Source organism: Bacillus sp. FSL L8-0528, from assembly GCF_038593085.1.
Classification (GTDB): Bacteria; Bacillota; Bacilli; order Bacillales; family Bacillaceae; genus Bacillus; species Bacillus paralicheniformis.
This window is the reverse complement of sequence record NZ_CP151961.1, coordinates 682,926-740,596: the sequence shown is the minus strand read 5'-3', so window position 1 is coordinate 740,596 and position 57,671 is coordinate 682,926. Positions and strand designations below refer to the sequence as shown.

General features: G+C 47.1%; 55 protein-coding genes, 1 pseudogene and 2 riboswitches (1 of these 58 only partly in view). Of the genes and pseudogenes, 13 read left to right on the top strand and 43 right to left on the bottom strand.

What is annotated here, in order from left to right:
- A protein-coding gene (locus tag MHI30_RS03720) for an efflux RND transporter permease subunit (RefSeq protein WP_075755332.1) crosses the window boundary here: on the bottom strand, positions 1-822 show its start. The gene continues 2,337 nt to the left of window position 1, outside the view; 822 of the gene's 3,159 nt are visible here — the first part of the coding sequence; it begins with the start codon at positions 820-822; its stop codon lies beyond the left edge, outside the window.
- 146 nt (positions 823-968) lie between these two features.
- Here MHI30_RS03720 and MHI30_RS03715 point away from each other — a divergent pair, with 146 nt between their 5' ends.
- Positions 969-1,817 (top strand): TetR/AcrR family transcriptional regulator, encoded by an 849-nt coding sequence (locus MHI30_RS03715; protein ID WP_075755330.1) that lies wholly within the window; start codon positions 969-971, stop codon positions 1,815-1,817.
- Between the two features lie 123 nt (positions 1,818-1,940).
- Positions 1,941-3,023 carry a glycoside hydrolase family 26 protein gene (locus MHI30_RS03710; RefSeq protein WP_075755328.1) on the top strand — a complete coding sequence of 361 codons (1,083 nt, stop codon included), beginning with the start codon at positions 1,941-1,943 and terminating at the stop codon, positions 3,021-3,023.
- Between the two features lie 72 nt (positions 3,024-3,095).
- Here MHI30_RS03710 and MHI30_RS03705 read toward each other — a convergent pair whose 3' ends face one another.
- The 5 genes from MHI30_RS03705 to gatC all read right to left on the bottom strand — a co-directional run bounded on the left by MHI30_RS03705 (position 3,096) and on the right by gatC (position 7,062).
- Positions 3,096-3,377: a hypothetical protein gene (locus MHI30_RS03705; RefSeq protein ID WP_075755326.1), complete on the bottom strand. Its 282-nt coding sequence runs from the start codon at positions 3,375-3,377 to the stop codon at positions 3,096-3,098.
- Positions 3,374-3,676 (bottom strand): DUF2089 family protein, encoded by a 303-nt coding sequence (locus tag MHI30_RS03700; RefSeq protein ID WP_003179601.1) that lies wholly within the window; start codon positions 3,674-3,676, stop codon positions 3,374-3,376. Before MHI30_RS03700 ends, MHI30_RS03705 begins: the two co-directional genes overlap by 4 nt.
- A 171-nt stretch (positions 3,677-3,847) precedes the next feature.
- Positions 3,848-5,278 (bottom strand): Asp-tRNA(Asn)/Glu-tRNA(Gln) amidotransferase subunit GatB, encoded by a 1,431-nt coding sequence (gene gatB / locus MHI30_RS03695; RefSeq protein ID WP_145653761.1) that lies wholly within the window; start codon positions 5,276-5,278, stop codon positions 3,848-3,850.
- Positions 5,279-5,291: 13 nt separating this feature from the next.
- The gene (gene gatA, locus MHI30_RS03690; RefSeq protein WP_023855604.1) at positions 5,292-6,749 is read right to left on the bottom strand and encodes an Asp-tRNA(Asn)/Glu-tRNA(Gln) amidotransferase subunit GatA; all 1,458 of its coding nucleotides are present in this window, start codon (positions 6,747-6,749) and stop codon (positions 5,292-5,294) included.
- Between the two features lie 22 nt (positions 6,750-6,771).
- A complete protein-coding gene (gatC, locus tag MHI30_RS03685; RefSeq protein WP_003179590.1) occupies positions 6,772-7,062 on the bottom strand; it encodes an Asp-tRNA(Asn)/Glu-tRNA(Gln) amidotransferase subunit GatC in 291 nt (96 codons plus the stop codon).
- Positions 7,063-7,502: 440 nt separating this feature from the next.
- On the opposite strand from gatC, the gene putP reads away from it, so the two are divergent.
- The gene (putP, locus tag MHI30_RS03680; RefSeq protein ID WP_075755322.1) at positions 7,503-8,984 is read left to right on the top strand and encodes a sodium/proline symporter PutP; all 1,482 of its coding nucleotides are present in this window, start codon (positions 7,503-7,505) and stop codon (positions 8,982-8,984) included.
- 212 nt (positions 8,985-9,196) lie between these two features.
- Positions 9,197-9,895: an MgtC/SapB family protein gene (locus MHI30_RS03675; protein WP_142238649.1), complete on the top strand. Its 699-nt coding sequence runs from the start codon at positions 9,197-9,199 to the stop codon at positions 9,893-9,895.
- A 30-nt stretch (positions 9,896-9,925) separates the two neighbouring features.
- Here the strand turns inward: MHI30_RS03675 and MHI30_RS03670 are convergent, their stop codons facing one another.
- The 7 genes from MHI30_RS03670 to MHI30_RS03640 all read right to left on the bottom strand — a co-directional run bounded on the left by MHI30_RS03670 (position 9,926) and on the right by MHI30_RS03640 (position 19,353).
- Positions 9,926-11,116 carry a CamS family sex pheromone protein gene (locus MHI30_RS03670; RefSeq protein WP_075755318.1) on the bottom strand — a complete coding sequence of 397 codons (1,191 nt, stop codon included), beginning with the start codon at positions 11,114-11,116 and terminating at the stop codon, positions 9,926-9,928.
- Positions 11,117-11,131: 15 nt separating this feature from the next.
- Positions 11,132-13,135: an NAD-dependent DNA ligase LigA gene (gene ligA, locus MHI30_RS03665; protein WP_154495837.1), complete on the bottom strand. Its 2,004-nt coding sequence runs from the start codon at positions 13,133-13,135 to the stop codon at positions 11,132-11,134.
- 34 nt (positions 13,136-13,169) lie between these two features.
- Positions 13,170-15,389 carry a DNA helicase PcrA gene (gene pcrA, locus MHI30_RS03660; protein ID WP_075755314.1) on the bottom strand — a complete coding sequence of 740 codons (2,220 nt, stop codon included), beginning with the start codon at positions 15,387-15,389 and terminating at the stop codon, positions 13,170-13,172.
- A 59-nt stretch (positions 15,390-15,448) separates the two neighbouring features.
- Positions 15,449-16,135, bottom strand: a complete 687-nt coding sequence (locus MHI30_RS03655) for a heptaprenylglyceryl phosphate synthase (RefSeq protein WP_075755312.1) — start codon at positions 16,133-16,135, stop codon at positions 15,449-15,451.
- Positions 16,136-16,284: 149 nt separating this feature from the next.
- The gene (locus MHI30_RS03650) at positions 16,285-16,596 is read right to left on the bottom strand and encodes a YerC/YecD family TrpR-related protein (RefSeq protein ID WP_075755310.1); all 312 of its coding nucleotides are present in this window, start codon (positions 16,594-16,596) and stop codon (positions 16,285-16,287) included.
- A 2-nt stretch (positions 16,597-16,598) separates the two neighbouring features.
- Entirely contained in the window at positions 16,599-17,585 is a 987-nt protein-coding gene (locus MHI30_RS03645) for a DUF3048 domain-containing protein (protein ID WP_256700786.1), read from the bottom strand.
- 28 nt (positions 17,586-17,613) lie between these two features.
- Entirely contained in the window at positions 17,614-19,353 is a 1,740-nt protein-coding gene (locus MHI30_RS03640; RefSeq protein ID WP_075755306.1) for an adenine deaminase C-terminal domain-containing protein, read from the bottom strand.
- A gap of 125 nt (positions 19,354-19,478) precedes the next feature.
- On the opposite strand from MHI30_RS03640, the gene MHI30_RS03635 reads away from it, so the two are divergent.
- Positions 19,479-19,709 (top strand): DUF2892 domain-containing protein, encoded by a 231-nt coding sequence (locus tag MHI30_RS03635; protein ID WP_020450448.1) that lies wholly within the window; start codon positions 19,479-19,481, stop codon positions 19,707-19,709.
- A gap of 294 nt (positions 19,710-20,003) precedes the next feature.
- Here the strand turns inward: MHI30_RS03635 and MHI30_RS03630 are convergent, their stop codons facing one another.
- Positions 20,004-21,227 (bottom strand): cytochrome P450, encoded by a 1,224-nt coding sequence (locus MHI30_RS03630; RefSeq protein ID WP_075755302.1) that lies wholly within the window; start codon positions 21,225-21,227, stop codon positions 20,004-20,006.
- Positions 21,228-21,363: 136 nt separating this feature from the next.
- Between MHI30_RS03630 and MHI30_RS03625 the strand changes: the two genes are divergently transcribed.
- The gene (locus MHI30_RS03625) at positions 21,364-21,942 is read left to right on the top strand and encodes a TetR/AcrR family transcriptional regulator C-terminal domain-containing protein (RefSeq protein WP_075755300.1); all 579 of its coding nucleotides are present in this window, start codon (positions 21,364-21,366) and stop codon (positions 21,940-21,942) included.
- Between the two features lie 49 nt (positions 21,943-21,991).
- Here MHI30_RS03625 and purD read toward each other — a convergent pair whose 3' ends face one another.
- The 23 genes from purD to MHI30_RS03510 form a co-directional block, all read right to left on the bottom strand.
- Positions 21,992-23,260 (bottom strand): phosphoribosylamine--glycine ligase, encoded by a 1,269-nt coding sequence (gene purD, locus MHI30_RS03620; RefSeq protein ID WP_075755298.1) that lies wholly within the window; start codon positions 23,258-23,260, stop codon positions 21,992-21,994.
- A 13-nt stretch (positions 23,261-23,273) separates the two neighbouring features.
- A complete protein-coding gene (purH, locus tag MHI30_RS03615; RefSeq protein ID WP_075755296.1) occupies positions 23,274-24,812 on the bottom strand; it encodes a bifunctional phosphoribosylaminoimidazolecarboxamide formyltransferase/IMP cyclohydrolase in 1,539 nt (512 codons plus the stop codon).
- The gene (purN, locus tag MHI30_RS03610; protein ID WP_048350359.1) at positions 24,809-25,396 is read right to left on the bottom strand and encodes a phosphoribosylglycinamide formyltransferase; all 588 of its coding nucleotides are present in this window, start codon (positions 25,394-25,396) and stop codon (positions 24,809-24,811) included. Before purN ends, purH begins: the two co-directional genes overlap by 4 nt.
- Positions 25,393-26,433 carry a phosphoribosylformylglycinamidine cyclo-ligase gene (purM, locus tag MHI30_RS03605; RefSeq protein WP_075755294.1) on the bottom strand — a complete coding sequence of 347 codons (1,041 nt, stop codon included), beginning with the start codon at positions 26,431-26,433 and terminating at the stop codon, positions 25,393-25,395. The genes purN and purM overlap by 4 nt, the downstream gene beginning before the upstream one ends.
- Positions 26,434-26,557: 124 nt before the next feature.
- Complete coding sequence (gene purF / locus MHI30_RS03600) at positions 26,558-27,988, bottom strand: amidophosphoribosyltransferase (protein ID WP_065644531.1); 1,431 nt, start codon at positions 27,986-27,988, stop codon at positions 26,558-26,560.
- Positions 27,964-30,192, bottom strand: a complete 2,229-nt coding sequence (gene purL / locus MHI30_RS03595; protein ID WP_075755292.1) for a phosphoribosylformylglycinamidine synthase subunit PurL — start codon at positions 30,190-30,192, stop codon at positions 27,964-27,966. Before purL ends, purF begins: the two co-directional genes overlap by 25 nt.
- Positions 30,176-30,859 (bottom strand): phosphoribosylformylglycinamidine synthase subunit PurQ, encoded by a 684-nt coding sequence (gene purQ / locus MHI30_RS03590; RefSeq protein ID WP_075755290.1) that lies wholly within the window; start codon positions 30,857-30,859, stop codon positions 30,176-30,178. Before purQ ends, purL begins: the two co-directional genes overlap by 17 nt.
- Positions 30,856-31,110, bottom strand: a complete 255-nt coding sequence (gene purS, locus MHI30_RS03585; RefSeq protein WP_003179532.1) for a phosphoribosylformylglycinamidine synthase subunit PurS — start codon at positions 31,108-31,110, stop codon at positions 30,856-30,858. Before purS ends, purQ begins: the two co-directional genes overlap by 4 nt.
- 1 nt (position 31,111) lies before the next feature.
- Positions 31,112-31,828: a phosphoribosylaminoimidazolesuccinocarboxamide synthase gene (purC, locus tag MHI30_RS03580; protein ID WP_020450436.1), complete on the bottom strand. Its 717-nt coding sequence runs from the start codon at positions 31,826-31,828 to the stop codon at positions 31,112-31,114.
- Between the two features lie 74 nt (positions 31,829-31,902).
- On the bottom strand, positions 31,903-33,198 hold the full coding sequence (gene purB / locus MHI30_RS03575; RefSeq protein ID WP_020450435.1) for an adenylosuccinate lyase: 1,296 nt from the start codon (positions 33,196-33,198) through the stop codon (positions 31,903-31,905).
- The gene (gene purK / locus MHI30_RS03570) at positions 33,195-34,337 is read right to left on the bottom strand and encodes a 5-(carboxyamino)imidazole ribonucleotide synthase (protein ID WP_081379957.1); all 1,143 of its coding nucleotides are present in this window, start codon (positions 34,335-34,337) and stop codon (positions 33,195-33,197) included. Before purK ends, purB begins: the two co-directional genes overlap by 4 nt.
- Complete coding sequence (gene purE, locus MHI30_RS03565; protein WP_075755286.1) at positions 34,330-34,818, bottom strand: 5-(carboxyamino)imidazole ribonucleotide mutase; 489 nt, start codon at positions 34,816-34,818, stop codon at positions 34,330-34,332. The genes purK and purE overlap by 8 nt, the downstream gene beginning before the upstream one ends.
- A 136-nt stretch (positions 34,819-34,954) precedes the next feature.
- Positions 34,955-35,057: riboswitch (purine riboswitch) on the bottom strand.
- 78 nt (positions 35,058-35,135) lie between these two features.
- Positions 35,136-35,333: an NETI motif-containing protein gene (locus MHI30_RS03560; RefSeq protein WP_020450432.1), complete on the bottom strand. Its 198-nt coding sequence runs from the start codon at positions 35,331-35,333 to the stop codon at positions 35,136-35,138.
- A complete protein-coding gene (locus MHI30_RS03555) occupies positions 35,333-35,887 on the bottom strand; it encodes a DUF5698 domain-containing protein (RefSeq protein ID WP_003179524.1) in 555 nt (184 codons plus the stop codon). Before MHI30_RS03555 ends, MHI30_RS03560 begins: the two co-directional genes overlap by 1 nt.
- A gap of 186 nt (positions 35,888-36,073) precedes the next feature.
- Entirely contained in the window at positions 36,074-36,262 is a 189-nt protein-coding gene (locus MHI30_RS03550; protein ID WP_075755284.1) for a hypothetical protein, read from the bottom strand.
- Between the two features lie 112 nt (positions 36,263-36,374).
- Entirely contained in the window at positions 36,375-37,130 is a 756-nt protein-coding gene (locus tag MHI30_RS03545; protein ID WP_020450430.1) for a hypothetical protein, read from the bottom strand.
- A gap of 219 nt (positions 37,131-37,349) precedes the next feature.
- Positions 37,350-38,672 carry an NCS2 family permease gene (locus tag MHI30_RS03540; protein WP_075755282.1) on the bottom strand — a complete coding sequence of 441 codons (1,323 nt, stop codon included), beginning with the start codon at positions 38,670-38,672 and terminating at the stop codon, positions 37,350-37,352.
- 133 nt (positions 38,673-38,805) lie between these two features.
- Positions 38,806-38,907, bottom strand: a riboswitch (purine riboswitch).
- Positions 38,908-39,126: 219 nt separating this feature from the next.
- A complete protein-coding gene (locus MHI30_RS03535; protein ID WP_256700785.1) occupies positions 39,127-39,252 on the bottom strand; it encodes a hypothetical protein in 126 nt (41 codons plus the stop codon).
- Between the two features lie 5 nt (positions 39,253-39,257).
- Positions 39,258-40,799: a glutamine-hydrolyzing GMP synthase gene (gene guaA / locus MHI30_RS03530; RefSeq protein WP_145653737.1), complete on the bottom strand. Its 1,542-nt coding sequence runs from the start codon at positions 40,797-40,799 to the stop codon at positions 39,258-39,260.
- A gap of 188 nt (positions 40,800-40,987) precedes the next feature.
- The gene (locus tag MHI30_RS03525) at positions 40,988-43,213 is read right to left on the bottom strand and encodes a transglutaminase domain-containing protein (protein ID WP_075755278.1); all 2,226 of its coding nucleotides are present in this window, start codon (positions 43,211-43,213) and stop codon (positions 40,988-40,990) included.
- A gap of 4 nt (positions 43,214-43,217) precedes the next feature.
- On the bottom strand, positions 43,218-44,429 hold the full coding sequence (locus tag MHI30_RS03520) for a DUF58 domain-containing protein (protein ID WP_075755276.1): 1,212 nt from the start codon (positions 44,427-44,429) through the stop codon (positions 43,218-43,220).
- Positions 44,429-45,391, bottom strand: coding sequence for a MoxR family ATPase (locus tag MHI30_RS03515; protein WP_020450424.1), 963 nt, complete (start codon positions 45,389-45,391; stop codon positions 44,429-44,431). Before MHI30_RS03515 ends, MHI30_RS03520 begins: the two co-directional genes overlap by 1 nt.
- Positions 45,392-45,547: 156 nt before the next feature.
- Complete coding sequence (locus tag MHI30_RS03510) at positions 45,548-46,420, bottom strand: cation diffusion facilitator family transporter (protein ID WP_075755274.1); 873 nt, start codon at positions 46,418-46,420, stop codon at positions 45,548-45,550.
- Positions 46,421-46,871: 451 nt separating this feature from the next.
- Here MHI30_RS03510 and MHI30_RS03505 point away from each other — a divergent pair.
- Positions 46,872-47,216 (top strand): annotated as a pseudogene (locus MHI30_RS03505) (DUF4064 domain-containing protein); the annotation flags it as partial.
- Between the two features lie 75 nt (positions 47,217-47,291).
- On the top strand, positions 47,292-47,792 hold the full coding sequence (locus tag MHI30_RS03500; RefSeq protein ID WP_075755372.1) for a DUF4352 domain-containing protein: 501 nt from the start codon (positions 47,292-47,294) through the stop codon (positions 47,790-47,792).
- A gap of 36 nt (positions 47,793-47,828) precedes the next feature.
- Here MHI30_RS03500 and MHI30_RS03495 read toward each other — a convergent pair whose 3' ends face one another.
- Entirely contained in the window at positions 47,829-48,836 is a 1,008-nt protein-coding gene (locus tag MHI30_RS03495; protein WP_075755272.1) for an acyltransferase family protein, read from the bottom strand.
- Between the two features lie 274 nt (positions 48,837-49,110).
- Here MHI30_RS03495 and MHI30_RS03490 point away from each other — a divergent pair, with 274 nt between their 5' ends.
- Entirely contained in the window at positions 49,111-50,652 is a 1,542-nt protein-coding gene (locus tag MHI30_RS03490; protein ID WP_075755270.1) for a multicopper oxidase, read from the top strand.
- Positions 50,653-50,760: 108 nt separating this feature from the next.
- The gene (locus MHI30_RS03485; protein WP_075755269.1) at positions 50,761-51,633 is read left to right on the top strand and encodes an effector binding domain-containing protein; all 873 of its coding nucleotides are present in this window, start codon (positions 50,761-50,763) and stop codon (positions 51,631-51,633) included.
- Between the two features lie 43 nt (positions 51,634-51,676).
- Here MHI30_RS03485 and MHI30_RS03480 read toward each other — a convergent pair whose 3' ends face one another.
- The 3 genes from MHI30_RS03480 to lepB all read right to left on the bottom strand — a co-directional run bounded on the left by MHI30_RS03480 (position 51,677) and on the right by lepB (position 54,053).
- The gene (locus tag MHI30_RS03480; protein ID WP_026578946.1) at positions 51,677-52,321 is read right to left on the bottom strand and encodes an SDR family oxidoreductase; all 645 of its coding nucleotides are present in this window, start codon (positions 52,319-52,321) and stop codon (positions 51,677-51,679) included.
- A gap of 364 nt (positions 52,322-52,685) precedes the next feature.
- Positions 52,686-52,955 (bottom strand): methyltransferase, encoded by a 270-nt coding sequence (locus MHI30_RS03475; RefSeq protein WP_075755268.1) that lies wholly within the window; start codon positions 52,953-52,955, stop codon positions 52,686-52,688.
- Positions 52,956-53,504: 549 nt separating this feature from the next.
- Entirely contained in the window at positions 53,505-54,053 is a 549-nt protein-coding gene (lepB, locus tag MHI30_RS03470; RefSeq protein WP_003179488.1) for a signal peptidase I, read from the bottom strand.
- 289 nt (positions 54,054-54,342) lie between these two features.
- Between lepB and MHI30_RS03465 the strand changes: the two genes are divergently transcribed.
- The 3 genes from MHI30_RS03465 (at position 54,343) to MHI30_RS03455 (ending at position 56,097) form a co-directional block, all read left to right on the top strand.
- The gene (locus MHI30_RS03465; protein WP_075755267.1) at positions 54,343-54,582 is read left to right on the top strand and encodes a hypothetical protein; all 240 of its coding nucleotides are present in this window, start codon (positions 54,343-54,345) and stop codon (positions 54,580-54,582) included.
- A gap of 122 nt (positions 54,583-54,704) precedes the next feature.
- Positions 54,705-55,007, top strand: a complete 303-nt coding sequence (locus MHI30_RS03460) for a small nuclear ribonucleoprotein (RefSeq protein ID WP_075755266.1) — start codon at positions 54,705-54,707, stop codon at positions 55,005-55,007.
- A gap of 94 nt (positions 55,008-55,101) precedes the next feature.
- Positions 55,102-56,097 carry a DUF4003 domain-containing protein gene (locus tag MHI30_RS03455; RefSeq protein WP_075755265.1) on the top strand — a complete coding sequence of 332 codons (996 nt, stop codon included), beginning with the start codon at positions 55,102-55,104 and terminating at the stop codon, positions 56,095-56,097.
- 44 nt (positions 56,098-56,141) lie between these two features.
- Here MHI30_RS03455 and MHI30_RS03450 read toward each other — a convergent pair whose 3' ends face one another.
- Both MHI30_RS03450 and MHI30_RS03445 read right to left on the bottom strand, forming a co-directional pair.
- Complete coding sequence (locus tag MHI30_RS03450; protein WP_237562708.1) at positions 56,142-57,212, bottom strand: hypothetical protein; 1,071 nt, start codon at positions 57,210-57,212, stop codon at positions 56,142-56,144.
- A gap of 5 nt (positions 57,213-57,217) precedes the next feature.
- Positions 57,218-57,598 (bottom strand): RlpA-like double-psi beta-barrel domain-containing protein, encoded by a 381-nt coding sequence (locus tag MHI30_RS03445; protein WP_020450411.1) that lies wholly within the window; start codon positions 57,596-57,598, stop codon positions 57,218-57,220.
- Positions 57,599-57,671 lie beyond the last annotated feature (73 nt).

The window sequence follows — 57,671 nt, the reverse complement described above, 5'->3', positions numbered from 1 at the left end:
CTGTGCTCCGGCTTGAGCCTGCGCTCCCTGGGCCGCTTGCGCACTTTGCGCTCCGGCTTGCGCGCTTGCGCCTCCGGCAGACGCCGCTGGAATTCTCATATTTTTCAAGTCTTTAATTGTTTCGATATCGCCGCTGACGACGACCGATTTTTCTTCTTTGCCGAATGTGTACAACCCAAGCGGAGTCGTCACATCAGAACCTTGAATCACTTGCTTGACTGTATCCTCGTCAAGCCCGTATTGCTTCAACTTGTCTTTTTTAAATGAAAATTCGACTTCTTCAACCTGCTGTCCGGAAAGCTGAACGGAGGCTACGCCTTCAAGGCCTTCAAGCTTCGTCAGGAGGCTGTCTTCCACTTTTTTCGTCAAGTTTTGAAGATCATCTTTATCACTGGACACGCTGAGCGCGAGGATCGGGAAAGAATTCATGCTGTAGCGCGAAATGCTCGGCTCTTTCGCATTGTCCGGCAGAACGAGATTCGCCAATGCTTCAGCGGCTTCCGTCTTCGCTTTGTCCATATCCTTTTCATAATCGTATTCAATCATCACCGATGATGCATTTTCATACGATGTGGATGTCACAACGCTGACGCCGTCCAGGTTTTGCACGGCTTGTTCAACAGGCTTTGTGACTTCATCAGCTACCTGGCTCGGAGTGGCTCCGGGGTATGTCGTGCTGATGGTCAAATAAGGCATGTTCACATCAGGAATCGATTCCTGCTTCATATTTAAACCCGCATAAATGCCGGCAACCGTAACAATAATCGTCATCAGCCACACAGCGAACTTGTTCTTTAGTACAAAATTAATGATAGAATTCATTACGACCTCCATTGTGTATATCATTTTCAGAATACAGATTGACTGACTGGTCATTCTATACAATAATAAACTTCAAAAGTAAACAGCGTCAACTTATATATGTTAAAATTTATTCAATTTTAAAGAAGTGTTAAAGGGGTACATTCATGACAGAAAAAGAAGAAAAAATCATTAAAGCAGGCCTGCACCTGTTCGCGAAAAACGGGTTTGCTTCCACAACGATTCAGGACATCGCCAATGAATGCAACATTTCAAAAGGAGCTTTCTACCTGCATTTCAAGTCGAAAGAAGCGCTTTTGCTTGCGATCATTAAGTATTATATCGATCGAACCATGGAAAATATGAAGATCATTCAGCAAAAGAATTTTCCTCCGAAGGAAACATTCAAGGAACAGATTGCTTATCAATTCAGTGAGAGCAAGGAGCACCGCGACTTTATTCTCGTGATGATCAGCGAACACAGCATCCCGGAAAACAGCAAGATTGAAGAATATTTTAAAAATGTCAGCCAAAAATTCCACGAGACGTATCAAAACGCGCTGTCAGCCGCCTACGGTGACATTGTGAAGCCTTATCTGTCAGACTTGTCCGTGATCGTTCAAGGCATCGTGCAGTCTTATCAAAATTTGTTTATCTTTAATGAACTGGACATCGATTTTTACGAACTTGCGGATTTTATTATGAGAAGAATCGATGACATGATTGATGGCATGGTTCAAAACGGGGAGCGGCCGATCCTGGCCGGCCGCACGTACAGCTATTACCGGAACGCCGGCAATACGGCCGATAAACATACGATTTTGCGGGAGCTTGAAGATGCCAAACGTCAGCCGGCCCTGCCGGAAGACATTCTCATTACACTGGATGTGATCGAGGAAGAGCTGAGAAAAGATTCGCCCCGCACACCCGTGCTCCAGGGCATGCTGACAAACTTGGAGCATCAGGACAATGTTCAGCATCTATATGGAATGGTCACCCGTTTCCTTCATTCATAAAACAGCCTTATGGCTGTTTTTTTATTTCCTTACAATACGACGATCTGACCATGAATATTTTGGAAGCAGCATGTATAATAAGATCGCTTAAGACAATCTAGATTTTTAGGGGGTTTTACCTTAGTGAAAAAAAACATCGTTTGCTTTATCTTCGCGCTGCTCCTTGCTTTTGCCGTTTCGCAGCCGAGCTACGCACACACCGTTTCTCCGGTGAACCCGAATGCCCAACCGACGACGAAAGCGGTGATGAACTGGCTTGCCCACCTGCCCAATCGGACAGAAAACCGAGTAATGTCCGGGGCATTCGGAGGATACAGCCTCGACACATTTTCAACGGCTGAAGCCGACCGGATCAATCAGGCAACAGGACAGCTGCCAGCCATATACGGCTGCGATTATGCAAGAGGATGGCTGGAGCCGGAAGAGATCGCCGATACGATTAACTACAGCTGCAACCGTGATTTGATCGCATACTGGAAAAGCGGAGGCATTCCGCAAATCAGTCTGCACCTCGCAAACCCCGCGTTTACTTCGGGTCATTATAAAACTCAGATTTCAAACAGCCAGTATGAGAGAATTTTAGATTCTTCCACGCCCGAAGGAAAACGGCTTGAGGCGATGCTGAGCAAAATCGCAGATGGCCTCCAGGAGCTTGAAAATGAAGGTGTGCCCGTTCTATTCAGACCCCTTCACGAAATGAACGGCGAATGGTTCTGGTGGGGGCTGACGCAATATAATCAAAAAGACAGCGCGAGAATCTCCTTGTACAAACAGCTCTATATGAAAATCTATGACTATATGACAAAGACAAGAGGCTTGGATCATCTGTTGTGGGTGTATGCGCCTGACGCCAACAGAGACTTTAAAACAGACTTTTATCCGGGGGCATCATATGTGGACATTGTCGGGCTTGACGCTTATTTTGATGACCCGTACGCCATTGATGGCTACGATCAGCTCACATCGCTGAACAAGCCGTTTGCCTTTACAGAGGTCGGACCGCAAACGACAAACGGCGGCCTGGATTACGCGCGGTTTATCCATGCAATCAAAGAAAAATACCCGAAAACGACGTACTTCCTAGCGTGGAACGATGAGTGGAGCCCTGCTGTGAATAAGGGAGCGGACACCCTCTATCTTCATCCATGGACGCTGAATAAGGGAGACATATGGGACGGCGGTTCTTTGACGCCTGTCGTGGAATAATGAAAAAACCTTGGAGAGTTATTCTCCAAGGTTTTTTAAGCAGCTTGTTCTGTCCTTTTGAGGCTGATCCTGTTATTTAATATCCATGGCTTTCATTACTCTCATTTCTCTTTCCTGCTTTTTTTTCAAAGCTTCTCTGCCTTTAATCCATTCCCCTAGCAATAAAGCTAGTCCGCCAATAAGAGGAAGATAGAATGATGCGAAAGATTTTCCTTCATGAATGGATAATGCAACGAGAAAAATGATATAAGCTGTTGGCAGTATAGCTCCCCAAAAAGTACGATTCCTGGTAGATAAAAAATATTGAATTCCTAGTATTGTAAATCCGATCAGTAGTATATATATAGTATTCATTTATGAACGCCCCGTTCTTTTTTATATTTCTCAATGATTAACTTTGCATTTTCCAGACTTATCTGATCATCAATAGCTAACTGTTTAATAAAGTTAACAAAAGTCTCATTTTCCAACTCATCAATGAGTTGAATTTTTTGTATTAATCGATCCAATCTAACCCTGACTGTTGGATAAGATACTTGATAACTCTTTGCAATTTCTTTTAACGAACCAGATTTCAGCATAAAGTTTTTAATAAATTCTACGTCCTCTTCTTCTAAAGCTAATATCCACTCGGGTACATCTTTTCTTTCCATAGACAGCCCCTCTTATCAACAAATTTAAAAACAAAATTCAAATTAATGATAATATATTTATAAATAAAATTCAAATAAAATTTAATTTTATTTATTATTCATTTGTATCTTTGCACAAATAAAAAAGGTCCCCAATATGAGGACCTCCATTTAAGTAGCATAAATCTGTTTTTATCGTTTATTAATCTCTTCAAGAAGAAGCTTGTTGACCATCGGCGGGTTCGCTTGTCCTTTTGAGGCTTTCATGATTTGGCCGACAAGGAAGCCGATCGCACGGTCTTTTCCGTTTTTGAAGTCTTCGATCGATTGCGGATTGTTGTCGAGCGCTTCTGTGACAAGCTTTCTGAGCGTCGCTTCGTCAGAGATTTGCACAAGGCCTTTTTCTTTGACGATTTTTTCTGCGTCTCCGCCTTTTTCGATCAATTCTTTGAAGACCTTTTTCGCGATTTTCGATGAAATCGTGCCTTTTTCGATCAGCTTGACCAATCCGGCAAGGCCTTCAGGCGTTAGCGCGACATCCGCAAGCTCTTTTTGCTGGGCGTTCAAGTAAGCCGACACTTCACCCATCAGCCAGTTCGACGCCAGCTTCGCGTCTGCGCCTTTTTCGACGGCCGCTTCGAAGAAGTCGGACATTTCTTTTGTCAAAGTGAGCACTTTCGCGTCATAGGCAGGAAGGCCAAGCTCTTCGATGTAGCGCTTGCGGCGCTCGTCCGGAAGCTCAGGAATGCTGTCTTTCACGCGCTGTTTCCACTCATCGTCAATGTAAAGCTCGACAAGATCAGGCTCAGGGAAGTAGCGGTAGTCGTCAGATCCCTCTTTGACCCTCATCAAAATCGTCGTTTTGGATGCTTCATCATAGCGGCGCGTCTCCTGCTGAATGACACCGCCTGACAAAAGAACTTGCGCCTGGCGTTTTTCTTCGTGCTCAAGGCCTTTTTGAACAAAGGCGAATGAGTTCAGGTTTTTCAGCTCTGTCTTTGTGCCGAACTCCTCTTGTCCGATCGGACGGAGCGAGATGTTGGCGTCGCAGCGGAGCGAGCCCTCTTCCATCTTACAGTCGGAAACGCCTGTATACTGAATGATCGATTTCAGTTTTTCAAGGTAGGCGTAAGCTTCTTCAGGCGTTCTGATATCGGGCTCGGAGACGATTTCAACGAGCGGTGTTCCCTGGCGGTTATAGTCGACAAGGGAGTAGCCGTCGCCTGTATGCGTCAGTTTTCCCGCATCCTCTTCCAAATGAAGGCGGGTGATGCCGATGCGCTTCGTTTTTCCGCCGACTTCGATTTCGATCCAGCCGTTTTCGCCGATCGGTTTATCAAATTGTGAAATTTGATAAGCTTTCGGGTTGTCGGGGTAGAAATAGTTTTTCCGGTCGAATTTCGTTTCTGTCGCAATTTCACAGTTGAGCGCCATCGCGGCTTTCATCGCGAAATTGACGGCTTCTTTGTTCAACACAGGCAGTACACCCGGATAGCCTAAATCGATAACGCTTGTCTGCGTGTTGGCCGCCGCGCCGAATGGCGTTGGAGAACTGGAGAAAATTTTCGATTTTGTTTTGAGCTCCACGTGGACTTCAAGTCCGATTACCGTTTCAAAGTTCATGTTTTTTCACCCCTTACAGTTCAGGTTTTGCTTTATGGTGGTCTGTCGCCTGTTCGAATGCATGAGCGACGCGGTATACTGTGCTTTCGTCAAAGTGTTTGCCGATGATTTGCAGGCCGAGCGGCAAGCCGTTCGCCAATCCGCACGGTACGCTGATTCCCGGTACGCCCGCAAGGTTGACAGGAATCGTCAGAATGTCATTGGCGTACATGGTCAGCGGATCGCTCGTTTTTTCGCCGATTTTAAATGCCGGCGTCGGCGTTGTCGGTCCGATGATGACGTCATAGTTTGCAAATACGTCTTCAAAGTCCTTTTTGATCAGCGTTCTGACTTTTTGCGCTTTTTTATAGTATGCGTCGTAATAGCCTGAGCTGAGCGCGAACGTACCGAGCATGATGCGGCGCTTCACTTCGTTTCCGAATCCTTCGGAACGCGTCTGTTTGTACAGGTCGATCAGGTTGTCGGCATTGTCCGTGCGGTAGCCGTAGCGGATGCCATCGAAGCGCGCCAGGTTTGCCGACGCTTCAGATGAAGAAAGCAGGTAGTAAGTCGCCAGCGCGTATTTGCTGTGCGGAAGCGATACCTCTTCCCATGTCGCGCCAAGGCTTTCAAGCACTTTCAGCGCTTCAAGGACGGAATTTCTCGCTTCTTCTCCCACTCCTTCGCCGAGGTATTCTTTCGGCACGGCAATTTTAAGTCCTTTAATGTCGCCGGTTAACGCTGACAAATAGTCGGGAACGTCCACATTGGCGCTCGTCGAATCCATTTTGTCGACGCCTGAAATCGCCTGCAGAAGGTAAGCGTTGTCTTCGACAGATCTTGTGATCGGGCCGATTTGATCCAATGAAGAAGCAAATGCGACAAGGCCGTATCTGGAAACGCGTCCGTATGTAGGCTTTAAGCCGACGACGCCGCAGAAAGATGCCGGCTGGCGAATCGATCCGCCCGTGTCAGATCCAAGTGAAAACGGCACTTCCCCGGCCGCAACCGCAGCCGCTGAGCCTCCGCTTGATCCGCCCGGAACAGTTTCGAGGTTCCACGGGTTTTTTGTCTTTTTAAAGCCTGAGTTCTCCGTGGAAGAGCCCATCGCGAATTCATCCATGTTCAGCTTTCCGATGGTGACCGCTTCAGCTTCGTGAAGACGCTCAACAACGGTTGCATCATAGATCGGATCAAAGTTTTCGAGAATTTTGCTTGCGCACGTTGTCCGCAGATCCTTTGTTACGATATTGTCCTTAATGCCGATCGGCATCCCGAAAAGAAGGCCGTGCTCATCACGGGTATCAAGCGCTTCGTCCAATTCTTTAGCGTATGCGCGGGCTTTTTCTTCATCAAGCTGCAAAAAGGCTTGTACCTTTCCGTCAACTTCGTGAATCCGTTTGTAAGATTCATCGACTAAATCTGATATGCTGATCTCTTTATTATGTATGAGACGTTTTAATTCAGATATTTTATGGTCAAACAGTGACATGTTCTCTCGCTCCCTCCTTTATTCAGTCCAAGATTGACGGCACGCGGATGTAGCCGTCTTTATGATCAGGCGCGTTTTTGACGACGTCTTCAACCGGAAGTCCTTTATCAGGGACATCTTCCCTCATGATATTCTTCATTTGCAATACGTGCGTTGTTGGTTTAACATTCTCTGTATCGACTTCGTTCAGCTCTTCTGCAAATGAAATAATGCTGTCAAGCTGTTCGGTAAACATCGCCGCTTCCTCGTCCGTAATCGCCAGTCTGGCAAGATGGGCGACATGCTTTACTTCTTCTATAGAAATACGCGACATACTAAAAACACCTCCAAGGTTATTCTCGCTTAGTCATAATACTGATCATATCAAATTTTAGCCTTCTAAATCAACAAAACCGCGATCTTCGCCCCATTGGCGGCTTTTATTTTATCGCACATGAAAAATTCAGTAAAATAGCACGTACTAATATTCAGAATATTTTTACTTTTTATAATATTTGTAAGCGTTTTCATTACGACGCTTATCAGAACCATCACGCCCTTTTTCAATAAAATCGGATGTTTTTCACGGTTGATTGATGGGGAATAGTTTGATAGGTTAGGTAACTAAGTACGATCTAATCGGCAGCGCCTTAATTCCAATACTTGATTTTTTAAAGAGGGGGCCCTGCAATTTTCTTCGTACCGCAAGTCAGTATTGTCGAAAATTTTAAAGAGGTGATGCCACATTATTTTTAAAGAGGAGAGATATGAAACGTGAGTGTTGAAATATTTATTTCGTTAGGGATTTATTTTGCCGCGATGCTCTTAATCGGCTGGTATTCCTACAGAAAGACATCCAATTTGAACGACTACATGCTCGGCGGCAGAGGTCTTGGGCCTGCTGTTACGGCTTTATCGGCCGGCGCGTCGGACATGAGCGGCTGGATGCTGATGGGACTGCCCGGAGCCATGTATGTGACAGGACTTTCGAGCGCCTGGCTTGCCGTCGGTTTAACAATCGGAGCTTATGTGAACTACTTGGTTGTCGCTCCCCGGCTGCGCACATATACAGAAGTAGCAAACGATGCGATTACAATTCCGGATTTTTTCGAAAATCGGTTTAATGATACGACGAGAATCTTGCGCCTTGCATCAGCCATCGTCATCATGGTGTTTTTCACACTGTACACGTCGGCGGGTATGGTGTCCGGAGGAAGACTGTTTGAAACGGCGTTCGGCCTCGATTATAAAATCGGTCTTTTCTTAACGGCAGCAGTCGTGATTGCTTATACGCTGTTCGGAGGGTTTTTGGCCGTCAGTCTCACTGACTTTGTGCAAGGTTTGATTATGTTTATCGCTTTAGTGCTCGTGCCGATCGTTGCCTTTACTCAATTAGGCGGAATTACGCCGACTTTCAATGTGATCGAAGAAATCAATCCAAGCTTGCTCGATTTCTTCAAAGGAACGACCGTCATTAGCATTATTTCATTTCTCGCCTGGGGACTGGGCTATTTCGGTCAGCCGCATATTATCGTCCGCTTTATGGCGATTTCATCCGTAAAAGAGCTGAAGCCTGCGCGCCGCATCGCAATGGGCTGGATGATCATCTCCGTAATCGGCGCACTGCTTGTCGGACTGATCGGTGTGGCGTATGTCCATGAGACGGGTACAGCGCTTAAAGATCCGGAAACGATTTTTATCGTGTTCTCAAAGGTATTATTCCATCCGCTGATTACCGGATTTTTGCTTTCCGCTTTGCTCGCGGCGATTATGAGTACGGTGTCTTCCCAGCTGCTTGTCACATCAAGCGCCATGACGGAAGACTTTTACCGGACTTTTTTCCGCCGCGATGCTTCGGATAAAGAGCTCGTTCTTGTCGGACGTCTGAGCGTTCTGCTTGTCGCCGTCATCGCGATCCTTCTGTCTCTGACACCGAACAACACGATCCTTGATTTGGTCGGCTATGCGTGGGCCGGGTTTGGTTCCGCATTCGGACCCGCCATCCTTCTCAGCTTGTACTGGAAGCGGATGAACCAGTGGGGCGCATTGGCCGGTATGATCACAGGAGCCGTGACCGTGCTGATTTGCATTCTGACCGGTCTGCAGGAGAAGACGGGAATCTATGAAATGATCCCTGGTTTCTTCCTGAGCTTGATTGTCGTTTACGCTGTCAGCATGATCACGAACAAGCCGGCAAAAGAAGCAAGAGATATGTTTGAAGAAATGGAACAGACGCATGAGGAAGAACATTCTTAAATGATCAGGCAATGAAAGCCGCCGGGTGACATCCGGCGGCTTTTTTGCTCAGACTGAATTCTTTTGATGCCACGCCGGCAATATAATGGTAAGAGTATAGGGCTTCTTGCAGATGAATGGTTCCTGGACACACCCTTCAAAAACAGTTGTCGATCCATAGCGTCTGTGAGAAAATCATATCAATCATATAAGATATTGTCGGAAAGGAGATCATGGGCATGGATTGGCATATTGAAACAGAAACGCTGTTGAAGCTAGGCATCGCAACATTAATCGGAATGGTCATCGGTCTCGAAAGGGAGCTGAAAAACAAGCCGCTCGGCTTAAAAACGTGCATTGTGATTGCGATCAGTTCCTGTGTTCTGACAATGATCAGCATTGATGCGGCATACCATTTTCCAAGGTCGAACAGAATCATGATGGACCCTTTGCGGCTTCCCGCACAAATCATATCAGGGATCGGCTTCATCGGAGCGGGCGTGATTTTACGCAAAAGCAACGACGTCATTTCCGGCCTGACCACTTCAGCGATGATCTGGGGAGCAGCCGGCCTCGGCGTCGCCATCGGAGCGGGCTTTTATAAAGAAGCATTTGTCAGTCTCATTTTCATTTTAATCAGCGTCGAGTTTTTGCCGTGGATCGTCGGCAAAATCGGTCCGAACCGCTTGCAGGAAAAAGAAATCCGCGTCCGCATGTCCCTGAATGACAAGGATAAACTGACGGATATCATCAAAGAAATGAAAGCGAAAAAAATCCGGATTCATTCCGTCCGGATCGATGATATGCGCGATAATGAATTTCCGATCATGGAAACGAAAATCATGGTTCATAAGAAACGGTATGTCACCGATGTCTATTACGATATCAAAGCGATCGACGGCGTCGTCGGCGTAAAATGCGACACGCTTTAAAAAAAGAAGCAGCCCTTTGGCTGCTTCTTTTTATGAATCATAAATATGGACGGTCGGTTCCTTGTCTCCCGGCTTTTTCAGGATAACGGCTTCCTGCCCGGCTGACGAAGTAATGTTGATCTCAACGTTCAGTCCGCTTTTGCCGTAGTAATCCATCACTTCACCGGTCAAGAACTGGGTAAAGGCGATGACTTCGCTTTTGCCGTAAAACTGCATCGGGATGTTGATTTTCATGTCCTGCATTTGGTCGTCTTTATAGAGAGCCGTGCCGACAACCCCTGTGTAGTTTGGAAAATACGTGTCGACTTTGTTTTTAAAGCGTTTGAAGAGCTCCGCGTCATCCGGATGTTTCTCCGAACCTTCTGTTGAAGGGAAGAACGTGTACTCTTCATTGATTTTATCCCAGCCGCCGAGCTCGCTTGTCCCTGCTTTCACCTCGGTTTTGGCGATAAAGTTTCCAGGGACGATCGATGACTTAGGCGCCTGCTTGTAGAGCATGATGGTCAGCGGAATGTTTTTCAAATCATCCATGTTTCTGATCCGTTTCGCCACTTCCTCGGCGATTTTTTCGCCTTCCTGCCTCAGCTTTTTGTCGCTGATGGTCACTTCTTTTTGCGGGTCGCCGACATTTTCGCGGTAGTAGTAGACAGAGTTCAGCGCAAGGCCGATCACGACGCCGCCGAGCTCAATCGTATCCTTGTCTTTGCGGACGAGGTAGTCGTGCTCAAGCATATGGGCGAGGTATACCGGGCTTTCTTCGTTTTGCTTCTCTGTTGATCCGCTTCCGGAAAGGGCGGGGTTCAGTCCGAGGTTTTTGAAGTTTTTATCGTCTTTCTCGGCTTTTTTCAGGTCTTCCCCCGTTTTTTTGCGGGCGAGCCAGCTCGTAACTGTATCCTCATCCAAGTATTGTCCTTCTTGAAAAAGGTAATCGTCAGTAGAAAATGAATCTTGCGCAAGGCGCATCATGCCTGTCTCAAATTCATCGATATCCAGCCGCGTATTCAGACGTTCGGTCGTCAAGCCTCGGGCCTTCCCCGCCTTGAAAGGAAGAACCATTTTATAATAAGAATCGGAGATGTTATATTTCGGAATGATGGCTTTTTCTTTCGACTTATCCGTTTTCTGCACCATCTCCTGCTCTTCTTCTCCCCCAAAATTCGGCGCACAGGCTGAGAGCATGAGCATACCCGCAGCAGCCGCCAAACATAATATCTTTTTCAATAGAAAACACTCCTCTTATTTCTTTAGCTCACTGATCAGTCTTGCTTCATCCCATACTTCGATGTTCAGCTCTTCAGCTTTCGCCAGTTTGCTGCCTGCCGCTTCGCCGGCAATGACGAGATCGGTTTTTTTGCTTACACTGCCTGTGATTTTTCCGCCGAGCGCTTCGATTTCCGCTTTCGCGTCGTTCCGCGACAATTCGTTGAGCTTCCCGGTCAGGACGATCGTTTTCCCCGCAAAATACGAGTCGCTCGCTTCAGCGGCCGCTTTTTTCGGGCCTTTATAAACTGTGTTCACCCCGAGTTCTTCGAGCTCGTCCAACAGCTTCAGAATCTCTTCTTTTTCAAAATAAGTGACGAGGGCGTCCGCCATTTTCTCGCCGATTTCATCGACTTCGACCAATTCTTCTTTTGTCGCTTTTTTGAGCCTGTCGAGCGTTTCAAAATGCAGCGCCAGTGTCTTGGCCGCTTTGGCGCCGATGAAGCGGATGCCGAGTCCGAAAAGAAGCCGTTCCAATGAATTCTTCTTCGATTTTTCAATCGACTTCAATAAATTGTCGGTCGATTTTTCCCCCATCCGCTCGAGATTGATCAGCTGCTCGCGCGTCAGCTTATACAGATCGGCGACATTGTGGACGAGGTCTTCACGGAACAGCTGGGTGATGACGCGCTCGCCAAGACCGTCTATATTCATCGCGTTCCGGGAAACGAAATGGATCAGGCCTTCCCTGATCTGAGCCGGGCACTCCGGATTGATGCAGCGAAGCGCGACTTCTCCTTCAATTCTGACAAGCTCGCTTCCGCATTCCGGGCATTCCTTTGGCATGTTGAATTCTTTTTCTTCGCCCGTCCGTTGTTCGACGAGGACGTTGACGACCTCAGGAATGATATCTCCCGCTTTTTTAATGACGACTTTGTCCAGCAGTCTGATATCCTTCTCTTTAATCAAATCTTCGTTGTGGAGAGAGGCTCTTTGGACGGTCGTTCCCGCCACTTTTACAGGTTCGAGAATCGCAGTCGGGGTTACTGCGCCCGTCCGGCCGACGCTTAATTCAATGTCCAAAAGCGTTGTGACCACCTCTTCGGCAGGAAACTTGTAGGCGATCGCCCAGCGCGGGCTTTTTGCCGTAAAGCCGAGCTCTTCCTGCTGATCAAGGGAGTTGACTTTAATGACGATCCCGTCGATTTCATACGGGAGGTCGGCGCGTTTTGTCTTGAGCTCTTCGACGATCTCAATGACTTCTTCGATCGTGCTGCATTTTTTTCTTTCATGATTGGTTTTAAAGCCGAGTTCGTCGAGGAAATCGAGTCCCTGGCTTTGCGTTTCAACGCCCATTTCGTCAAGCTCCGCTATACTGTAGACGAAGATGTCGAGATTTCGTTTCGCGGCGATTTTCGGATCAAGCTGCCTTAATGAGCCGGCAGCGGCGTTCCGCGGGTTGGCGAACGGCTCTTCATCCCGTTCGAGCCGCGCTTTGTTCAGCAATTCAAAAGAGCGCTTCGGCATAAATGCCTCGCCGCGCACTTCAATTGAAAGGTCGCGCTTCATTCTGAGGGGAATGTTTCTGATGGTCTTCAAATTTTCCGTAATATCCTCGCCCGTTGTTCCGTCGCCTCTCGTCGCACCTCTGACAAATACGCCGTTTTCATAGCGCAGTGAAACAGCAAGACCGTCTATTTTAAATTCGACGTTGTACTCAACATCTCCGACCGCCTGGCGGACGCGGCGGTCAAAGTCGCGCAGATCTTCTTCATTAAACGCGTTGCCGAGGCTCAGCATCGGCGTTTTATGCTGCACTTTTTGAAAGGCGTCCAAAACGGCTCCGCCGACGCGCTGAGAAGGAGAGTCCGGCGTTTTCAGGTCGGGGTGCTCTTCTTCAAGAGCAATGAGCTCCTTCATCAGCTTGTCATATTCGGAATCAGGCACGCTTGGGTCGTCAAGGGTGTGATATTCGTAGTTGTATTTGTTAATCAATGCATGCAGTTGTTCCACACGGCGTTTAGCTGCTTCTTTTTCCATTGGTTTCGTCCTTTCATTTCAGGTCTTTTGCCATTTATTGCTTTTCAATAGGCGCAAAGGCCGCGAGAAGACGCTTCACTCCGGTCGGGCTCGGGAAGGCGATGTCAAGCTCAGTCGATTCGCCGGATCCTTTAACGCTGACAACGGTTCCGACGCCCCACTTTTTATGGGAGGCTTTGTCGCCGACTGCCCAATTGACACCGTCGCCGCCGGTTTTGCTGTACGATGCAGCCGGCCGGGTAACCGGGCCTCTCCGCTCCGGCTTTCTTCCAAACGGCGTTTTCAGATCTTTTTTCTTCTCGTTTAGATTGTCCAATAATTCCTCCGGTATTTCCGCAATGAACCTTGATTCAGGGTTCATATTCGTTCTCCCGAACAATGTCCGCATCCGCGCGTTTGTTAAATAAAGTTCTTCCTCAGCCCTCGTGATGCCGACATATGCGAGTCTCCGCTCTTCTTCCATCTCCGCTTCTTCCATCAGGGAGCGGCTGTGCGGGAATACCCCTTCTTCAAGCCCCATCAGGAACACAACCGGGAATTCGAGTCCTTTTGCGGCATGAAGCGTCATTAAGATGACCGCGTCTTGACTTCCGGTCTCTTCTTCCTTCTGATCAAGCTGATCGATATCGGCGATAAGCGCCAAATCCGTCAAAAAGGCGACGAGCGATTTATCTTCGCTTTGCTGTTCAAAGTTTTTCGTTACGGAGAGAAACTCGTCGATATTTTCAAGACGGCTCTGCGCTTCCAAGGATTTTTCCGCTTTCAGCATTTCGCGGTATTCGGTTTTTTCAAGGATTTCTTCCGTAAGCTCTGTGACGGATAAGTATTCCTGCATATTCGTCAAGTTTTCGATCGTCTGTCTGAACTCATCAAGCGCGTTCGCCGCTCTTGCGCTGAGGCCGATAAAGTCAACCTGTCCGAGCGCTTCAAATAAAGACATTCCGTTCATATCGGCATAAGCCGCGATTTTATCGACTGAAGTCGCACCGACGCCGCGCTTCGGCACGTTCACGATCCGCGCAAAGCTGATATCGTCGTCAGGGTTTGCGACGAGGCGCAAATACGCAAGGATGTCTTTGATCTCTTTTCTGTCATAGAACTTCGTGCCGCCGACGATGTTGTAGTTGATGTTCGCTTTCATCAGCGTTTCCTCAATGACCCGCGATTGAGCGTTCGTCCGGTACAAAATCGCGATATCTGAGAAGGATCGTTTTCCAGAGCCGACGAGCTCCCTGATTTTGCCCGCGACAAATTGGCCTTCGCCAAATTCGTTATCGCCTCTGAAGTAGGAAATTTTCGCCCCTTCGTCATTTTCAGTCCAGAGGTTTTTCGGCTTTCTGTTGGAGTTGTTCTGAATCACTTCATTGGCCGCGTTCAATATCCGTTTTGTCGACCTGTAGTTTTGTTCGAGCAGAATGACACTTGCATTCGGATAGTCTTTTTCAAACGACAGAATGTTGGCAATGTCCGCTCCGCGCCATCTGTAGATCGACTGGTCGGAGTCCCCGACGACGCAGATGTTTTCGAAGCGCTGCGCCATTTTTTTGACGAGCAAATACTGCGCCCTGTTCGTATCCTGATACTCATCGACATGAATGTATTGGAATTTCCGCTGGTAGTATTCGAGTACTTCCGGCACACGGTCAAACAGGATGATCGTCGTCATGATCAGATCGTCAAAATCGAGCGACTGGTTTTTCCGCAGTTTCTTCTGATAATCTTTGTAGACATCGCTGACGACTTGTTCAAAAAAACCGCCTGCAGTTTTCTCGTACTCTTCCGGTTCGATCAATTCGTTTTTCGCACTGCTGATCGATCCGAGTATGCTTCTGGGGTCGAATTTTTTCGGATCGATGTTTCTTTCCTTCAAGATTCCTTTAATGACGGAAAGCTGATCTGACGTATCAAGAATCGAGAAATTCCGGTTGATGCCGATTCTGTCGATGTCTCTCCGCAAAATTCTCACACACATGCTGTGGAACGTCGAAATCCAGATGTCGTCCGCTCCCGGTCCGAGAATTTTTTCCACACGTTCTTTCATTTCTCTGGCCGCTTTGTTCGTAAATGTAATCGCCAAAATGTTCCACGGGGCAACGCGCTTCTCCGCCATTAAATACGCAATGCGGTGCGTCAATACCCGCGTCTTTCCGCTTCCTGCTCCGGCCATGATCAAAAGCGGGCCGTCCGTCGTTTTGACCGCTTCCTGCTGCATCTTGTTTAATCCGCTTAATAATTGGTCGCTAATGTAATTCAATTCCGTTCACCGCCTATTCAAACATATGTTCTATTATAAACCAATCCGGTTCGTTGTGCTCATCCTTTTACGGCCTGTACCGTTTTTAGCGCTTCTTCGAAGTTCTCATAAATCGCATTTCCGACGACGATCACATCGGCGTGTTCAGCCATTTTAACCGCCGTCTCCGCATCTTTGATTCCGCCGCCGTAAAACAGCGTCGTTTCCTGAAGCACCGCTTTTGTTTCCTTAACGGTTTCCGAATCACCCAGCATACCGCTGTATTCAAGATAAAAGACCGGAAGGCGGAAAAGATGTTCAGCCACGCGGGCGTATGCTTTAATATCCTCAATGTCCTGCTCGGTATCTGCGTTTGTCAAAGCGGCTGCCTTGCAGTCCTGATTCAAAATACAGTATCCTTCAACAACAATCTCATCAGGCGACATCAGTTCACCGTATTCTTTCATCGCCTTTTTATGTAAGCCGGCAATCCAGTCGGTATCCCTGCTGTTGAGCACAGTCGGAATAAAATAGAGGTCAAACCCCGGGACGATCGCGTCAATCGTCGACACTTCCAGGACGCACGGCACTAAAAAGCGGCGCACCTTTGACATCAGCCGAAGGACGTCATCTTCTGTGACATGGTCGCTTCCGCCGATCAAAACCGCGTCTGTTCCGGATTCGCACAGCTGTTCAAGCTGATCATCCGTAATATCTTTATTCGGATCGAGTTTAAAGACATGCTTCCACTCGGTAATATCGTACATGAAAAAAGCTCCTCCATTCGTTCTTACCATTTAAATATTATAACAAATTCAGCCCCATTCGAAAAACGGATAACGAATCACGATAAACGGGCAGAAGGCACAAAAAAACCGCCGGTGCTCAGTGCCCTGAGCCAGGCGGTTTCATGACATCATGAAGATGATTCAGATTGATTTGCTTTGACGCGGTCCAGCGTCATGATGTAAGCGTCATTTCCGTAGTTCAGGCAGCGCTTCACCCTGGAAATGGTCGCGGTGCTCGCTCCGGTTTCCGTCTCAATTTTGTGATACGTGTTGCCGTCGCGCAGCATTCTGGCTACTTCGAGCCGCTGAGCCAATGATTGAATTTCATTTATTGTGCATAAATCATCGAAAAAACGATAGCATTCTTCGAGATCTTTTAGTGATAGTATGGATTGAAAAAGCTGGTCCAGCTCTCTCCCGCGCAATTTATCGATCTGCATCTTTACACACCTTCTCCTTTGCTAATAGAAACCTTGCTGAGATCGGGAACGATATTGATCCACGTTTTTCCCGGCACGAACGGAACGGTCTTGCCGTCCGTCTTCGGTATGATCCGGCCGTTTTCGTTCTTCCAGCTGATCCGATGGACTTCCCCGTTTTGCAGAAGGAGTCCTTTTCCGCCTGAACGAAGGTCAATATCCCTTCTCCCGTACGCATCTTTCATATGATGTTCGGCTTCCGCTATTAGAATGTTTTGAAGAACAACCGGTTCTTCTGTTTCAAGGTCTGTTGTCAAAACACCGTCTGACTTTCTCACATAGCCTTCAACCTTTTTATCATAACCATATTCGACACGGTTTGTAACGGATTTTGTTCCGTAATCTAACCGTATAGAATAAAGCGCATCCGAAGGTTTGTCAGGGCTTGCTTTAAAAGTGAGCGGTTCTGTGCGGGTTTCGATGGCATATCCTTTGTTATCTGCTGCTTGCTTTACGTTTTTATATGACGTGTACGAATTATGCGGCGCTTCCCGAAAATCGGCCCTCCAAAACAGGCTGCCGTCGTAATCCATTCCATTGATATGATCGGCGTCGCCGTTCAACAGGCGGCTTTTTGCACCCGGACTCCAGCCGTGATGCACCAAAAGGCTGTCAAAACCGAGAGCCAAATCAATGAAATACTCCCGGGCGCTGCGGACTGGGCCAACCGCTTCAGGCATGTCGCTTTGATAGATCGCCAACAATCGTGTGATCGGTCCTTCACTGAGAGCTTCAATGACAATGTCAGCCTTGCTTAATCCCGACTGCGGCCGTGCTTTTGAATGATTGTTCACCACAACGGCAATGGGCCGCTGCCGAATATCTCCGTCCGCCTTCAATCCTGTCAGCGGATGAATGTTCTTTTCCTTTTCCTGCTGTTCCTGCGACTGGCACGATGCAAGCAGTAAAAGAGAAGCAAAACATAGCAGTACTCTTACATATCGATTCACCATAGATTAGCTCCCGCTCTTTTATATTTTAACGCATTATCGATGGAAAGAGTACAGTTTTTTTCATCACATCAAAGATCCCTTTCGGCGTCACCCTGATATAAGGCAGATGAGTGCTTTGCAAAAAGAGCAGGGTGTAGATCGGGTCGTCAAACGTATAGCCTCTTTCAAACAGAAGCTCTTTTAACGTCTTTTCCCTTTCAAGCACCTTTTCATACGTCTCATTTGATGCGCCGCCGCTTAAATGGAGAGGAATTTCGTGAAGAATTTTTCCGTTTTCCGCTAATACGATACCTCCCCCGATTTCTTTCATCCGCTTAAAGGCCAAAAGCATGTCTTCCTTGTTTTTGCCGACCACGATCATATCTCCCGTTGTCGAATAGGAGCTGACGAACCCTTGGACGCGGGTTGCAAAGCCTTTCAGCATCGTATTGACACGCCATTTTCCATATTTGTCGAACAGCGAGAGATAGCTTTCATCATGGTCAAAAGAAAGCTGGTTGACAGAGTTGTCAATTTCAATCGTATAAGGCTCCATAATGACGGAATTCCTCATTTTTAAGCCGAGCGGCATGGAAAACTGCAAGTCATCCATCGTTAGATCATATGAAAGGTTCAGAGGGACAAGACCCCCTTTTTGCCAATCCGGAACTGAAAACGCATTCATATTTGCGCCGCCTGATTTGATCAGCCGCCCTTTTGCCAAAACTGTCTCCGGATTCGGTTCAGCAGGGCTCTTCAAAATGTTGAGCGTCGCGTATCTGCCCGGTGCCACCACGCCGAGGATGTCCTCCATATGGTAATACTTAGCGATATTAAACGAAGCCATATTATAGGCGTCGATCAGCGGCACGCCCTCTTCGATGGCAATTTCAATCAGCTTGTTTGTCATGCCTTCTTTATAAAAGTTCGGCGTTGCACCGTCCGTTGTATAAAACATATGGTCATAATGGTGAAAGCCGTCTTCGTGCAGCTCGCGCAAAATCTTTCGCAAATCAGGGCGGATGGAAGACTGCCTCAAGCCGACGTGGTATCCAAGTTCAAGCCGCTTCAGCACTTCCTTTCCAGTCATGGCTTCATGATCTGCGTCAGCGCCGAAAAGCTTCATCTTCGTCAGCGTTTTTTCCGATGCACCCGGAAAATGGCCCTCGATCCGCTTTCTCCTTCTTTTCGTGCACTGCATGCAATGAAGGAGCAGATCATCGCCGTCCAAGAGGCGCGGCCAGCCTGTCATTTCTCCTCCCTGGATGACGTCCGGGTGTTCTCCCCAACGTTTTCGGTAATCGATCGATAAAATTTGATCTTCATTCAACACTTCAGTCTGCAAGTCATACCTTGACCACCAATAGTAGTGGACAGGCTGTTTTTTCAGTTCTTCCAATATAGAAAACGCTTTCTTTTTTCCGCAATGCAAAAGCAGAAACAAGTTGTCATTTACGAATGTCGTCGTTCCAAACTGTGACACATATTCAGCCAAAGTTTGGGGATTATAAATTTGAAAAGGATGGACATGCGGCTCAATATACCCGGGTACAATGTATTTTCCTTCACAATCTATTGTAGTTTTAACAGCCGTCTTCGGCAAGTCACGGCCGACGTAAACGATTCTGTCATGATGAATCCATACGTTTGCCAGAATCCATTGCTTTACATACGGGTTCAGTACAGATGCATTTCGTAAAAGGAGCGTTGGCTGCAGCCTTGAACTTACAACATCAACTTGCGATCTGATGTGTTTGTTTTTCCAAATTAAGGTGCGTTCGGACATTCACATACTCTCCTTTACATGTAATGATCCTATGTTAACACATTTACTATCGTCACGCATTACCAATCCGTTACAATTTTTCGAAAAAACACTTTATTTAATTATTTAAATAGGAGGAATGAAGCATGAAGCAAAACATCGGACTGTTTGACGCCGTTTTTCGCATTGCCTGCGGACTGACGATCCTGTCGGCGGCAGCGGCAAAATTTACGAGAAAACCGTGGTGCAGAATGACTCTGTTCTGCATGTTTATGGGGGCGATGAAGGCCGCTTCCGGCATCTTGCGATTTTGTCCCATGACGTATGTTTGCCAAACTTATATGAAGCAGCAGGGAGAGGCTGGCGAACAATCGTAAAAAGCACCTTTTAGGTGCTTTTTATATTGAATGTTTTTGCAAATGCTCTCTTATACAGCCTTCACATAAAATCAAACCATTGCTTTCCAAAAACCTTTTGACATGGGCGAATCCTGATAGTCCGACGGGCTTGTCCACGTAATAAAACGTCTCGTCTTTTGATATTTGTTTTTTGCACCTTTTGCAGGTTACATGACTCATATGCTATCTCCTTTCCTATCACTGTCTAAATAAAATCGGTTGTACGATTTTTCTATTGATAACAAAAAAGCACCTTTTCGGGTGCTCCTTTAATTAGTTAGGCGCTGTTTCCCCTGCTGACTTCACCCGCAGATGGAATTGTTTCAAGCCGTACATGCTGCTGTCGGCCATCGGCGCGATCGCAAGCTTTTCCATCGAGGAATACTGCTTCAGAAGCGCCTCAAGGGCTATCGCCGCTTCCAGCCTCGCGAGCGGAGCGCCTAAGCAGAAATGGATGCCGTGGCCAAATCCGATATGCGGGTTCGGATGGCGGTGAATATCAAATTCGTGCGCCCTCTCAAATTTCGCTTCATCACGGTTGGCAGAAGCAAGGAAAGCGACGACACCTTCTCCTTTTTTCAAACTCACTCCTCTGATCTCGGTATCCTGTTTAACGAAGCGCACGATCATCGGCGCGGGCGCCCGGAAACGGACAGCTTCCTCGACAGCCTGCGGAATCAGTTCAGGATGCCTGGCAAGCTCGTCATACGCACCCGGTGTTTCGAGAATGCTGTAGACCGCATTTGAAATCAAATTCGTCGTCGTTTCATTCCCCGCCATCAAGAGCAGGTTGCAAAACGGAACCAATTCATCAGGGGAAAGCTTGTCCCCTTCTTGTTCAGCTTTGATCAAGAGCGAAATCAAGTCATTGCCGAGGTTTTGTCTTTTCTCTTCGATCATCTTTTCAAAAAACGCGGTCAGCTCTTCTTCGCCTTGATCTCTGATGTTTTTCCACTTGTTCACATCTTTTTGCCGATCGCTCTTCGGCAGGCTGACCAACACGTCGGACCATTCTTTGAAATGATGCTTGTACATTGAAGGAACGCCGAGCAATTCCGAAATGACGATGACGGGCAACGGATATGAAAAATCCTGTACAAGGTCGATCTCTTCCTTGCCGCGGATTTGAGCGAGCAGTTCATTCGTCAGTTCGCGAATGCGCGGCTCCCACTCTTTCATGACACGCGGAGTAAAAGCCTTGTTGACGATCGATCTGATTCTCGTGTGTTTCGGCGGATCCATGCTGATCAACGTTTTCGTAAACGTATTGCTAGCTCCAAGCTGATGGAATTGATTTGAAAAAAAGTCTTTGTCACTGATCACTCTTTTGACATCGTCATAGCGGAACACGCTCCACACTTTGCTGTCTTCATCATAGTGAATCGGTGATTCGGTACGCATTTTTTCATACCATGGAAACGGATCGTATGGATCTTGTTTGTTCTTTCCGTTAAGCAGCGCTTTCTGAATGGGGTTCTGCTGTTTTGTTTGACTCATTCGCTTCACTCCTTCGGTTCTTGTCAGCTGATTCATGAAGTTCAATATGTTAGTTTAAAATTAAAAGATTCCACCGGATCATTCAACCAACAAGTGGAAGAGAAGTGTCGAAAAAGTGTTTGAGGAGGCGGCTGAAGTGGCTGACAGCTACCGCGGGGACAAGCGGATCACAAAATCGAAAACAAATTTAAAAAAAGCCTTGTTTGAACTGCTTGCTGAAAAAGAATGGGGAAAAATCTCTGTACAGGATATTACGCAACGGGCAAACTTGAATCGAACGACATTTTATCAGCATTATCAAGATAAATACGATTTGCTTCATCAAAATATGGGAGACATGTTTGAAGCGATGAAAGAGGATATTTTTTCGCCGCTTGATTTAGATTGCAGCGGGGAAAAGCCTGAAGCGTACTGGTATGTGCTGCGCTTTTATCAGCATTTACAACAGAACTGCGATGATTTTGCGATTATCATCAACAGAAGATATGAGCTGAACATTAAGGAGCTGCTCAATGATTTTTGGAATGACAGCTTTTTGACGGGAATCAAAAAAACGGCAGCTGCTGATACTAACCGTTCAGTGCCACTTGATATCCAGCGGCGATTTGTGATTTCCGCCTTTGCGGGCACAGCCGCATGGTGGCTTGAAAACGACATGCCTTATCCGCCCGAATTGATGGCTGAATCGTTGATCAAGATGATCCAAAAAAATTGACGGCAAAAAAAGAGACAAAACGGGTGCTCCCGCTCTGTCTCTTCACCGGTTATTTCTGCGCTGCCTTGAGCGCACGCGCGCCGATATCCGTCCGGTAAAACAGCCCCGGTTTTCTTACTCGTTCCACCGCTTGATAGGCTGCTTCCCTGGCCGCTTCAAACGTCTCGGCAAACGCCGTGACATTGGCGACGCGGCCGCCGTTCGTCACAAACTGATCACCGCTTTTTTTCGTGCCTGCGTGAAAGACGACGGTCTGTTCCATATCAGGCTCAAGCATGCCGATCGGCGCGCCTTTTTCATAGCTTTCCGGATAGCCGTCAGATGCAAGAACAACGGTGACTGCCGCCGTATCCTTCCACTTCAGTTCCACTTCTTTGTCCGCGAGGAGGTCAAGCAAGACCTGTACAAGGTCTGATTCAAGACGCGGCAGGACGACTTGGGTTTCCGGATCTCCGAATCTCGCGTTGAATTCGATCACTTTTGTTCCTTTTTCGGTCAGCATGAGGCCGGCATACAAGACTCCCGTAAACGAACGGCCTTCTTTAATCATCGCTTCGGCCGCCGGCTCCAAAATCGTTTTAACGGCGTCTTCGACGACCGCATCCGAAATCTGCGGCACCGGGGAATATGCGCCCATTCCCCCTGTATTCGGGCCTTTGTCTCCGTCAAACGCCCGCTTGTGATCTTGCGCGATCACAAGCGGATACACTTTTTCCCCTTTGACAAAAGCCATCAGCGAAAATTCTTCACCGCTCAAAAATTCCTCGATTACGACAGAGGCGCTTGCATCGCCGAACTTTTCATCTTCTAAAAAGTCATGCAGACACTGAACTGCATCTTCCTCTGTCATCGCGACTGTGACGCCTTTTCCGGCGGCAAGCCCGTCGGCTTTGATGACGATCGGAGCGCCTTTTTCCTCAACATACGCCTTTGCGTTTTCAAAAGATGTAAACGTTTCGTACTCTGCTGTCGGAATCTGATATTTTTTCATCAGATCTTTGGCAAACTGCTTGCTTCCTTCAATCACCGCTGCTTTTTTCGACGGACCGAACACCGGAAGACCCGCTTCTTCAAATGCATCAACAAGCCCTTCGATTAAAGGGACCTCGGGACCGACAATCGTCAGTCCGATATTGTTTTCCTTTGCGAAAGCGAGAAGCCCTTCGTGATTGCCTTCATCTAGATCAACGAGTACGGCGGTTCCGGCCATTCCGTCATTGCCGGGCGCCGCATATACAGTGCCGACAAGGGGGCTTTGCGCCGCTTTCCAGGCGAGCGTGTGCTCCCTGCCGCCTCTGCCGATAATCAATACGTTCACGCTGGTCACTCCCTTAATGTTTGAAATGGCGGATTCCGGTGAACACCATCGCGATCCCGTATTCATCCGCTTTTTGAATCGAATCTTCATCACGAACCGATCCGCCCGGCTGAATGATCGCCGTCACACCGGCTTTAGCCGCTTCTTCGACCGTATCAGGCATCGGGAAGAAGGCATCTGATCCGAGCGCGCTTCCTTTCGCTTTCCCGCCGGCTTGCTCAATTGCGATTTTCGCGGAGCCGACGCGGTTCATTTGCCCGGCGCCGACGCCGATCGTCATATCGTCTTTTGCCAGGACAATCGCATTCGATTTGACATGCTTCACGACTTTCCAAGCGAGCTTCAGGTCAGCCCATTCTTGTTCGGTCGGCTCCCTTTTCGTCGGAATTGTGATGTCGGCGTCGTCAAAGCCGTGCATATCCAGATCCTGAATCAAGAGCCCGCCTTGAACAGATGTCAGCTGCTTTTCGTTTTTCACAGGCTGATTGACATCAAGGGTCAAGAGGCGAAGGTTTTTCTTGGATGTTAAAATATCAAGCGCTTCTTGGCTGAATGCTGGCGCGATAATGATTTCCAAAAAGATGTTGTGAAGCGTTTCAGCCGTCGCTTTATCCACTTCGCGGTTCAAGGCGATGATGCCGCCGAAAATCGACGTTTCGTCAGCGGCGTATGCTTTGTTAAACGCCTCTTCGATCGTGTTGCCCGTCCCGACGCCGCAAGGGTTCATATGCTTGACAGCAACCGCAGCCGGCTCGGTGAACTCGCGGACGATTTGAAGTGCTGCATCCGCGTCTTTGATGTTGTTGTAGGAGAGCTCTTTTCCGTGCAGCTGTTCAGCTGAAGCGATTGACCCTTTGACAGGGAGCGCACTTTGATAAAAGACTGCTTCCTGATGCGGATTTTCGCCGTAGCGAAGCGATTGCTTTTTCTCAAAAGTGACGGTGAACTGTTCAGGCTCTTTTTCACCGGTTACGTTTGTTAAATAGTCAGCGATCAACGCGTCATATGCTGCCGTGTGGCGGAACACCTTCGCTGCCAGCTCGCGTTTTTTCTCAAGAGAGACGCTGCCGTTTTCTTTCAAGTCGTTCAGTACAGGGCTGTAGTCGCGGGGATCGACGATGACCGCCACGTCCTGGTGGTTTTTCGCTGCTGCGCGAAGCATGCCTGGACCGCCGATGTCGATATTCTCAATCGCTTCTTCGAATGTGACGTCTTCTTTAGAAACCGTTTCTTTAAACGGATATAAATTAACAACGACAAGGTCGATCGGCTGGATTCCCTGTTCATTGAGCTGCGCCATGTGTTTTTCGTTGCCGCGGACGGCAAGAAGCCCGCCGTGAATATTCGGATGAAGGGTTTTCAGACGGCCGTCCATGATTTCGGGAAAGCCTGTCACTTCAGAAATGCCGATAACGTCAACGCCGTTTTCCTGAAGAAGTTTGCTTGTGCCGCCCGTTGAAATCACTTCAACACCAAGTTCTGTCAATTCTTTTACAAAAGGGACAATGTTCGTTTTATCAGATACGCTGATTAATGCGCGTTTGATCGTCATTCCTTTTCACCTCTGCCATTTAGTTCAAGAAGATCTTTGATTACTTCGGGATAAAGCTCATGCTCCAATTTGTGGATCTTTTCTTCAAGAGACGCGAGTGTTTCGCTTTTTTCAAGCTCAACGGCGCGCTGGGCGATAATCGGACCGGTGTCCATGCCTTCGTCTACATAGTGAACTGTGATGCCCGCGACTTTCACGCCTGCTCTGTACGCTTGTCCGATCGCGTCGATGCCGGGGAACGCCGGCAGGAGCGACGGATGGATGTTGATGATTTTATTTCGGTAAGCCGAAAGAAGCGTATCGCCGATCAGTCTCATATACCCCGCCAGGACAATCCATTCCGCTCCGTGGAGGCGGAGCTGTTCAACGATCACCTGTTCAAAAGCCGCTTTATTTTCGAACGATTTCGGCTGGAATGCGAACGACGGGATTCCGGCTTTTTCCGCTCTTTCAAGCACTTTCGCATCGGGCTTGTCACAGACGACAAGGACGATTTCGGCATCCCAGTTCTCTTCTCTCATTCTTCTTGCGATCGCTTCAAAATTCGTTCCGCTTCCTGATGCAAATACCGCGAGTTTTCTCATGAAAGGCCGGCACCGCCAAACTCAACGCCGCTTCCGGCTTTCACTCTGCCGATGAGATAAGCTTTTTCACCGTTGTTTTCGAGCGTTTGAATCACGTCTGTCATATCCTCTTCTTTCACCGCAAGGACAAACCCGATTCCCATATTGAAAACATTGAACATTTCCTCGGACTTCAGGCCGCCTTTCTCCTGAATGAACGAAAAGACAGGAGGGACGGGCCAGGAGCCGATGTCGATTTCAACACCGAGGCCATCAGGCATCATGCGCGGCAGGTTTTCGATAAAACCGCCGCCGGTCACGTGCGCCATGCCGGCGATTTTGCCTGATTTCACCGCTTCAAGGACAGGCTTGACATAAATTTTCGTCGGCACTAAAAGCTCTTCGCCAAGAGGCCGTTCAAAAGGTGTATACGTCTCATCAAGGTTCAGACCGGCATCTTCAAGAAGAACTTTTCGAACGAGAGAGAAGCCGTTGCTGTGAAGTCCGCTTGAAGAAAGTCCGATTAAAAGGTGCCCTTCGCCGATGTTTTCGCCCGTGACGATGCCATCTTTTTCAGCAGCTCCGACTGAAAACCCGGCAATATCGTATTCATCCTCTGTATAAAGACCCGGCATTTCCGCCGTTTCTCCGCCGACAAGCGCTGATCCTGACTGTACACAGCCTTCTGCAACGCCTTTTACAATCTCTTCAATTTTGACGGGATCGGCTTTTCCGACCGCAAGGTAATCGAGAAAGAACAGCGGCTCCGCTCCTTGAGCGAGCACATCGTTGACACACATAGCGACGGCATCGATGCCGATCGTGTCATGCTTGTCCATCGCAAAAGCGAGCTTCAGCTTTGTGCCGACACCGTCCGTTCCCGAAATCAGAACCGGCTGTTTGTACGGCAGTTCTGACAGGTCAAACATGCCGCCAAATCCGCCAAGACCGCCCATTGCGCCGATTCGCTTCGTTCTTTCCACATGTTTTTTCATTCGTTTTACGGCTTCATATCCGGCTTCAATATCAACCCCGGCGTTTTTATAGCTTTCAGACAACACAATCCACTCCTTATTCCGCGCTTGTCCATTCGTAATATTCAAAATCAAAAGAGCAGCCGCATCGCTTCTGCTGCCCTTTATTCATTTCAGGAGGCGCGGCGCTTCAAGAGCGCCGGCCGGTTTATTTTGTCAAAACAGCTTCTTTCACGTGAGGAAGAACCGTATCCTGATAAATCTCGGTCGGGTATTTTCCTGTAAAGCAGGCCATGCACTGCCCGCAGTTTTCGTCTTCATACTGTCTTCCGATCCCGGAAAGGAGTCCTTCAATGCTCAAGAATGACAATGTATCGGCGCCGATTTCCTGACGGATTTCTTCCACTGAATGGGAGGACGCGATCAGTTCTTCATGCGTTGATGTGTCAATTCCGTAAAAGCACGGATGGGCAATGGGCGGGGAACTGATTCTGACGTGCACTTCCGTCGCTCCGGCTTCGCGCAGCATCGTCACAATCCTGCGGCTCGTCGTCCCTCTTACGATAGAATCGTCCACCATGACGACGCGCTTGCCTTCAACGACCCCGCGGACGGCTGACAGCTTCATTCTCACGCCCTGCTCCCTGAGCGACTGTGACGGCTGAATGAACGTTCTGCCGACATAGCGGTTTTTGATCAGTCCGAGTTCGTAAGGAATTCCCGTCGCTTCGGCATAGCCGATCGCCGCTGAAATGCTTGAATCCGGAACCCCTGTCACCACATCTGCTTCAATGCCTGATTCTTCAGCAAGCTTTTTGCCGAGATTCTTTCTCGCGCTGTGAACGTTAATGCCGTTAATATTGCTGTCAGGTCTTGAGAAATAAATGTACTCCATGCTGCAGATCGAGCGGTTGATGTTGATGGAGAACCGCTCTGACTTCATGCCTTCATCATTGATGATCAGCATCTCGCCCGGTTCTACATCTCGCAAATATGTCGCGCCGACCACATCAAACGCACACGTTTCAGAAGCGACGACATACGCGTCCCCGAGCATTGCAACAGACAGCGGTCTGAGTCCGTTCGGATCAAGCGCTACGATCATTTCCTTTTCCGTCATGATCAGGAAAGCATAAGCGCCTTTCAGCATGGAAAGAGCATTTTTAATCTGATCTTTCAACTCGAAGTGGCCGCTTCTTTTAATTAAGTGGGCGAGCACTTCCGTATCAGAAGACGTTTGAAAAATGCTGCCCTGGTTTTCAAGCTGCTGTTTCAGCTGACTGGCGTTTACTAAGTTTCCGTTGTGCGCAAGCGCAAGGCTGCCGTTGTTTTGCGAATGGAAAAGGAACGGCTGGACGTTTTCGAAGCCGCCGCCGCCCGCCGTTGCATAGCGGACATGGCCGATCGCTCCCTTTCCTTTCACCTTTTTGAGCTCGCCGTTTTGAAAAACTTCGGTAATCAGCCCCTGGCCTTTGTGGGCGGACATTTTTTCGCGGTCTGTCGCCACGATGCCGGCGCCCTCCTGGCCTCTGTGCTGAAGGCTGTGAAGGCCGTAGTACGTAATTTGCGGTGCTTCTTCATGCCCCCAAATCCCAAATACGCCGCATTCTTCATTTAAGCCTTTGATTTCAGCAAGCATGGGATAGCTCCTTTCCATGCGCTTTCGAGCTCTTCTGTCTGCGCATGAATCCATTGTTGTCCTTCCTGGCTTTGAACAGCCAGCGCGCTGTCTGACGTTACTTCGCCGATGAGATCGGCGTCTTTGACAAGCTTTTCGAACGCTTCTTGATGCTCTTTTTTCACAGAGACGATAAACCGTGATTGTGTTTCGCTGAATAACAATGCAGGTTCGCCTGCAAGCGTCACATTGGCGCCGAGTCCTTGAGAAGATATGACGCTTTCCGCCAGCGCCACGCCGATGCCGCCTTCTGAGACGTCATGCGCGGACTGAACGAGCCCGGTGCGGATCGCTTTCAGAAGCGCTTTTTGACGCGCTTGTTCGACTTCCAAGTCAATGGCAGGCGCTTTGCCGTAAATCTTTCCTTCGGACAGTTTTTGCAGCTCGCTTCCGGCGAACTCAGGGAATGTTTCGCCGATGACATAAATCAAATCGCCCGCTGCTTTAAAATGCTGGGTCGTAATATGGTCCGTATCTTCGATCAGTCCGACCATTCCGATGACAGGCGTCGGGTAAATCGCGCTTCCGTTTGATTCGTTGTAAAGAGAAACGTTTCCGCCGATGACCGGTGTGCTGAGCACGTTGCACGCCTCGCTGATCCCGTCTGCCGCTTTTTCGATCTGCCAGAAAATCTCCGGCTTCTCCGGATTTCCAAAGTTGAGGTTATCCGTAACGGCAAGCGGTTCCGCTCCGGAGCAGACGATATTGCGGGCCGCTTCCGCGACAGCGATTTTCCCGCCTTTTTCCGGATCGAGGTACAAGTAGCGGGCATTGCAGTCCGTTGTCATGGCGAGCGCCTTTTTCGTGCCGCGAATCCGCAGAACGGCTGCGTCAGAGCCCGGTGCGACAACCGTGTTCGTCCTGACCATGTAGTCATATTGGTCATACACCCATTCTTTGCTCGCAATAGTCGGCTGCTTTAGGAGTTCGAGAAGCGTTTCTTTCGCATCTTCGACTTTTGGCGCAGGGACGTCTGTTTCAAGGAACTCTTTATAATAAGCCGGAACTTTTGACGGCTTATGGTAAACCGGCGCTTCCTCTGCAAGCGCATCAACCGGAAGATCAGCAACCATTTCCCCGTTGTGGAAAAGGCGCAGCATCTTGTCGTCTGTCACATGACCGACAGCCACAGCTTCAAGATCATACTTGTCAAAAATATCGATGATTTCCTGTTCGCGGCCGCGTTCGATGACTAAAAGCATACGCTCCTGGGATTCGGAAAGCATCATTTCGTACGGCGTCATCCCTGTTTCGCGCTGCGGGATCAAGTCAAGGTTCATCTCAATGCCCGATCCGGCTTTGGACGCCATTTCCGCGCTTGAACTTGTCAGTCCTGCCGCCCCCATGTCCTGAATACCGACCAAGGCGTCTGATTTGATGACTTCCAGACACGCTTCAAGAAGCAGCTTCTCCATGAACGGATCGCCGACTTGCACAGCCGAGCGTTTTTCTTCTGATTGGTCAGACATTTCCTCTGAGGCGAACGTGGCGCCGTGGATGCCGTCGCGCCCCGTTTTCGCGCCGACGTACATGACCGTATTGCCGACGCCTTTCGCCTGCCCTTTTTTAATATCTTCATGGTTGATTAAACCGACACACATCGCGTTGACAAGCGGATTGCCTTCATAGCAGCTGTCAAACTGAACTTCCCCGCCTACGGTCGGAATGCCGATGCAGTTTCCGTACCCGGCAATGCCCGCGACTACTTCTTCAAACAAGTACTTCACACGCGGTGAAGTGAGTTCGCCAAACCGGAGAGAGTTCAAAACAGCGATGGGACGCGCGCCCATTGAAAAGACGTCGCGGATGATGCCGCCCACACCAGTTGCAGCTCCCTGATAAGGCTCAATCGCTGACGGATGGTTGTGCGATTCGATTTTGAAGACAACCGCCTGATTGTCGCCGATATCGACGATTCCTGCGCCTTCCCCCGGTCCTTGCAGGACGCGTTCGCCTTTTGTCGGGAACTTTTTCAGGATCGGCTTGGAATTTTTGTAGCTGCAGTGCTCTGACCACATGACCGAAAAAATCCCGATTTCCGTATAGTTTGGAAGTCTTCCGAGAATCGATTCAATCATGGCAAACTCGTCATCGCTGACACCCATTTGCTGATAGAGCTTCTCTTCCTTAATTTGTTCTTGACTTGGTTCAAGCAGTAGCGACATGAGTTTCCCTCCAATTTTTCACGATAGATTGAAACAGTTTAAGACCGTCGGCGCTTCCGAGCAGAGAATCGACTGCGCGTTCAGGGTGAGGCATCATGCCTAATACATTGCCTTTTTCATTGACGACGCCTGCAATGCCGGCGACGCTTCCGTTGATATCCGTTCCGTATGTGAAAGCGATTTGGTTGTTTTCTTGTAATCCTGCAAGCGTTTCTTCATCACAGTAGAAGTTTCCTTCGCCGTGAGCGACCGGAATCGTGATGGATTCGCCTTTGCCGTAGGAAGATGTAAAAATCGTTTCATCGTTTTGGACGACCAGTTCAACCGGACGGCAGATAAATTTCAAATCTTTGTTGCGTCTCATCGCGCCCGGCAAAAGACCGAGCTCCTGCAAAATTTGAAAGCCGTTGCAGACGCCGAGCACCGGCTTTCCTTCTTCAGCCGCTTTTTTGACGGCCGGCATAATGTTTGCGAAGCGGGCGATCGCGCCGCATCTTAAATAATCCCCGTATGAGAATCCCCCCGGAATGAGGACGCCGTCATATTCATCAAGACTTGTTTCTGTATGCCAGACGTATTCAGCTTCTTCGCCAAGCTCATCCTTGATCGCGTGGAACATATCGATATCGCAGTTTGAGCCAGGCAGCACAATCACCGCAAATTTCACTGTGCGACAACCTCCTCGACTTCGTATCTGTAATCTTCAATCACCGTGTTGGCCAAAAGTTTTTCGCACATTTCTTTGACGAGAACGTCAAGGTCGCGGTCCGATTTTTCGATTGTGAGCTCCATGTATTTGCCGATGCGGACGTCCTGAACTTCTTTGTAGGACATGCTGTGCAAAGCATGCTGAACGGCGCTCCCCTGAGGATCTAAAACACTCTCTTTTAAGCTGACATACACTTTAACTTTGTACATATTACATGCCTCCAAGTCTTTTGAATATTTCTTCGTATGCATCCGTCAATCCGCCCAGGTTTCTTCTGAACACATCTTTATCAAGCTTTTCATTCGTTTCTTTATCCCACAGCCGGCACGTATCCGGGGAAATTTCATCGGCCAGCAGGACCTCGCCGTCTTTATCGCGCCCGAACTCAAGCTTGAAATCTATCAATCTGACACCGCAAGCCGCGAAAATCGTCTGCAGCTCTTCGTTTACCTGTCTCGTAATCGATTTGATTTTCTCCACCTGTTCAGGCTCAGCCGCGTTTAAAATTCGGATGTGGTCTTCTGTGATCAGCGGATCGCCGAGCGCGTCATCCTTGTAGTAAAACTCGATAATCGGCTGCTCCAGCTCCGTGCCTTCCGGAATGCCGAGCCGTTTGGACATGCTTCCGGCAACGACATTGCGGACAACGACTTCAAGCGGGATGATCGTCACTTTTTTAATGAGCTGCTCCGTTTCAGAAATTCGTTCAACAAAGTGGTTGTTGATTCCCTTCTCGTGAAGCCTTGTGAAAATCAGGCTGGAAATTTCGTTATTTAAACGGCCTTTTCCGTCAATCTCGGCTTTTTTTTCTCCGTTAAAAGCTGTCGCCGAGTCTTTGTATTCGACAAACAACGTGTTGTCATCATCCGTCAGGTATATCTTTTTCGCTTTTCCTTCATATAAAAGTTCATTTTTCACAATATTCACAGAAGGCCTCCTAACCCGAATGTTGGAAATATTTCATCTTTTAGACCCCCGCCTGTCAAAGCGGGCGGTCTATTCTACGCTAAGCCTAAACGTTCAAAAATGTAGTCGACGTTTTTCAAGTGGTAATTGTAATCAAAGCAGTCGTTAATTTGTTCCGGAGACAGTCGGGACGTAATTTTTTCCTCAGCCTCGACAAGCTGGCGGAACGGTACTTGTTTCTCCCATGCTTCCATCGCTTTCGGCTGAACGGTGTCATACGCTTCTTCGCGCGCCATGCCGGTATCAATGAGAGCAAGAAGAACGCGCTGAGAGTAGATCAATCCGAGTGTGCGGTCCATGTTGCGCTTCATGTTTTCAGGGAACACGGTCAAGTTTTTCACAATGTTGCCGAAGCGGTTCAGCATGTAATTCAGCGCGATCGTCGCATCAGGCAGAATGATGCGCTCTGCTGATGAATGCGAAATGTCGCGTTCATGCCAAAGCGGTACATTTTCATAGGCGGTCAGCATGTAGCCGCGGATGACGCGCGCCATTCCCGTCATGTTTTCCGAACCGATCGGGTTGCGTTTATGCGGCATGGCAGATGAACCCTTTTGGCCTTTTGCGAAAAATTCTTCGACTTCGCGGGTTTCGCTTTTTTGGAGGCCGCGGATCTCAACGGCGAATTTCTCGATGCTTGTCGCTACTAGCGCCAGTGCAGCCATATAATCGGCATGGCGGTCGCGCTGCAGCGTCTGTGTTGAAATCGGCGCCGGTTTTAAGCCGAGCTTCTCACATACGTACTGCTCGACGAATGGATCGATGTTCGCGTAAGTTCCGACGGCGCCTGAGATTTTACCGACTTCGATGCCTTCTTTCGCCTGCTTGAAGCGCTCCAGGTTGCGCTTCATTTCTTCATACCAAAGGGCGAGCTTCAAGCCGAATGTCGTCGGTTCTGCATGCACGCCGTGTGTGCGTCCCATCATGACCGTATATTTATGTTCCTTCGCTTTTTCTTTCAAGATGTCAACAAATCTCTCAATGTCCTTGAGCAAAATATCGTTCGCCTGTTTTAATAGATAGGAAAGAGCGGTATCGACCACATCTGTTGATGTCAGTCCGTAGTGCACCCATTTTTTCTCTTCGCCAAGCGTTTCCGATACGGCGCGGGTAAATGCGACGACATCGTGGCGCGTGTCCTGCTCGATTTCAAAGATGCGGTTGATGTCAAATGACGCTTTTTCCCGCAAAACCTTCACATCTTCTTTCGGAATGACGCCGAGCTCCGCCCAAGCTTCACAAGCCAGTATTTCAACTTCCAGCCATGCTTGGAATCTGTTTTCATCCGTCCAAATCGCAGCCATTTCAGGTCTTGAATAACGTTCGATCATTGTTTTCGTCCTCCATCTCTTTCAATCCACTTTTCTGTCATCTTCCCGATCCATTCATTGTCGGGTGTTCTTAAAAATGTGATGTGCCCCATTTTGCGGCCCGGTTTGACTTCATGCTTTCCGTATATATAAAGCTTCGCTTCTTTTAATAGTTCGGGATCTTCTTCAGCCATGTACACTTCGTCTCCGAGAAGGTTTACCATCATTCCTTCCTTCAAAAGGTCCGTTTTGCCGAGCGGCAGTCCGCAGACTGCACGGATATGCTGTTCAAACTGGCTCGTTTCGCAAAGATCAAGGGTGTAATGGCCGGAATTATGCGGCCGCGGCGCCAGCTCATTGACGAGAAGCCCGCCGTCTTCTTTCAGGAAAAGCTCAACGGCCAGCGTTCCGACAAGCTGAAGCTTTTCGGCAAGCCTGAGGGCAAGTGCTGCCGCTTGTTCCTGAACCTTTTCATCGACCCGTGCCGGGACGATGCTCTGGAATAAGATATTTTGTTTATGGATGTTCTCTGCCGCCGGAAAAACGGTTGTCTCTCCGTGAACCGATCTCGTCACGATCACGGACAATTCCATTTTGAAAGGAACCCAGCTTTCCAAAATGCATGTGCCGTGCTGTAAAAGTGCTGCGGCCTCGCCGATTTGTGCTTGTTGTTTCAGGACGAACTGCCCTTTTCCGTCATACCCGCCGCGGCAAGTTTTCAGCACCGCCGGAAGACCGAGCTCCGCTACAGACGCTTCCAGTTCCGTCCGGTCGTGAATGATTCGGTACGGGGCAACTTTGCAGCCCGCTGATTCAATCGCTTTTTTCTCGGTTTCCCTGTTTTGCGTAAGGAGCAACAGCTCGCTCCCTTGCGGAAGGTATGCGTGCTCTTTCAGCCAGTTCAGCGCATCATAATCGATGTTTTCGAATTCATAAGTAATCACATCGCTCGCTTCGGCAAGCTTCCGTATCGCTTCGCGATCATTATAGGCAGCCGTAATTTCAAGGTCTGCGACCTGGCCGCACGGTGATGAAGGAACAGGGTCAACCACAGCGATTTTATAGCCCATTTGTTTGGCCGCGACCGCCATCATTTTGCCAAGCTGTCCGCCTCCGATAATGCCGATTGTCGCTCCCGGAAAAATCGTTTGTTTATACAAGCTGATCACTGCTTTCCAACACGGTTTTTCTGATGCTTTCCCTTCGTTCATCCAATCTTCCGGCAAGCTTTTCGTCAAAAGCTGACAAAATCTGCGCCGCAAGCAGTCCGGCGTTGACCGCCCCCGCTTTGCCGATGGCAACGGTCGCAACGGGTACACCGCCCGGCATTTGAACGATTGAAAGCAACGAATCGAGGCCGTTCAGCGCTTTTGACTGAACCGGCACACCGATGACGGGCAGCGTCGTTTTGGCTGCGACCATTCCCGGCAGGTGGGCGGCTCCGCCCGCTCCGGCAATGATGACTTTCAAGCCTCTTTCCCGCGCCGTTTCGGCATATTCAAACATTAAATCAGGCGTCCGATGTGCGGAAACGACCTTTTTTTCGAACGGAATTCCCAGTTCATCGAGTATGCCGCAGGCATGTTTCATCGTTTCCCAGTCAGATGTGCTTCCCATGATAACACCAAGAAGAGGCTGCATATCTTTTTGTCCCACCTTTAGCTGTTATTCTTCGCAAATAAAAAGCCCGGCATGTATTGCATTTGTAGGAAGCAACACAAACCGGGCATGGCGCGTGTATCGTCAGTTAGTCCGCTTCTCGCGATCTCCATGTCAGTTTATTGTCCACTTTCCTGCATAGTCCGATGATTTACGGTCATCGGGTAGAGACTTATGGGCCATATTCCCAAGATTATATGAGGATGTGTTTTCATGTCATGTTTATCTTAACAACGGACTGTGATAATGTCAACGACATTATCGAACGATAGTATATTTTGTTGTTCTAATGTTCGGGTTTAGAGTAATTTCCCTTCGAATATAATTTTTCTTCCGCATGGAACAACCTGAATCGTTCCATTTTCCTTTGTTTCTTTGAAGACCGGCTCCTCCATTCGGCGCACCGGTGTATAGCCTTCTTCCTGCATCTTCGTCAACACGGATTCGATCGTTTCGCCTTCCGTTACTTCAAAGCGCTTTTTTTTCGGCTTTGTCATTATTCTTTAATTCTCCTTTTCTTTACGGCTTTCACCCAGAATCCGCCGTGTATCGTCTTCGGTTCATAGGAAATGATAAATGCTTTTGAATCGATTGATTTAATCGTTTCGTACAGCTGCAGTTCGTATTTTCTCGGCGTCAAAATCTGCATCGCCGTTCTGTCTCCCTCAAGTCCGCCGACGACCCAGTGGGTGACGCCGTAGCCTTTTTCCCTGAGCTGTTTCGGCAAATCCAAATCAAGCTCTTTCGTAATGGCGTTAACGGTAATATAGCCCAAAGCGAGCTTTTCTTCAATTTTCGTGCCGACGATGATGCCGATTCCAAATCCGACCGCGTAAGCAATCACGTTTTGGATTTGATTTAAATTATCTAGAACGAGCCCCAGCCCGACGACGTAGACAAGCATTTCGATTGTCCCGATAAAAGCGGCGAGATACCGCTGGCCTTTAAGAGTCAGTATCATTCGAAGGGTTAAAAACGTTACGTATATAATATTGATAACCAGAATAATTCCAACCATGATCACACCGTTCAATAGTGCTGAGTGAAGCAATTGAAATCCCTCCTTTAGATGCAAAGCAATCATATTCTACTAGAGAAATTCTCCATGCACAATCCTGTAATGGCCCTGCTTCACCACAAAATTTTTCGACATTGTTCACTCCCATCAGTTTACCCTTTTTCTGCCGGTTTCAAAGCATTGAAACGCAATTAAAAAAGACGTTCAAATGAACGTCTTTCAGAGCTGGTGCTTATGATCCCGCTGACGATCTTCATCTGATTCGCTCAGCTTGCGGTGTTCCTTTTCCAAATCGCTCAGCGTGTATGACGAGAGGTCTTTCAAATTGTCCAGCCGTCCTGATTTTGCAAGCTGCCTGATTAAATACTCCTTTTTTTGCTTTACGGCTTTTCGAAGAAAGTTAGCCATCGATCACTCCCCCATCTAATTGGTTACAATATATACACATTATTCTTATGAGTCAACTCAGAATTGATGCGGAGAAAAAACCGGTTCTTCTAGAAGAACCGGCTATATCTCCTTAAACCGGGATAAGCGACGACAACAAGTATCCGCCTACCAGCTTCCATGTTGCCGCAACGAATACCAATTCAAGCAAAAAGACGGTAAACACACAGTACATCAGGTCAAACCGCGCTTTTTCGCTTTTTTCATAAATCGATTGAATCAGCGTAAAAGTCCCGAATGTCAATCCCATAAAGATGACGATCGAGAGAATCACCGTCGCGGCCGTGAAGTTGATAATCGCGAATATCATCCACAAAGCGGCGGGGACGATAAACGGAACCAATAGAGAACCGTACTTTGCCGTGATATCGAAAAAAGAAACTTTATACCTGAGCATAAAATTCGATACAACCCAGCTCGATGCAGCCATCCAAAACATGAAAGCCATGCAATAGATAAACACAACCAAAAACACTTCCAGGAACGGCACTGATACGCCGAACCCGAGAATTCTCCCCCTGCCTGCAAGCAGCTGATAAAAGTTGCCGAGCGAAAAGAAAACGGCTAAAAGCGTCATTGAAATAACGGAATACTTAAAATAAGACCGATCAAAATCAAGTGCGCTGCGCACCGGGGATTTTAAAATATCGAGCACAAAGCTGAAATAGCGGAACAAAGCGGCAATCACGCTCTCCATCACCGATTTAACTTTCGCCGCGGACGGATTTGTCTCCTTGCTTTTCTTCGCTTTTTTCCGGGAATTCCTCGACATCCTCGAAGCAGGTTCTTCTATATCATCTTCATTTCGTTTGTGATGTTCTTCAATCATATAAGCAACTCCTATTCTATTCAAAAGCTTTACATAAATGAAAAGCACTTTTATAAATTACATAAGCTGTGTGAAACAGTCAAGACAAACCTCTTTTTATCATAGATGCGGCAGCCCTTATATATGACGAAAAACGAAGGCGGAAGGTTCCGTTTTTAATGATTTGAAAATAAAAAAGGCTTGTCCAAATGAACAAGCCCCTTTTTCGCACAGCACACCTTATTTCAAGAAAATGAAATAAAGAATGAACACAACAGCCAACCCGTACATAATCGGATGGATCTCTTTTGCTTTGCCTTTAAAGATCATCGTGATCGGGTAGAAAATAAATCCGATCGCGATTCCGGTGGCGATGCTGTATGTCAGCGGCATCGCGATCATCGTTAAGAATGCGGGCACCGCAATCTCAAACTTCGTCCAGTCGATTTTGTTGAGATTCGCCACCATCAGCACGCCGACGATGATTAAAGCAGGCGCCGTCACTTGCGAAGTGATAACGCTCAGGACAGGCGAGAAGAACAGCGACAGCAAGAACAAAACGCCTGTTACGATCGCCGCAAAACCGCTTCTCGCTCCGGCCGCTACCCCGGCACTTGACTCAACATAAGCGGTCGTAGTCGATGTACCAAGAATCGCTCCGGCAACAGTTGCGGAAGAATCGGCAAGCAATGCCCTGCCAGCGCGCGGCAGTTTGTTATCCTTCATCAAACCGGCTTGTGATGCAACACCCACCAATGTACCGGCCGTATCAAAAAAGTCGACGAATAAAAACGTTAAAATGACGACAAGCATCTGCACCGAAAAGATATCGTGAAGGTGGATAAAGGCTTGTCCAAATGTCGGTGCAAGGCTGGGAACAGCACCGACAATTCTGTCAGGAACGTCAATCTGACCGAAGATCATGCCGACAATCGCCGTGAGCAGCATACCGAAGAAAATGCCGCCGTTCACGCGCAATACCATTAAAATGACAGTAATGATCAGTCCGAAAACAGTCAAAAGAACGGGACCTGAATGAATATTTCCAAACGACACAATGGTATCCGGGTTGGATACGACGATTTTGGAGCCCTGCAAACCGACGAAAGCGATAAACAGACCAATTCCCGCACCGACAGCCATTTTCAGCTCATAAGGAATCGAATTGATTATTTTTTCCCTCAAACCGGACAGCGAAAGAGCGATAAAAATAAGTCCGGAAACCATAACGCCGGAAAGGGCCGTCTGCCATGGAATCTGCATGTTCAGAATAACGGAGAATGCAAAGAATGCGTTAAGCCCCATTCCGGGCGCAAGGGCGATCGGATACTTCGCAAGCAGCCCCATGATAAAACAGCCGACAGCTGCTGAAACCGCTGTTGCCGTAAAGACCGCGCTTTGATCCATTCTCAATGCATCCGGGAAATTTTCCACCGACGCCAGAGAAAGGGTAAGCGGGTTGACGATCAAAATATATGCCATGGACAAAAATGTGGTGAGTCCGCCGATCATTTCTCTCCGGTAGTTTGTGCCCAATTCTTCAAACTGAAAGTAACGCTTCAAAATGGTATACTCCTCTCGTTTGTCTGTCGCTTTTATTGTTTCAAAAACCTTTGCTTTTAAACAAAAAACGCCCCAATTGGCGGGACGCTTGACTACGGCATATTTCATACTGAAAAAATGTTTTTTTCACGGACAAAATATTGTATACAAGCGTAGTCAAGCTATTTACGGTAGCTTGGTAGAAACTTATGGGCCATATCCCCATGATTATACGACAAGTCTTTTTTGAATTACTATACTATTGTAGCAATATCTAACGCTGAACACAATATAAAAAAACGAACATTAATGATTTTAATGTTCGCTTCGTTCGTTGTTTTTTCCAGATTCTGACCGTGAATCGTTTTTGAATAAAACACGATTTATCATGATATCGTATTCGTGTTCCATATTCTGCTATGGCGTTTCGCACACGGTTTGAAAATGACTCTTTAATTTTGATGCCTTTCGGTTGTCACGCCGCGATCAGAAGATACATGACAAGGCAGTTGCGGCGATGAAAGCGGTGAATATAACCGGTATCAGCTCCAACCTTTTGCTCCCAATAAAAAACGCCCCAGCCTTTATGCGGCTGAGGCATTTGTCTTATTCCCACTCGATTGTTGCAGGCGGCTTGCTCGTAATGTCGTAAACCACACGGTTAATGTGCTTCACTTCATTGACGATCCGTGTTGAGATTGTCTCAAGAACATCCCAAGGAATTCTCGCCCAGTCGGATGTCATGCCGTCAATCGATGTCACGGCGCGAATACCGATCGTATAGTCATAAGTTCTTGCGTCTCCCATGACGCCGACGCTGCGGATATCAGGAAGAACAGTGAAGTATTGCCAAATATCTTTTTCAAGATCAGCTTTGGCGATTTCTTCGCGGAGAATCGCATCTGATTCGCGGACAATTTCAAGCTTTTCCTCCGTCACTTCTCCAAGAACGCGGATGCCGAGGCCTGGACCAGGGAACGGCTGGCGCCAAACGATTTCGTCAGGGATGCCGAGTTCGGTTCCGAGCGCACGCACTTCGTCTTTGAAGAGCGTATTCAGCGGTTCGATCAGTTCAAACTGCATGTCTTCCGGAAGTCCGCCGACATTGTGATGCGACTTGATCGTCTGAGCTGTCGCTGTTCCGCTCTCGATAATGTCGGTATAAAGCGTTCCCTGTGCAAGGAAGTCAATACCTTTCAGTTTTTCCGCTTCATCGTCAAACACGTAGATAAACTCATTACCGATGATTTTACGTTTTTGCTCAGGGTCTGAGACACCTTTAAGCTTGTTCAGGAAGCGGTCTTTCGCATCAACTTTGATCACGTTCATGTTGAAGCCTTCGCTGAACGTCTTCATCACGCCTTCCGCTTCGCCTTTTCGAAGGAGACCGTGGTCTACGAAAATACAAGTGAGCTGGTCGCCGATCGCTTTATGGATCAAGACCGCAACGACAGAGGAGTCAACCCCGCCGCTCAAGGCGCACAGCACTTGCTTGTCGCCGACTGTTTCGCGGATTTTCTGCATTTCAATCTCAATAAAGTTTTCCATTGACCATTCGCCGGCGCATTCACAAACACCGAAAACGAAGTTTTTCAAAAGGTCGTTTCCGTATTCTGAATGGCGGACTTCCGGATGGAATTGAACGCCGTACCATTTCTTATCCTTCTTGCTCATAGCTGAATTCGGGCAATGATGGCTTGTCGCATCAACGGTAAAGCCTTCTGGAACTTCAACAACTAGATCACCATGACTCATCCAGACGACCTGTTCGTTTGGAAGATCTTTAAACAGATCCGGTTCACCCTCGATATGAATGTTCGCTTTTCCGTATTCGCGCTGGCTCGCCGCTTCTACTTTTCCGCCAAGGTAATGCGTCATCAGCTGCATGCCGTAGCAAATGCCAAGAACAGGGATATCCAGTTCGAAAATCTTTTCGTCGCAGCGGAAAGATCCTTCGTCATAAACGCTGTTCGGACCGCCGGACAAAATAATTCCTTTCGGATTCATTTCTTTAATTTCCTCTGCCGTCAACGTATGAGGATGTAATTCACTGTATACACCAAACTCACGAATACGGCGGGTAATCAGCTGGTTGTACTGACTTCCAAAATCCAACACAAGAATCATTTCATTTACTAACTTCGTCATGGTGTCACCTCTTTATCAAATTGTCTTTTTGCACAGAAAAAATGGCGGCAGACACACGGCCGTCCTGCCCCCATTCACGGGACAAGGCCCGGCTTGTCCGATAGATAAGCCGCCGAGCCTGCCAGCAAGAATATATAAGGGTTTTTAATATTCACTTATTCTAACAATACGACTGAAAGCGGTCAAGACTATCTCTTTTTAATTAAATTTTCCCATAACTCCGCCGAATCATTCCAAAGTTTTGCGGCGTCTTCCTTTCGATACAGAGCCCGTTCATATTGACGGGTCAAAGCTGTCATTTCCCCGCTTTGAAAGCGTTCATCAACCGTCTTCGCAAACTCGCGCAGCGTCTGGCCTTCTTCTTTTTGCATGCCTTGGCGCTTCAGCTGGCGGAGCAGCTCTTCGTAAGCTTTGAAGAAAACCGCGCCATCACGCCGTTTTTTCAGCCTGTTGATGATGATGTGCGGCATCCATTTTGCCCTTGTAAAGTAAAGCACCGCTGTCAACGCCAGCAACAGACCGAGGACGGCCGCACCGGTCAAAAGGGAGCGATCTGCATCCCCGCTGCCGGCATGAGAACCGCCTTCGGCATCACGCTTTGTCTGAGATTCGGGCTTCTCTTTGTTGTCTTGTTCTTTTACATCCTGCGGACGCTGACCTCCGTCGTTTTTCTTATCATCTTCTTTTTTATCAGAAGCCGCACCGGCTTGCCGGTCGCTGGACTCTTCAACGAGCTGCTCCGGATTTAAAAAGCCTTTCGTCGGTTCAAACGTAACCCAGCCTTGTCCTTCAAAGTACACTTCAACCCAGGAGTGGGCATTGTTGTTTGTCACCTCGTAAATCGTCCGTTTCCGGTCTGCCGTCGTTCCTGCATATTCACCGGATGTATAGCCTTTTACCCAGCGGGCCGGTATTCCGGCCGACCGTAGCAGCACGATCATAGCTGTGGAGAAATTGTCGCAGTAGCCGATTTTCGTCTCAAATAAGAACTGATCGACATAATCCTGGTCTCCTTTAGGAACAGCCACATCTTCCGTTTCATAAGAAAACTCGGAAGAACCGAGATACTTCTCAATCGCTTTCGCTTTGTCATATATATTATCTTCGTCTTTCGTTAAATCGTGCGCCAATGTTTTCACGCGGTCGGGAAGGGAAGTGGGAAGCTGAAGGTACTTCTCATGGCTTCTGCTCCATTTCCCCTCCGACTCCAAGCTGACCTTCCTCAGCTGCTCAACATCAAAGACGGGTGATTTATAGGTGGCCGAATAGCTTTCCAGGTTCTGAATGTCCGCGCCTGTCTTGCCGGCCGGTTTTATTTTCTCTGTGTTTAAGTTCATGCGGAGCGGCACAAAGAAATTGTTGAGCTTGATTTCAGTCGTCCCGATCGGATACAGGACGTGATCGTACCGATAAGCCGGATCGATATCGACGATCGCTTTGCGCGTTTCGGTCTTCACGTCTTCGTCGTACCACTGGTAATCCAGCTCACCCTCGTCAAGCTGGATGGACGCGCCCGCTTTTTCGTCTTCAATCCAGCCTTTACCTGTATAGCGGCTTTTCGTTTCTACCCTGAAATAGCTTCGTTCATTTCCCTGCCATGTAAATACCCATGTATCGTCTTTTGAAAATGGCCCGCCCAATGCCTCATCATTCGTTCCATAGCCGACTTTGCTTTTGCCTGAGGAAGCAAAATCGCCGGTCGCAGCCGTCTGCAGAAACGGCACCGGATCAGGCCAGACGGGATCGGCTTTCGGCGAGACCGCGCCGATGCAAACGGCGGCGGCAGTCATCAATAAGAGCGGTGCAAACCATTTGGCAAACCGCGATCTTGAGGATTTTAACGCTTCTGATTCCCTGATCCGTTCCAAATACAGCAGGCCGAGAAGCAAAAAGCCGATCAGCACGATCCGGACGATCGCATATGATGCGTCAAACGGCGTAAATGTATCGATCACCGCGATATAAACAACGGTCATGATAAAAAAGAATAAAATTCTGCGCTGATAGATCACCCAGTAGTGCAGCAAGTATACAAGCAGCCAAAGAAGGACGTAAAAGAGCAGCGTCCGAAACAACGGCGACATATCCCGCCACATGCCGGAGAAAATATAGGAGAAATTTTGATTTAAATCCTGAAAAAGCAGGGCAATCCATGAAGGTGAAAACACCGATCCTTCGTAAAAAATCGTGTGTAGCGCAAACAGAACGAAGCCAAGGCTGACCGGAAATCTGATAAACCAAGGGACCTTAAAAAATGTAAGCAAAAATACTAAGGCAATAAACAAAATAAAAAAGACGGTGTGCCCCGTATCGGTAAAATACTGCAAAGGACGCAGCCATTCCCACAGCAGCAAAAAGGTTAGCACATAAAAAAGCAATAAACCGAAACTGTTTCTTTTTCCCCCGGACAACATTTTCTCACCTCGCTTCAGCAAAACCCCGGGAAAAATGTTCCCCGTAAATAACGTTCACTTCAATCCCCCGCGCTTTTAATTGTTGGACAGCGGCGCTTTCCTCACTTGAGAGGGCTCCGCCTTTTTTTTTCACCAAACAAATGACGGGCAGTCCGCCGGAGAGCGGTTTCTTCAAAACCTGCACCAATTCGTTGGTGATGCGGCTTGTCACAATATATTTAACGGCTTTTCTCATATCTGGATGGCCGAATTCACCCTCCAGCAGACTGTGAAACGGCTGGACCGCATCGCAATCGGCAAGCGCCAAGTAGTAAAACAGCTTTCTCAGATGCTCCTCCCCTTGCCGAACCGGGAAGACATTCCGCTCCTTTCCTGTGGAAACAAGCCCTGCATTCGTCCCGCTCCGCATGGCCGAACGAATGATGGAAGCGGTAAACGCGACGATCTCTTCAAAAGCATCAGAGGGAGACTGATCCATGAAGACGAGCAGGTCATCCCCTTTCGTCTGCTCAAATTCCTTCGTCATCAGCTGGCTGCGCCGTGCTGACGTCTTCCAGTCGACCCATGCAAACCGGTCGCCCGGCTGGTATTCCCTGATACCTGATGCCAGTGTGCTGTCCTTTCGGCGAAGCTCTGAAACGCGGCCTGCATGTTCATCATAAGAGCCTCCGCTGGCGCGGAAATTAATCTCTTGATAGGAAGGCAGAACGAGAAAGGAGTCTTCCAATTGAATCTCGCATTCTCTTTCCAGCAGTCCGAGCGGATCACCTGTGCGGACCCTGATTTTTGCTAAACGGTGGTCTCCTCTCGGAACCGAATTGATCGTGTACGTCATCTTAATTTCTTTTTTAAACCAAGGAAAGAGAAACTGTTTGGCTTCTGCCGAACCCCCGTTTCTCCCCAGCGAATCAGGCAGACAGTCTTCCACGACCATAAACATGATCGGAAAGGGCCATTTTCTCTTTAACACGACGAAAGCCTCCAATTGATCACCGGCTTTATACTGTCCGCGGCTCAGCCTCCGCTCCGCTGTCATGTTCTTCAGCGGATAAAAGGCAAACAGGAAAGCGTAAAGCACAAAGGGAAGAAATGAGTAGAACAAAAACCAGCTGACAAATCCCCCTTGAAACATCGCATAGCAAAACGTTGAAGCAAACAGAAGAAACACGATAAACAGCTTCCATCCGTACTTCACAAGACCGATGCGCTCTCTCATCAGTTGCTCATCGGCCTTCTGACCGGAACTTCCGTTTTTGACATAATGTCCTGAAGGACAGCTTCAGGCCGCTTTCCTTCAAATTTCGCCTCTGACCGCAGAATCATTCTGTGTGCAAGGGTAAAAGGCGCCAAATACTGAATATCATCAGGAATGACATAATCACGGTTATATAAAAATGCAAACGCCTGAGCAGCCTTCATCAAGGCGATTGAGCCGCGCGGACTCACGCCGAGATAAACGGCGGAATGACTCCTCGTTTTTTGGGCGATCTCAACAATGTATTCTTTAATCGCAGCGTCTACATACACCTTTTCAGCCTCTTTTTGAAATGCGGCAAGCTCTTCTTTCTCTATGACAGGCTCAACTTCCTCAATCGGGCTGCGGTTTTCCTGAAGATCGAGCACTTGAAGCTCTTCGCGCACTGTCGGATATCCCATTCTCAGCTTGAATAAAAAGCGGTCAAGCTGAGCTTCCGGCAGCGGATATGTCCCTTCATACTCGACGGGGTTTTGCGTAGCCATTACAAAAAAAGGTTTTGAAAGCGGCATTGTCACGCCGTCTACTGTCACACTTCCTTCTTCCATCGCTTCCAGAAGCGCCGACTGCGTTTTCGGCGACGTTCTGTTGATTTCATCTGCGAGGATGATATCTCCCATAATCGGACCTGAACGGTATTCAAATTCCAGTGTTTTGGGATTATATATGGAAACGCCTGTTACATCTGAAGGCAGTAAATCTGGCGTAAACTGGATTCTCTTAAATTCAGCGCCGGTTGACTTTGCCAGGGCGCGAACCATCATCGTCTTTCCGACGCCTGGAACGTCTTCCAGCAGGACGTGTCCGTTTGCAAGAATGGCAGTCAGGCTTAAAACGGCAATATCTTTCTTTCCTACCATTACTTTGTCAATATTATCAGCTACTTTTCCCAAAACGGGATGCAGCGTTTCTTCGTATGCCATCCTCTTCCTCCTCATTGCTGACGAATCGAATTTATATAACTTTACCATAAACGATGTACTCTCAGAAAACAACTAACTGGAGGAAAATAGAGTTTTGTCTTTTTTTATTTCGAATTTCAGAGTGGAAAAACAAAAAAAGCGGTCAGTAACCGCTTCTTATTTCTCTCCAGAGGGCTCGATATGAACATGGGAATGAACGATCGAGTGTTCCTCCTGCATTCTTCTCTCAATTTCATCGGCGATATCATGGCTTTCTGCAATGTTGAGGTCTGATCTCACTTCCACAATGATTTCCACGTGGATGGTGCTGCCCAAATAACGCGCTTTAACATCTTTGATTTTGCCGACGCCGGGAACTTTCCGGATCGTTTCTTTATACGTTGAAATATGTTTAATATCGAACCCGTCCGTCAAAGAATGGGCCGCCTCTTTAAAAATCCCCCAAGCCGTTTTGCAGATGATCAATCCGATGATAAACGCTGCTGCCGTATCGACCCAGGCAAGGTTAAATTGCGAAGCAAAGATGCCTGCGAACGTTCCGATGCTGACATAGGCATCTGATTTATTATCGGCGGCGGCTGCATAGAGGGCATGGCTGTTTACCTTTTTTGCCAGCCTTTTATTGTAGAGGAAAACCAAAAACATCACGATGGCACTGCCTGCCGCCGTCCAGGCCGCAATCATGTCCGGTGTCGTTTCTTTCGGATTAAACAGCATTTCGCCCGAACTGTACAGCACTTCAAGACCGACCACCATCATGATAAATGAAGCGATCATCGAGGCAATCGTCTCAGCGCGGAAATGTCCGTACGGATGGTCTTCATCAGGCGGCTTCTGAGAAATCCTGAGGCCGATCAGCACCGCTACTGAGGCGATAATATCTGTTGTATTGTTCAGTCCGTCGGCTCTGAGGGCTTCGGAGTGAAATAGAAGCCCGACGGCCAATTTAACAGCCGACAGCACAATGTAAGCGATGATGCTGACCCATGCCCCGGTTTCACCTTTTTTTAATTCATCATACCGTTCCATAAAAAGCTTCCTTTCCCATCCGTGTTTTCGCTTTTAATCATACAAAGCAAAACTTGAGTGAGTCTATAGAAACATGATTCACTTCTTGCAGAAATATAGTCAGAGTAGAACTTTTTTTATTTAAGGAAACAAATTTCAGTCGGGTCAAAACCGGTAAAACCCGCTCTGTATAAGGATTTTGCGAAAACCTCAATTTATTCACGCTGCATAGGATTAAAAGGTCGGTATCTTCTTTCTGAATATTTTTTCTTTAGTGTCCCTGCATGATTCTTCTAAAAAACATTAAACAAACCCAAAATTTAAACGATATTAAAAAAAGTCTAAAATAGTCCTTAACACTCTGACAATATAAAATAATAGTAAAATAGTCATGAAAAATATATGGACTTTTTTCCTTTTTTGGATTATTATGTTTTAGACATTATGACATAGATTATAAGGGGGACATTACATGTCAGAACAAACAAATTTTCAAGCCCCTGTCAAACGTACGGCAGAATTTGTACTGGGGTTACTAGGCGGTATTTTCGGGATTTTTGCAGGATTTTCAGGTTTATTATTCGGAGGGTTAGGCGCCGCTTTAGAGGCGGATGGCGCTGGAGAAGTTATCGGATCATCCTGGGCGGTTATTTTGCTGTCTGCACTGGCCATCGTCGGTGCATGTATCGTAAAAAAACATACTAAATTAGCGGGTACTTTTTATATCGCGGCTGCAATAGGAGGAACTGTCGGCGTCAGCCTGGCATATATCGTTCCGCTTATTCTGCTTTTAATCGGCGGATGTAAAGCATTGTTCAGCGGCGAGAATAAAGGCCTTGTCTTTAAAAAATGGTGGTTCTATGTCACGATTATTGGATCCATCGTATTCGTCATGATATTCGCTTCAAGCGGCTCTTCTTCTCAAGAAAGCAAGTCGTCCGGTAGCAGTGCAAAGACGACAGCCGCAAAAACTAGCGAAGAAAAAAGCAATGACGATGCCAAAGAAGAAAAAACTGAATTTGGTTTAAATGAAACAGCTGATCTGGATGGCACCCAAATCACAGTTACTAACGTTAAAAAATCGATGGGCAATGAATATTTCAAGCCAAAAAACGGTAATGAATATGTAGTTGTAACACTTAACATAGAAAATAAAAGCGATAAAGATATTTCCTATAACCCACTTGATTTTCAAATTCAAAATGAGGATGGACAAATTACGCAAAATACGTTTGGACCATCAGATGATAATGACCTATCATCTGGAAACCTGACACCAAACGGCAAGGTATCTGGAACAATCACTTTCGAGTCTAAAAAGAGCAAAACATATAAGGTCCTCTACACTCCTGAATTTTGGAATGATAAAAAGATTACTTTCAAACTTCAATAATTCAAAAAAACTTGCAAAGAAAACTTTGCAAGTTTTTTAATTGCATTTCTTCCGCCCAAGCACGATCGGATACCGGTTCAATAAAAAGATGCAAGGCACCATAACAAGCAATGTCATGCCGGTGTAAAGCGTGCTCCACAACAGGGAGCCGTATGTCTCATCAAGGGAAACCTGGGTAAAGTAGTAGACGACGGCTTTCAGCATCCTGATGACCGGGTAGTGCAGTACGAGAATGATCAGCGAGTTTTTGCCGAGAAATTGGAGAAGCTTCGCTTTTTCGAGTTTAAAGCTGCTGAAAATGACGCCTGCCGTTCCCAGAAATGAGGTCAAATAAAAGATTGCCATGTTTCCGTACTCATTGGCCCTCATATCCACTCTGACGTTCATGGTCTGTAAACAGCCGACCGCGATGAATAAGAGAAGCGCTGGGAGCAGCGTTCTTCGGTCTTTCATCTCCCTCAGGCTATTTCTCGACAGAAAACCGGCCGAATAAAATACGATGGCGGTCAGGGCCACTTCAATATTCCACGGCAGCTTAATGTCCACATACTGGTCATTCAAATAGCCCAAAGCGGCCGACACCATTACGGCAATGACGATAAACAGCCTGCCTTTCCCCCATCTCTTCACGATAAAAAACAGCATTTCAACGATGAATAAGCATGTTAAAAACCAGAGCGCCGGGTTGTGTGTCAGCATGTAGTCATCAGGCATCGAATAAAAAATGCCTTTAAACGGTACAACCGGATCGACATCCGAACTCCCGGTGAACGTAAAATGTCTCTCGACGAGAACCCAGAATAAATAGGCAAGAACGGAGAAAATGAAGTACGGCAAAAGAAGCGTCTTTATTTTTTTAAAGAGAAATGATGTAAAAGTCATCTTCCCATCATGGTAAACGAGGCCGGACAGAAAGAAAAACAGCGGCATATGAAATGCGAAAATGAACGTTTTCAGCCAATCCGGCGTCGGTGTATGGCCCAACACGACCAATATAATTCCCACGCCCTTCGAAACATCAATCCACTCTATTCTTTTCTGCAATACGGGTATCTCCTTTCAGACCGCTTCGCCCCATAAGAAAGGGTTTACACATAATGTATCATCATCCCCGCCTTTCTTCCTCCGCGAAACATGCCTTAAGGCGATTTTTAATCGTTAGGAAATATTCTGTTCATCTTCTTGTCATGATCGATTCTTTTTTTTAACATTCTCAGCACAAATTACATTTCTTATTCTCATCATGAGGAACCAGACCATGCAACCCGTCTTATAATGTAATGATCTTTTCATCAGAACAAAAGAGGACAGGTGAAACATGAAACTTGAAAAATTCGTTGACAAACTCCCCATTCCGAAAGTGCTTAACCCCCACAGCAAAAGCAAGGAAATGACCTATTATGAAGTCTCAATGAAAGAATTTCAGCAGCAGCTCCACCGCGATCTGCCGCCGACCCGGCTGTTTGGATATAACGGAGTCTATCCCGGCCCCACCTTTGAAGTGCAAAAACACGAAAAAGTCGCGGTCAAATGGTTGAATAAGCTTCCGGATCATCATTTTCTCCCCGTCGACCATACAATTCATGACGACGGCCATCATGAACATGAAGTCAAAACAGTCGTTCATCTGCATGGAGGCCGGACACCGCCTGATAGCGACGGTTACCCGGAAGCCTGGTACACTAAAGACTTTCAAGCCAAAGGCCCTTTTTTTGAAAGGGAGGTGTATGAATATCCGAATGAGCAGGATGCTACGGCTCTCTGGTATCATGATCATGCAATGGCCATCACAAGGCTGAATGTATATGCGGGGCTTGTCGGTTTATATTTTATCCGCGACAGGGAAGAGCGGTCGTTGAACTTGCCGAAGGGAGAATATGAAATTCCGCTCTTGATTCAAGATAAGTCCTTTCATGAAGATGGTTCATTGTTTTATCCGCGGCAGCCTGACAACCCTTCGCCGGATCTTCCGGACCCGTCGATTGTTCCGGCTTTTTGCGGTGATACCATTTTAGTCAACGGCAAGGTATGGCCTTTTGCTGAACTGGAACCCCGAAAATACCGGTTTCGGATACTGAACGCCTCCAATACGAGAATCTTTGAGCTGTATTTCGATCATGACATCACATGTCATCAAATCGGTACGGACGGCGGTCTTCTGCAGCATCCGGTTAAAGTCAATGAACTGGTGATCGCACCGGCTGAAAGGTGCGATATCATCGTTGATTTTTCACGAGCTGAAGGAAAAACCGTGACATTGAAAAACCGGATCGGCTGCGGCGGACAAGACGCAGATCCCGATACAGATGCCGACATCATGCAATTCCGCATCTCAAAACCATTGAAGCAAAAAGATACAAGTTCATTGCCGAGAATATTGAGAAAACGCCCATTTTACCGGAGACACAAGATCAATACCCTTAGAAATCTGTCATTGGGCGCGTCCCTTGATCAATATGGAAGACCTGTTCTGCTTTTAAACAACACAAAATGGCATGAACCGGTAACTGAAACTCCCGCCCTCGGCAGCACTGAGATCTGGTCGATCATCAATGCCGGAAGGGCGATCCATCCGATCCATTTACATCTTGTCCAATTTTTGATTCTCGACCACCGGCCGTTTGATATCGAGCGGTATCAGGAAAACGGAGAACTTGTCTTTACAGGTCCGGCAGTTCCACCGGCACAGAATGAAAAAGGGCTGAAAGACACCGTCAAAGTACCTCCGGGCTCGGTGACGCGCATTATCGCAACCTTTGCGCCGTACAGCGGCAGATATGTCTGGCACTGCCACATCCTGGAACACGAAGATTACGATATGATGCGCCCTCTTGAAGTGACGGATGTTCGTCATCAATAAGAAAAAGCCTCCGCATTTGGAGGCTTTTAAAAAAGCACAAATCATCAAAAAAACCATCGCTTGATCCTGTACAATAGGATCATCAAATCGTAAAGGCTGTGGATGAATATGGATGATTACGAAAGAATTCAAAACGCGGTTCATTTTATCGAAGAACACCTTCAAAACGATTTAAACATTACGGATATTGCGGCTAAATCATGTTTCTCCCCGTTTCATTTTCAAAGGCTTTTTCAGGCGATTTCCGGTTTTTCCGTTTATCAGTACATTCGCAACCGGCGTCTGTCTGAAGCTGCGCTTCTGCTTGAGAAAACGGACCGTTCCATTCTCGAGATCGCAATCGATTTCGGCTATGGCTCACAGGAAGCTTTCGGCAGGGCATTCTCACAGTACTTCGGCATCACTCCGGCCAAGTATCGCAAAGCAAAGGTCAAGCTTGATTTTCAAACCAAAATTAATTTTCTCGAATATAAAGAAAGGATGACTGGAGATATGAACATCCCAAAGCCGCACATTACTCATTTAAATGATATACATATGATCGGATATGAGTACCGGACAAATTTAAACGATGAAAAGTATTTCGAAGATATCCCGAAATTCTACAACGATTTCGGCAGAAATGGATACTTTATGCAAATCCCTCAAAAAACGGCTCCGAATATGTGTTACGGGCTGTCATGCCGCTTCCGGGATGACGGAGGTTTCTCATTTATCATCGGGGAAGCCGTTCGCGAAACAGCAGCCGGAGAAGTGCCGGAGCCGCTTATGTATACGAAAATTCCCGGCGGCAAATACGCCGTATTTCATGTGAACGGATCGACCGAATCCGTGCAGAACACAAGAAGATACATCTATGGATCATGGCTGATGAATACCAATTACGAGAGAACAGAAGGACCGGACTTTGAAGTGACTGATGTGTGCCGTTCGGTGCCGCCGAACGAGATGAAGATGACCATCTATATTCCGCTTCTGTAAAAACGCCGGGGAACCTTCTGACCACAGGTTCCCCGAATCACTTTTATATCGATTTAAGCGCCTCGGCGGGCGTTTGATCACCCGAAACCAAATCGAATGAACGCCGGAATGTATGCTCTTCGGTGAGCGCCGCCAAGATGGTATCAGCCACATCTTCTCGCGGAATCGTTCTGCGCTCAAGGTTTTCCGCCGCTTTCACCCGGCCTGTACCCGGTTCGTTTAACAGGCCGCCCGGACGGATAATCGTGTAGTTTAATCCGCTGCCTTCAAGAATCCGATCCGCATAATGTTTGGCGACATAATACGGCTTTAACGCTTCACTCCAATTTTCACGGCGGTGTGCCTGCAATGTGCTGACCATAATAAATCGGCGGATGCCCGCTTTTTCGGCGGCTTCGATCGTTTTAACCGCCCCATCCAAATCCACCAGAAGCGTTTTATCAGCGCCCGTTTTGCCGCCTGAGCCGGCGGTAAAGACAATCGCGTCGCAGCCTTTCGCCGCTTCTGCGATGCTTTCCACGGTGCCTTCTAAATTAGCGAGCGCGGTTTCTGTTCCCGATTGTTTCAAAGCCTGCGCCTGCTCTTCGTTTCTCACCATTGCTCTGACTTGATGTTCGTCGCTTTCATTCAAGCTTTTTGTCAAGCGGCGCCCGATTTGTCCGTTCGCCCCCACTACAAACACTTTCATCTGCTCATCCTCCTTGTTGTCCAGCTTCTTTTTTCATTATTCCACTGTACAGATAATGTTTCAAACCGCCCGCTCGCCAAAATGTGCGAATGCTAAAAAGGCTCCCCATTATCACTGTAGGCAGCCCTTCAGATTGTTGACAAAATAGGTCGGACTTTTATAATCTGCCCTATTTTTATCTCATTCATTCTGTTTTTTGGCGATGAGAACCTTTCAAGTCAAGCTTGCTGGATTTTTGAGATTTTGGCAGCAAAAGCGTTAAACGTAAATTCATCTTTTCTCCGCGGGCCGAAAATAACCAACCTCTCCCCTATTCGAAAAAACCTCGCGCTGATGACAGTCCTGATCTTTATATCCGGACTGTTTATGCTTGAAGCCACAAGTATGTTACCAGTGCCAATAAAAGCAAATAAAGGCCGGCAATGAAACGAAACATCCCCTTTTTTTCGGAAAAAGGAGGGTTGATTAACATAACAATAATAGTGGGCGCGAATAATACAATGAGAAAATATTTGTATTCTATAAAAAACGTACACATGGAAAGAAGAATAGAGATATAGAAAACTGCGATAAAACCACTTCCAAACTTTTTCTTCAGTTCTGGCAGCTTATCTATCTGTTGTTTATTAAACATAATGACCTCCTATCAGAATTTATGTAATACATAAGGTGTCACCAGTACTTCAATCATCGCTGCAAACAACGTAAGAATTGAGATAAAAATAAAAAAATCAAGAGTACTCCTTAGAAAAGCTGAAACCTCTGATTTAGAACAACTAAAAAACTAACCAAGAAATTCGGTATTGTGCTTTTTCATAGCGAAAAATATAGTTATAGACGGTGTTAGTTTACTATTTTTTGATTCCATTTATCCCCCTAATAATATGTATAGTAAAAGTGAACAATTTTTGTGCTTAAAGAATACCATACACTAAATTGTTAAATCGGGATTTTTTAGTTATTTTTGTTTCATTCATAAATTATAATCAACAATCAAACATGGCAATCCTTTTAATTCAGAGAGCAACTGTGACATCCAAAACTGGGCTCTAATTTAAATTTAATTGAATAGTAGAATTGCCGCCGCGCTCAAGCATAGCGACTTGGTTTAGACCACTTTTGATGACTTTGCCGACAAACAAAAAAAACTTCCCATTCATATCATGGGAAGCCTTTTTCGTTTCTATTCTATTCCGCCGATCTCATTGAAAGGAAAATAACGGAACTCAACTTTGCCGACAACGGAGTCCATTGTAATAAATCCGAAAAAGCGGCTGTCCTTGCTGTTTTGGCGGTTATCCCCCATCACGAATAAGTGGTCTTCCGGCACCTTTTGTTCACCGGTCAATTTCTCCAGTGTGAAATTATCTGTTAAATGTTCATGAAGCGTCAATTTTTGTTTGTTTTTCTTTAAATAAGGCTCATCGTATGCTTTTCCGTTGATATAAAGGACATCATCCTTCATTTCGATCGTATCTCCCGGAAGGCCGATCACCCTTTTCACATAGTTTTCATCCGAATCAGGCGCGTGAAAAATAATTTTATCAAAGCGCTGAATATCGCTGATTTTACTAACCATGACCATGTTGCCGTCCTCTAAAGTCGGATACATTGAATCTCCCAAAACAGTTGACGGCGTAAACAGAAAATAGCGGCAAACCATCACAAGCGCGGCGGCTATGACAAGTGTTTTCACCCACGATAAGATTTCTTTTTTTCTACTATTTTTCATAAGTACTCTCCTTCACTTCCGGATCGCTTCATCGGCATTCCGCTCCTTCTATCCTATCAGACTGTCCGCCTGAATGCTTTCTCTCAAGCACCGGCAGGCGCAGCCGTAAAAAAATGGTTGATACATATAATATTAGCGGTTGAAGCAAAAAATCCTTTATTCAATGTTGAATTTTGTCAGTTGATCAGCTTATTTACGGCACAACAAACCATTATATATGCACAGGCAAATCGCCCCTCTTTATAATACATTATCATATCATGAGTCAAAGGCAGGTGATTGCCTCAAAATGAACAGCTACGAAGAGTACTATGACAATTACGATCCATACAGCCCTGAGCGGGAAAAAGAAAGACAGTCAAGGAACGCGCTGCGTTCGGCGGATACCGATAAAGCGGATAAAACGAATAAAACGGATACAACGGATAAAACCCGCAGCTCTGACGATGACCGGTTCAAGTGCAGAAAAAGAAAGTGTTTTTCTGATGATGATGACGACCGTTTCAAGTGCCGCAGAAAGAAGTGCTGACCATTGATCTTTAAAGCCGATTTATATCGGCTTTTTTACATATATCACGGCTCCACCGTTCCAAACCGGAACATTCATCCATTAGATGAATACCATGAATCTAAAAGGAGATGGAAAGGAATATGAGTGTTCCGAAAGATGCCGTTTGCTCAATGCCCCATGATCATCAAAGGTCTTTGCACGATTTATGCCGCAAATACATGCACTATCACGTCGTGCTGAAAATGAAGGACGGCCGTTCCGTTCACGGCATCCTTGAAGGGGTGAACCGTCAGGAAACATCTCTCCTCATTCCCGAAGACGTGACAGATGAAAGGCAGTTTTACGGCGGATACGGATATCCGCGCCGGCGATTCCGACGGTTCAGGAGAAGGCTCTTCCCGTTTGTTATTATTGCCGCGCTGTATCCTTTTCCATATTATTAAGCAAAAGCCCGGTATGATGCCAAATCCATGAAACTTAATTTCCTTTGTTTCGTATATACAAAAACGACGCAAACCGAGGAAGGAGACAGATAAAATGGCATCTGCTAAACTGCAGCAGCGATTGGATCAATATAAAGCAATTTACTCTGAGTTAAAAAGCGATTTGAAATGGAAAGTCACAGATCAGCGGACATTGATGATGATTGCTTCCATGTATGTCGTCAACAAGCGGCCTTTTGATAAAGAACGGTTTTTAACGCTTAGTGAGGCCGTCAAACAGGCCGCCGGGACATTTTCGCCGTTAAAGTCGGCCCATCGCTATACATTCGCCGCTATGTTTGACGTGCGCTTCGAAGAACCTGAAACGCATATCAGACCTTTTTTCATTCTTTACGAAAAACTGACCGGCAACGGATTCAAAAAAAGCATTTTCACCTACTTGTCCGCACTCATCCTTTTAACAAAATATCCTGATGAGCATGATCATGAAGACAAAATCAACCGGGCTTTGTCTATTTACAAAGGAATGAAGGACAAGCACGTCTTTTTAACATCTGCCGGCGACTACCCGCTCGCCGTGCTTTTGGCCGGTTCAGACATGGAGACAGGTGAACTGATTGACTATATCGAAGCGTTTTACCAAAAGCTGAACCAAGCGGGTTTTCGCAAAGGGAACGATTTGCAGTTTCTCAGCCACATCCTCTCGCTTGTGCCGGAGCGGGATTCCGATCAGCTTGTCGCCCGCTCCCTTCGGATATACGATGAATTGACAAAAAAGCATAGAAGACCGAAGTCTGTCCATTACCCGGAAATCGGACTGCTTGCATTGCTTGAGAACGGTGAAAAAGACATAGATGCCATCACAATCATAGCAGGCGCATTGAACAGCGATAAACTGTTCAGGTGGCAGAAAGACATGAATCTGAAAACGGCTGTCAACTTGTACATGAGCGAAAAAACGGAAGATCCGGCGCTTCTGGAAACAGGACTTTATCAAACGCTTGAAGCCGTTATTCAAGCACAGCAGACAGCAGCAATCGCTATTATGACGAGCTCGGCGGCTGCGGCGTCTCAGGCAAACGGCTCTTGATAAAAAATCAGCCGGCACAGTTTGTTTGTGCCGGCTGATGCTCATTATTCGTCAATAACGGAAAAGGTGTTGATAATCCCGTTTGTTTTTTCCCAGGCTTTGCTCACTTTTTTCGTATCCATATCATACGAATAAATCGTTCTCACCCTTGCTTCGCTCCCCGTTTCATCTTCAAGCAGCTTCGCATCTTTTGCTTCAGCGAGAAAGTAAAGTTTTTTCCCGTCTTTCGAGAATTGCGGCTGTGCTGAGTCGACTAATGAAAATGCCCGCTGATCTGAAATGATCGCTTTATATTTTTTCGTTTCGGCATCCATCGCATAAATCGCCTTCTGATCATCAGCCGATTCTGTAAAGACGATCGTTTTGCCATCCGGCGAAATTGCCGTGTCATTGATAAATTTTGCGATCGTTCTCACCTGTTGCTGATCTTTCTCATCAGCCAGGGAAATGTTCATATTCGTCGGTTCGGGCGGCACTCCTTTGCTGTTCGCCTTATCTGTTTTTTGATAGTCTTCTTTCAATGAATAATGCAGCATAACGAATTGATTGTTAGCTTTGTTGTACTGATAGTAGCTAACGCTCTCGTCCTTGTTTTTTAACGATGGATAAATGATGTGAAACGCCTTTTGTTTTAAATCAAAGGAAGCGAGGTGAAAATTCCTCTCCTCCGCAAGGTTGTATCGCATGAACAGCTTCGCACCGTCCGCCGATAAACTGAGCCCGTCAACATATTCATCCCCTGAATATAGGGTTGTTTTTTCGCCCGACTGCAAATAGAGCCTGATCAAATGCTTCACATTGCTGTTATCGGTGTTCGTATAATAAAGAATGCGTTTTTTCCGGTCTAATGCCACAGCCGGGTAATCCGTCATCTTTTCTTCATACAGCTTATTTTGATTTTCGTAGTAAGCGGTCATCAGCTTCTGATCGGTTATCGATACGAGCAGGTCTGAACCGCCGCCCTTTGCCGGCTCCGCTTTTTCCGGGACGAAATAGCGGAAGGCCGCAAATGCGCCTGCGGCTAAAATGACGGCCGCCAACAAAAACACAAAGACTTTTTTCATATTCGACCCCGCCAATTGAAAGAAGCAAGAAAACGATTTTTCTTGCTTCATTTCTCCTATTTTTTATATGTATAATGTCCGGCTACCTTTCCTTTGCTTGTCGGAAATCCCAAAGCTCTAAAAGCTTTCGGGCTTACATCCAACACAGCGCCCGGCATTCTGCCGACATCATATTTATAGACTGTAATGACTTTCTTTGGTTTTGCTTTAGAATAGGCTCTTATTTTTGTGCCTTTTCTCGGAACATCGAAGCCCATCTTTGTGGCGCAGTCCCAATGGCCGAGCCTTTTGCCGTCAGCGCCGACTTTGCCCACGCCGTTGTACCAAGTGATGTAGCCGCTGACTTTTTTCGTTTTAGCACTCGCCTCACCGGCAAAATTGAATGCCAATAGCAAGCTGCCTGCCAAAACAAAAACAGAAAAAAGTATCTTCTTCATATAAAAATATCCTCCGTGAATGGGATTTTTTTCTGACATTCAAATTATACCTTTTTTCATAGAAATGGTATTT

Coding starts and splice junctions, on each gene's coding strand:
- MHI30_RS03460 (WP_075755266.1), top strand. CDS start 54,705: ATGAGTGTTCCGAAAGATGCCGTTTGCTCAATGCCCCATGATCATCAA.
- MHI30_RS03450 (WP_237562708.1), bottom strand. CDS start 57,212: ATGAAGCAAGAAAAATCGTTTTCTTGCTTCTTTCAATTGGCGGGGTCG.
- MHI30_RS03700 (WP_003179601.1), bottom strand. CDS start 3,676: ATGGAAAGAAAAGATGTACCCGAGTGGATATTAGCTTTAGAAGAAGAG.
- MHI30_RS03480 (WP_026578946.1), bottom strand. CDS start 52,321: ATGAAAGTGTTTGTAGTGGGGGCGAACGGACAAATCGGGCGCCGCTTG.
- purH (WP_075755296.1), bottom strand. CDS start 24,812: ATGACGATCAAACGCGCATTAATCAGCGTATCTGATAAAACGAACATT.
- MHI30_RS03445 (WP_020450411.1), bottom strand. CDS start 57,598: ATGAAGAAGATACTTTTTTCTGTTTTTGTTTTGGCAGGCAGCTTGCTA.
- purE (WP_075755286.1), bottom strand. CDS start 34,818: ATGCAGCCTCTTCTTGGTGTTATCATGGGAAGCACATCTGACTGGGAA.
- guaA (WP_145653737.1), bottom strand. CDS start 40,799: ATGACGAAGTTAGTAAATGAAATGATTCTTGTGTTGGATTTTGGAAGT.
- MHI30_RS03705 (WP_075755326.1), bottom strand. CDS start 3,377: ATGAATACTATATATATACTACTGATCGGATTTACAATACTAGGAATT.
- MHI30_RS03635 (WP_020450448.1), top strand. CDS start 19,479: ATGAAGCAAAACATCGGACTGTTTGACGCCGTTTTTCGCATTGCCTGC.
- MHI30_RS03500 (WP_075755372.1), top strand. CDS start 47,292: ATGATATTCGCTTCAAGCGGCTCTTCTTCTCAAGAAAGCAAGTCGTCC.
- purN (WP_048350359.1), bottom strand. CDS start 25,396: ATGAGAAAACTCGCGGTATTTGCATCAGGAAGCGGAACGAATTTTGAA.
- MHI30_RS03515 (WP_020450424.1), bottom strand. CDS start 45,391: ATGGCATACGAAGAAACGCTGCATCCCGTTTTGGGAAAAGTAGCTGAT.
- MHI30_RS03475 (WP_075755268.1), bottom strand. CDS start 52,955: ATGTTTAATAAACAACAGATAGATAAGCTGCCAGAACTGAAGAAAAAG.
- purB (WP_020450435.1), bottom strand. CDS start 33,198: ATGATCGAACGTTATTCAAGACCTGAAATGGCTGCGATTTGGACGGAT.
- ligA (WP_154495837.1), bottom strand. CDS start 13,135: ATGGAAAAAGAAGCAGCTAAACGCCGTGTGGAACAACTGCATGCATTG.
- MHI30_RS03465 (WP_075755267.1), top strand. CDS start 54,343: ATGAACAGCTACGAAGAGTACTATGACAATTACGATCCATACAGCCCT.
- MHI30_RS03535 (WP_256700785.1), bottom strand. CDS start 39,252: ATGCCTCAGCCGCATAAAGGCTGGGGCGTTTTTTATTGGGAGCAAAAG.
- MHI30_RS03455 (WP_075755265.1), top strand. CDS start 55,102: ATGGCATCTGCTAAACTGCAGCAGCGATTGGATCAATATAAAGCAATT.
- MHI30_RS03490 (WP_075755270.1), top strand. CDS start 49,111: ATGAAACTTGAAAAATTCGTTGACAAACTCCCCATTCCGAAAGTGCTT.
- MHI30_RS03485 (WP_075755269.1), top strand. CDS start 50,761: ATGGATGATTACGAAAGAATTCAAAACGCGGTTCATTTTATCGAAGAA.
- purF (WP_065644531.1), bottom strand. CDS start 27,988: ATGCTTGCTGAAATCAAAGGCTTAAATGAAGAATGCGGCGTATTTGGG.
- MHI30_RS03715 (WP_075755330.1), top strand. CDS start 969: ATGACAGAAAAAGAAGAAAAAATCATTAAAGCAGGCCTGCACCTGTTC.
- gatB (WP_145653761.1), bottom strand. CDS start 5,278: ATGAACTTTGAAACGGTAATCGGACTTGAAGTCCACGTGGAGCTCAAA.
- MHI30_RS03550 (WP_075755284.1), bottom strand. CDS start 36,262: ATGGCTAACTTTCTTCGAAAAGCCGTAAAGCAAAAAAAGGAGTATTTA.
- MHI30_RS03520 (WP_075755276.1), bottom strand. CDS start 44,429: ATGAGAGAGCGCATCGGTCTTGTGAAGTACGGATGGAAGCTGTTTATC.
- MHI30_RS03525 (WP_075755278.1), bottom strand. CDS start 43,213: ATGTTGTCCGGGGGAAAAAGAAACAGTTTCGGTTTATTGCTTTTTTAT.
- MHI30_RS03545 (WP_020450430.1), bottom strand. CDS start 37,130: ATGATTGAAGAACATCACAAACGAAATGAAGATGATATAGAAGAACCT.
- MHI30_RS03675 (WP_142238649.1), top strand. CDS start 9,197: ATGGGCATGGATTGGCATATTGAAACAGAAACGCTGTTGAAGCTAGGC.
- gatC (WP_003179590.1), bottom strand. CDS start 7,062: ATGTCGCGTATTTCTATAGAAGAAGTAAAGCATGTCGCCCATCTTGCC.
- gatA (WP_023855604.1), bottom strand. CDS start 6,749: ATGTCACTGTTTGACCATAAAATATCTGAATTAAAACGTCTCATACAT.
- MHI30_RS03510 (WP_075755274.1), bottom strand. CDS start 46,420: ATGGAACGGTATGATGAATTAAAAAAAGGTGAAACCGGGGCATGGGTC.
- MHI30_RS03655 (WP_075755312.1), bottom strand. CDS start 16,135: ATGTACGATATTACCGAGTGGAAGCATGTCTTTAAACTCGATCCGAAT.
- MHI30_RS03560 (WP_020450432.1), bottom strand. CDS start 35,333: ATGACAAAGCCGAAAAAAAAGCGCTTTGAAGTAACGGAAGGCGAAACG.
- lepB (WP_003179488.1), bottom strand. CDS start 54,053: ATGAAAAATAGTAGAAAAAAAGAAATCTTATCGTGGGTGAAAACACTT.
- MHI30_RS03640 (WP_075755306.1), bottom strand. CDS start 19,353: ATGTCCGAACGCACCTTAATTTGGAAAAACAAACACATCAGATCGCAA.
- MHI30_RS03630 (WP_075755302.1), bottom strand. CDS start 21,227: ATGAGTCAAACAAAACAGCAGAACCCCATTCAGAAAGCGCTGCTTAAC.
- purS (WP_003179532.1), bottom strand. CDS start 31,110: ATGTACAAAGTTAAAGTGTATGTCAGCTTAAAAGAGAGTGTTTTAGAT.
- purL (WP_075755292.1), bottom strand. CDS start 30,192: ATGTCGCTACTGCTTGAACCAAGTCAAGAACAAATTAAGGAAGAGAAG.
- MHI30_RS03650 (WP_075755310.1), bottom strand. CDS start 16,596: ATGCAGATCGATAAATTGCGCGGGAGAGAGCTGGACCAGCTTTTTCAA.